This window comes from Leeuwenhoekiella marinoflava DSM 3653, from assembly GCF_900129005.1.
In the GTDB taxonomy this organism is placed as follows: Bacteria; Bacteroidota; Bacteroidia; order Flavobacteriales; family Flavobacteriaceae; genus Leeuwenhoekiella; species Leeuwenhoekiella marinoflava.
The window spans coordinates 1-57,671 of record NZ_FQUN01000017.1 but is presented as its reverse complement, the minus strand read 5'-3'; the positions used below and the strand labels follow the sequence as shown (position 1 = coordinate 57,671).

The window sequence follows — 57,671 nt, the reverse complement described above, 5'->3', positions numbered from 1 at the left end:
CCTGCTTGATGAAAGCGGAAAAATTAAAGTTTACAAAGCAATAACCACAAAAGACAATCAACTACTAAATCAAATATAATGAGAAAGAACATCGTAGCCGGTAACTGGAAAATGAATACGGATCTTGCAGATACGCAAGAATTAATCGGCGGATTAAAATCTATTTCAAAAACTTCTGAAGCTGAGGTAATAATTGCACCTCCATTTACTAATCTTTACAGTGCTTTTGAAGCCTTAAAAGGAACAGATATTGAAGTTGCAGCACAAAACATGCATCAATCGTCTTCTGGTGCTTTTACCGGTGAGATCAGTGCTTCAATGCTTAAGGGAGTAGGTATAAAGACTGTAATTCTAGGACATAGTGAGCGCAGAGCTTATTTTGAAGAGAAAGAAGATTTACTTGCCGAAAAAGTAAATACAGCTTTAGAAAATGATATGAAAGTAATTTACTGTTTTGGTGAAGAGCTTAAAGACCGAAACTTCAGTGAACATTTTGAAGTAGTAAATAAACAAATCAGTCAGGCGCTTTTCCACTTAGATGCAGACGCTTGGAAACACATTGTACTTGCTTATGAGCCAGTTTGGGCAATAGGTACAGGAGAAACTGCTAGCCCAGACCAAGCTCAGGAAATGCACGCTTTTATAAGAAAAACTATTGCTGATGAATATTCTCAAAAATTAGCAGATAGCATAACCATTCTTTATGGTGGTAGTGTAAAACCTGCAAATGCAAAAGAAATCTTTTCTAAGCCAGATGTTGACGGTGGTCTTATAGGTGGTGCTTCTCTTAAAGCAGAAGACTTTATGGCTATCGTAAACGCATTTTAAAACAATTTATGGCAGAAGCATATTCTGAATACGAGTTTAAAGTAGCACCGGTAAATCCCGGTGCAGAAATACTCATTGCTGAATTGAGTCAGCTTGATTTTGAAAGTTTTGATGAGACAGAAGAGGGTGTAAAAGCTTACATCCTCTCTGCTTTAGATAAAGAAGATCTTTTAGAAGACATCTACCTACTCAAAAATCCTGAATTTGAAATTTCATACGCTGTTAAGCTCATAGAGCCCATAAACTGGAATGAAGAATGGGAGAAAAATTTTGAACCTATTGAAGTAGATGGTATTTGCTCTGTGCGAGCTCCTTTTCATCCCAAACCAGATACGGAATTTGATATTGTGATTGAGCCCAAAATGTCTTTTGGCACAGGGCATCACGAGACTACACACCTTATGATCAAGCATCTTTTAAAAATAGAAATTGCAGGTTTAAGAACTCTTGACATGGGTTGTGGCACAGGGATTCTTGCAATTCTCGCTGCTCTAAAGGGTGCAAAACCTGTAGATGCAATAGATATTGATCCATGGTGTTATGAAAATACTGTAGAAAATGTATCCCGCAATGGAGTTGATTTCATAAAAACTTACGAAGGCGACTCTAGCATTTTAAAAGGAAAACAATACGATTTAATAATAGCAAACATCAACCGAAATATCCTAATTGACGATATTCCCACTTACGCAGGTTGTTTAAATCACGAAGGTATTTTGCTCTTAAGTGGCTTTTATACGCAAGACATTCCGGCAATTACTAACGTTTGCAATCAACATGGATTAAATTTTATCATGAATTTTGAAAAAAATAATTGGGTAGCTTGTAAATTTGTAAAAAATTAATTCCCTGAATTTAAGTTTTTTACCGATGAGCACAAGAGAAAAAATTCAAGAAGAAGTAGATGTCCTCGAGGCAGAAGATCGCAATAATGAGATTATTGTATACAATGATGACGTAAACACATTTGATCACGTGATAAATACGCTAATACACGTTTGTGATCATACTCCTATACAAGCAGAACAATGTTCTCTTATAGTTCATTACAAAGGAAAATGCACCGTCAAAACCGGAAGCTATGACGATCTTGAACCACGTTGTAGTGCACTTCTAGATGCCGGCCTCAGCGCAGAAATCATATAATATCTAAAAATATTTCATAGAAAAAAAGCCTCTTTAAGAGGCTTTTTTCTTACCCTATATTCAATTTTATAAAATAAAAAATCGTTAAAAGTTATAATTTTAACGATTAAACACTGTGCATGTTGACATAAAATTATAATTTACAAGTATTACTAACACTAACTATTATTTTATGTTATCAAAAGCACTCAAAAAAATGGGCTTTCTTAGCCTCGGTATTTCGATCGTTTTTGCTTCTTGTTCTGAAGACGCATCAGACACTACAACAGAAGCACCTCAACCTACCGCTAACCTTGAGGTATCGCAAACAATCATCGATCAGGTTGAAGATTTAGGAATGAACTCTAATTATGTTCGTTGGGACGACTTTTACTTTCCTGATGGTACCTCAGCACCCAGACTTTTCTTAGAAGAAGATGTTGTCGTAACTCCAGAACAATTAGCTGAAATGACCGCTAGCATTCAGCAGACTAAAGAAGGTAAAGGAGACTCTAAACAATACAGAACTTCGGCATTAGTAAGTCAAGGGCGTACGATTTCAATTATCGGTTACACGGGAGGAAACCAAGCTTTAAGTCAAAAAGAACGTACAGCGCTTCAATGGGCTGTAGATAATTACAACGCCTTAAACGGAGTTTCTATAAGCTTTAATCTGACCTTTGGTACAAACTATCAAAATAAAGACATGGTGGTATATAACAATACCATAAACAATCCTAGTGGTGCCGGTGGTAGTGCGGGCTTCCCAAGTAATGGTCTACCTCATAAATTTGTACAGATCTATGGCCTTACCAATTATGACACGAATGTTGTTGAACATGTAATTACTCACGAAATTGGTCACGCTGTAGGTTTTAGACACACCGACTGGTTTAGCAGACAAAGTTGTGGGCAAAATGTAAATGAAGGTGGAGACACCAACCATGTACCCGGTACTCCAACAGGATATGACTCAACGTCTATTATGCTCGCTTGCTTCAGTGCTAGTGAAGATGGTGAATTCAACTCTAATGATATTACTGCCTTAAATAATATGTACTAAACAACAATAAGTAGTCACCTAAAAAAGTCATTTTTAAATAAAATGGCTTTTTTTTGTTTTTAAGCTTGCAGATATCTAAAGAAGACTTATATTTGCACCCGCAAAATGAGCTAAATTAATAGCTAGATTTTGAAAAATAAAGGCCTTGTGGCGCAACTGAATAGCGCACCTGATTACGGCTCAGGAGGTTCCAGGTTTGAATCCTGGCAAGGTCACAAAACGCTAATTCAATTAGCATCAAAACCACGCAATTCTTAGGAACTGCGTGGTTTTCCGGTTTTAGGCCTTTACTCCATTTGATGCTATTTTGTACAGAAGAAGGTTACTGCGGATCAAGTGCAAAATCTGGGTTTTTACGATTTTAAGAATATTCGGTATTCCTCACTCCTCTGAATTGTGATCTAAAAGCCTTTACTTTGGCATTAAAGGATTCTTACTATACAAAAAAAGATGGCAGGTGGAACTTTTCTTTAAATGGGTCAAACAAAACTTGAAAATAAAATCCTTCTGGGAAACATCTGAAAATGCCGTGAAAAATCCAGATTTATTGCGCGATAAGTGCTTACTGTCTGGTCTCTATTGTGCCAGATAAACTGAAACTGGAGTGTTCAACCTACGAATATTATAGGTTTTGGGCATCTCATTATTAGACAAAACCTCTATAAATGAGCTTTTATGAATATAGATTATAGTAATGTCAAAGAACTTGATTATAACCAACTTCACTCAGTCTATTTTAACTGAACAGTGATGACATAATATAATAACCTGTTAAAAATCATGATAGTATAGCAAATTAAGTACAGGATACCTCAAGATAAAGTAGTGTTTTAATGCCCCGCAGTACACGAGACCCTATTTATTTTGGCTTGAGAGCCGCAGTTTATTTTATTTAGAATGGACTGGTCTACCGGATTGGTAATCCCTTTTATCCCCGAGTCAGTCTCTTAATTAATTTATTATTTTCTGGAAACATGTTCAATAACCGATCTCTGGAAGCTAATTCAAAATCATCAAAACTAAATCCTGGTGATACGGTGCACCCAACAAAAGAGTATGAGCTCGGTGCCTCAACTTCAGCAGCAAACCAGCTCCCACCTTTTACAACAAATTGTGGTGTCTGTCCATTTTGAATATCTATTCCTATCAATTGGTTAGAATAGATTCCGAGCTCAGAAATAATATGTAATCTGATTGGTGATCCATCATAAAAGTGCCAAATTTCATCTTGATTAACTTTATGAAATGCAGAGAAATTATCGGATTCTAATAAGAAATATATACACGTCGAGTAGTTTCTATTTCCAGTGAATTTATTGGACAATATCCCTTGCGGAATCTCTTCTTCACTACGATAAGTCTCCTTGAAATAACCACCTTCAGGATGTGGTTTTAAGTTTAATTCAGAAATTAAGTTTTCTATAGAATTCATCATATCAATAGGGTTATCAAAGTTTATGGCTATGTTTTTGCTTCAGAAGAATTCATCTGAATTGTTCTACGGATTTGTCAAAGTTAGCGAAATACGAAAAAGCAGTTTTTAACAAATGATAAATAATAAAAAAAGGACTATTGCTAAATTTACAATTATGGAAGAGTTTATAGAATACATGCTACAGTTTGGTAATCTTAACAAACAGCAAATAAGATTTATCTCAAGTAAAGCAATCGAAACTGAGCTTAAAAAAGACGCCTATTTTGCAGAAGCAGGAAAAGTATTGAAACAAGTTGGTTTTATTGTTGACGGCATTCTTCGCATCTGCTATTACAATAATAAAGGCGAGGAAATTACCAAAATATTCATTGAAGAAAACAACTTGCTGTATAATTTAAGAAATGTTCCTTCAACCGAATATATTCAAGCTACTACCGATTCTAAACTCCTAACATTTTCAAATCAAGATTGGAAAGAAATTTCAGATACCATAATGGAGTGGGATAGTATTATTCAAAAAATAACCAACAAATCACTTATCCAAAAGTTGGAAAAAGTAAGTCCATTAATTTCTCAAGATGCCACGACTCGCTATCTCGAGTTTATGAAGAAATATCCAACACTGGTAAATCGCATTCCATTGTCATACATTGCTTCTTATTTGGGAATTACTCAACAATCCTTAAGTAGAATAAGAAAAAATATCCGATAGGTGGTTTTTTACCAAATGATAAATCGATTCATTTTTTAAGTTTTCATTTTTACAGTATAAATTTTAAAAAACTAAAAAATGAATAAAACAATTTTTATCACGGGAGCTTCATCGGGATTAGGAAAAGCGACAGCGAAATTATTTGCTTCAAAAGGATGGATCGTAATTGCTGGAATTAGACAGCCCGAAAAAGAAACAGAACTTATACAAATTCCAAATATTCATCTTTTGAAGTTGGATATCAATAATAAAAAACAAATTGTACAAGCAGCTTCCGAAGCAGAAAAGATAAGTCCGATAGATGTCCTGTTTAATAATGCAGCCTATGGACTTATGGGTCCTTTTGAAGGGGCTACTGATGAAGAATTAGAACAACAGATCAACACCAATTTTTTGGGGACAATTCTTGTCGCAAAGTCATTTCTTCCCTATTTCAGGACAAGGAAAAGCGGTACAATTATTACAGTAACCTCGTCAACCGCCAATCTTCCATATCCGTTTGTAGCGGTTTATGCAGCTACAAAAGCCGCATTAGAAAAATGGACTGAAGGAATGAGCTATGAGTTAAATGAATTTGGTATAAAACTAAAAACGATTGTTCCTGCTTATATGCAAACGAATTTTGGAAATAATGCACAAATAGTTTCTCATCAAGAGTATCAGGATGTTTTTAATCAATACATCTCGACGATGAAAGCAGATGCAAGTGCCAAAAGAGATACACCGGAAAGCATTTCAGAAATAGTTTACCAAGCAGCGACAGACAACAAAAAACAATTGCACTACACAGCAGGCAAGCTTTCGACAACAGAATATGAATGGTTGAAAAAAGATGGGATTGAAAAGGTAATTTCGGCAATGAATGAGCGCTTTTTTGAGCAGGACAATAAGTAGTCTATACATTCTCAAGACTCATTTTCTATTTCAGAAAAAGACCTGAATTTTTACGGGTCATCCCCCACGAAGTGACAAGCGTTTACGCAAAGCTTGAACTCAAAACCAAAAGACTCTTTTACAAATTCGGAATGCAGCAAGAAAAATAAACATCCTACCAAACCTCCCTTCTAAGGGAGGTTTCTCCTCATCCCCAACCCTTCCCCTTGATTCCTTCCCTAAGGTCGGAGAGGGAGATTGATTGTGACTTAAATCAAGCTTAAGAGAACTATTTTAAAACCTGAAGGCTAGAACGAATGCCCTTCCCTCGGTTCAGAATAGGCGCAAGGGCAGAGCGTTAAGAAAAGGTCTGGTAGACCTTTTTAGCGAATGAGCCAGGTGGCGCATAGGCTTTGAGATCGTATCTTTTCATTTGGCCTACTTTCCCTCAGTAAGGGTTGCTTTTAGTATAACAAAAGTAGCGACGCGGAGCTGACAAGACGGTTTTCGCCCCTAAGGCGAAAAATACCTATCCAAAAGGTGTCTTTTCTTTTGTTACTTTTCTTTGGACGAGCAAAGAAAAGTAAGGTAAGGTTCACGAGCTCCTATAAAATAAACCAAAAAAACAAAAGCAACCTACTACCCATAGCGCTTAAACTAAAAAAACTGTCTTTGCAGACAGTTTTTTACCAGAACACTAATGGAGCTTTGATAACCAATACAATCAAAGTCCAAATGCTTATTGTTGTTGTTTTCAGTGGCTAAATTAAGTTCTTTAAACCGACCTGTAGCGTAACAGAAAATTAAATAGATTAATCAAAAGTTAATTAAATTAAGAGCAGATTAACCAAAATACGATGGAGTCATTAGTGAGGCTCCGGTTATAAGTTGTACCTTAGAATCTATTACATTTGAATGCAGAACACGGATGCAATCTTGTGAAGTGACTGTTTAAAATATCAATAGTCCAATAAAATGTCTGTAATAACTAACTATGCTTAAACAAAAGAAGCTTTACATTCTTGTTTTTACAAATGCTATCGTGGGGCTATTTGTGGTACAGGTTTAATTCTTAAGGATTGGTCTAAATTTGGCCAAAGTGCAATTCGATAAAAAAGTGAGAGAAGCTGGTGTTTTGAATCCAGCTATAACATCCCTCCAAACCTCCCTTCTAAGGAAGGCCTCTCCTCATCCCCACCCCTTCTCCCTCCCGAAAGCTTTCGGGAGAAAAGGGAGTTTAATTCTTACTCAACTTGAAGCTTAACTACGGACTATTCAAACCCGGAGGGTTAAACAAATGCCCTTCCCTCGGTTCAGAATAGGCGAAGGAAGCTCCGAAGGACAGGAGCGATAGCGACGCGGAGCTGACAAGACGGTTTTCGCCCCTAAGGCGAAAAATTGCTAAGCGAGGGCGTCGTTTCTTTTCTGCATCCGACGACAGCAGGGAGAGGAATGCACTCTTCCAAAAGAACCTTTAGTCTTAAAACGACGTAGGAGTCTCTTGAGCAAACCGACGATAGGAGATTCACGAGCTCCCGAGATAATGAGAACGACGCGAGCTAAAGAAAATGAACAAAACATGATATAGAACCTATAACTTCTATTCGTGTTCCTGTTCTTTTGCCTTAATGCCAAGGAACCAAAAAATCAAGGCTTACATGAGCTTCTAAATTTTTTATTCCCTCCGCTGCATGCACTTAACTCAGGCGGCACACCGCCCTCAAACAGAACCGCCTGCGACGTTCCGCTCACTTCAAATTTCACGATACCTTCTTGTAGGCCATTTTCAAATCAGAACTAAGAATGTTATTCTTTAGCCTTCTTTTTTTTCAGTATAGCAAGAAGTTCCCGTTAAGAATTTCTGAAGCCTTGGAAGAAATTTAGGGATGCTGTTGTGGTTTTCGCCCCTAAGGCGAAAAATACCTATCCAAAAGATGTTCTTTCTTTTGTTAGTCCTGCGCTGAGCGATTGCCGAGAGGTTTCTTAGGACAAGAAAAGAATCATTAAAATCTACAGGAAGATTATCATCGGCATTTTGAGTGTCCGGAGGTAATTGGTTTAGTGCAAAAAAGAGTTTCATCAACATAATTGGAAGTTAATTTTTTAAGAACACCCTTATACTAAAGAAAACACAAACTTAGTTAGGACATTTAGGAATCTGATATAAGAATTTGTAAAAAATACTATCTCATAAAGTATATGAATAGAAACTAACGAGGGAATTTTAAATGTTGATGCATTTGCTTATTGGTACGCGCCACGAGTCAAAGACTAGCGGGAGTTTGGGATTGTATTATAAAACTTTAAAGAACCAATTGAGGTTTATAAAACATCACTGGGTTAATACAACCACTTACTATTATATTTTTCAGACAATAGTAAAGACACTTGACATTCAGTCGCATTAATCGCTATAAAAGTTGGGAAGCCCTGTATTATCAGTTATGCTGATACTACAAACAGCTCAAGAATCCACAGTTATTTCCAATTTCATCAATACTCAAATCGCTTTGAACTAGGAGATAAAATCAAAGCTTCAAGATCTATTAAACATTTGTTAAAACTAGTTTAGTTGATTACTAGGACTCAGTAGTTTATTGAATTTTCTTTCAGTATAGCAAAAAAACCACGCAACGCTTTTCTATAAAATACATCTCCTAAAAGAACAAACAATAATTTCAAAATTACATTAAAATGAAAAAATTAGTATTGACATTAGCAATGATTGCAGGCTTAACAAGTTGTAATAACGATGATGATAGCATAATTGACCCACCTGTTGCTGATACAAAAGAGTATACACTGAGTGAAAAAAACGATTCTGGAGTAAGTGGTACCGTAATCTTTACAAAAAATGACGATGGTTCTACTACTGTAGCTTTTGAACTTGAAGGTACAGAGGATGGTAATATGCATCCAGCACATATTCACTTTGGCAATGCGGCAGATGGTGGAGAAATAGCCATTCCACTGGAAGCTGTTGATGGTGAAACCGGAACAAGTACTACTGAGATCACTGAACTTGAAGACGGTACGGAAATCACCTATGAAGAGCTTATTGATTTTGACGGGTATATTAATGTTCATCTGAGTGCGGATGAATTAGAAACAATTGTTGCTCAAACAGATATAGGAGAAAACGCACTAACCGGCGAATCTGAATCCTACGATCTTGCTGAAGCTGATATTGCCGGAGTAAGCGGTACTGCTACCTTTGAAGAACGTGAAAACGGTGAAACTCTGGTTACCATTATGCTTGAAGGTACCGAAGAAGGTAATACACACCCTGCTCATATTCATGCAGGATCTGTAGAAGACGCTCCGGGAGCCATCATTATTACTTTTAATCCAGTGAACGGTTCAACCGGTATAAGTGTTACTAACATAGCAGTAACCGATGATTCTGAGGAAGAAGAAGGGGAAGCAATTACGTATGAAGATCTAATTGATTTTGACGGGTATATCAACGTTCACGAAAGTGAAGATAATCTAGAGACTTTGGCAGCACAAGGAAATATAGGTGCCAACGCTACAGAGGACTAATCAACAAACTGTTTTATTAAACTAAGAGGCTGCTTGAAAAGGCAGCCTCTTTACTTTTATCATAGGTAAAATTACAGATCCTATTCCTTTAATTTATACCCCTGACAGGGGAAGCTTAAAATCAAAATAGACTAACCTTAGTTGAAGCATTTTAAAGTCAAATATTATTCGAGGTACCTTTTAAAGTAACTTCTTTTATCAGGCGCTATGGCAGTACTTTCAGCTGCAATTCTTACCAAATTCGGATTCTTGTTTTTGCTGAAGGCTAACTCAAATAGCTGTGCTACCGTTAAAGTGCTTTTGGGACGGTCTAATAAACTAAATGAATCATTGACCGCTACAAGTCCTTCCTCCAGGATTCGCAAATAAGTACCTCCGAAACCGTAGTCTATAAATTGTTTCATAATTTGCTGATCATCAAATTTATGGGCAAACTTATAGCAGGGTTCTCTATGGTGTGAAACCTACACTAAAGCTTCACCTACTCTATAAACATCCCCAACACAAATATCCCGTTCATCTAAACCGGTTACGGTTAAGTTCTCCCCAAACATCCCCCAGGTCCAATGCAGATTGGGGTATTTATTTTTCCAATACGCATAGTGATCTGATGAATAAATGTAACAGGCCTGATAAATCCCTCCATGATTTTCACGATCTGAAACCTCATCATCTCTAACTTTTTCACTGCCCAAATAAACAGGTTTATCAATAGGTTCTTTAAAAATACCTGTGGATACCTCCTTGCCTTTCCAGATAATTGTAGTAGGTTTTGCTATGTTAATAGAAATAATTTTCATCAAAGCATATATCTTTTAGGACGCTAAGTTTTCTAAACGCTCTGCACGTTCATTTCAATAAACTTACAAATACTAAACTTTAGACAATTTAAGTTTGACCTTTTTTTAGACAATTCCTGTTTTACATTTATAATCAGCAATGAGCCATAAAAAAGTGATACTAACCACTTAAAGTGGATAAACAAACCGCTACAATATCTTCAAACATTTCTTTATCTGCATCAAATTTTACAGTCACTCGCAGACCATTAAGTGAATTGAAAACAAAACGCGCAAGTGAACGCGCAGAATACTTTTTTGTAAAAACGCCCTTCTCCTGCCCTGTTTCAATAACCTTGAACAAAGCTTCTTCGGTGTCATGCATTATGGCATTTGCGATCGTGGCAATTTCTGAGTCCACAGGAGCTAACTCCACCACTGAATTTACTAAGAAACAGCCTTTAGACCCACTATCACACAAGGCTTCCATCTGCACAGATTCAAAAAAAAACCTGATATAAGCTTCCACATCTTCAATATCTGTTTTATTTAGAACAGGGTCAATCTTGTCTTTTCTGTATTGCCGAAGTGCTGTTACAAAGAGGGTATGTTTATCCCCGTAAGTGTCATACAAACTAGAGCGACTTATACCCAGATTATCTACTAAATCCTGTGCTGAAGTTGCATTATATCCTTTTCTCCAAAACAAATTCACTGCTCTATCTAACACTTCCTGCTCATTGATTTTGTGATGAAATGTGGTTGGACTGTGGTTTCAGTGTGGTATCATTATGTTTTTACTTGAAATACCTTCAGTTTCTTTTAACGTAAAAACATTTTCTGTTTGAAAAACACTAATGTATCACAGGCTCTAAATTAGATTCCATTTTTAACATTCAGAAGAGCCCTATATCTAATTTCTGAAATCCCATCTGTTGAGTATAATTTATAATTATATAAAAAACAAGGTGGTTTGTACCTGTCTAAATTCAGCAATCAAATACTGGGTATAAATAGTATTAACCTTAGATAATATTCTATTAATAATAAATGTACAAAATACATTAATTTGAAAAGGGAATTTATCACTTCAACATCCATACAGTGAATTGATAATCAGAAATCTAAGATTCAAACCTCAAAGATAACCGTAGCAATTAAGGTTTTTATCTTGTCATTTAGCTAAGATATCTTCCCTACTACAACGAAGTAGAATTAAAAAAAACGCTTGAAACCCCTATTTACTCACAAATATTAACAGATCATTTTACTAACACACAAATCAACTATCATCTAAAAAAACTTTATGTCTAAACTTTTAATAAACAAAAAATATGAGGAATAATACTCTTAGGTTATACTTTACCAGTTGCGTAATACTGCTTTCATTTACTTTTATGCAAGCGCAAGAAATAACAGTAACAGGAAAAATTGTAGACCAAACAGGAATGCCTTTACCAGGTGTAACTATAAAAATAAAAGATAAAACAAAAGGGACGGTGTCTGATTTTGATGGTCTTTACTCAATCGATGCTGAAAATCAAGATGTTTTGATTTTCTCCTTTTTAGGTTTTGCTAGTCAAAATGTTACAGTTAACGGGCAGACTTCACTAAATATTACGCTCCAAGAAGACGCTTCTGAACTTGAAGAAATTGTAGTAGTAGGTTTTGGTAAAAAAAAGAAAGTTAATTTAACAGGAGCTGTAGCCTCTGTTGACTCAGAAACTTTTAAATCAAGACCTGTACAAAATGCTACTCAAATGCTTCAAGGGGTTGTAGGAGGGTTAAATATTAATCAAAGTAGTGGTGGTAGTTTAGAAAACAGACCCTCTATTAATATACGTGGAACCACAACAATTGGTAGCGGCTCTACAGGAAGTCCTTTAGTTCTTATTGATGGAATGCAAGGAGATATTAATGCTATTAACCCTCAAGATATAGAGAGTGTTTCTGTATTAAAAGATGCCGCATCAGCATCAATTTATGGCTCCAGAGCTGCTTTTGGGGTAATTTTGGTTACTACAAAAAGTGGAAAAAAAGGAGTTCCAAGTGTACAATATAGTACCAATTTTAGAGTAAGCAAGCCCATAAACATGCCGCAAATGATGGATTCTCACACCTTTGCTACCTTCTTTAATGATGCAAATATTAATGGGAATAATGGTCCAATTTTTAGCGAAGAACGTCTTCAAAGAATTAAAGACTATCAAAACGGTATTATTATCGACCCCATCATACCTAATTCAAATAATCCTTCAAGGTGGGCTGATGGTTATGATTTTGGTAATGCAAACGTTAACTGGTACGATGCTATTTATAGAGAACAGTCTTATTCACAAGAACATAACTTTAGTGTACGCGGTGGTGGCGATAGAGTTACGTATTACGTGTCTGGTAACTATCTAGATCAAAATGGTCTGATGGAGTTTAACCGGGATAAATTTAAAAGATATACTACAACCGCAAAAGTAGGTTCTGAACTTACCGATTGGCTTACCCTAAACGTTTCTATGCGATTTATTCGCGAGGATTTCGGGAGACCATCAGCCTTAAATGATAATTTATTTCAAGATTTAGCAAGACAAGGCTGGCCTGTTCTACCTCTTTATGATTCTAACGGTCATCTATATTCTTCTCCTTCCCCAGCACTTGGTTTAAGAGACGGAGGCCGCGATATAAGTCAAAAAGACTGGCTATATCAACAAGCTCAATTTATAATGAAACCTACTAAAGGTTTAGAAGTATTTGCTGAGTTTAATTATAGAATTAGAAATGACTTTAGACATTGGGATGTTTTACAAACCTATAATCATGACGTAAATGGGGATCCTTACCTTTACAATAGAAATTCTAGTGTTTATGAATATGCTTTCCGAGAAAATTATTTCAATACAAATATTTACAGTACTTATAATTTTGATATTGAAGAGAAACACAATTTTAGTGTAACCGCAGGTTTTCAATCAGAACTTAATAAATACAGAAGCCTGAGTGCAAACCGTACAGGAGTTATACTATCATCTTCTCCTGTTCTGGACCTCACATCAGGAGTTGATGCAAATGGAAATATTGTAGCTCCTTCCATAAGTGGAGAATATCAAAACTGGGCTACTGCAGGATATTTTGCCAGATTAAACTACAACTTTAAAGAGCGGTATCTTTTAGAAGCGAACATTCGTTACGATGGTACTTCCCGTTTTCAAAGTGATAAACGCTGGCAGTGGTTTCCTTCAGTTTCCGCTGGCTGGAATATTGCCAAAGAAGAATTCTTTGGAGATTTATCTAATACTATAAGTACATTTAAGTTTAGAGGTTCTTGGGGTGAATTAGGAAACCAGAATACAGATGACTGGTATCCTACCTATTTAACCATGCCAATAGGAACTGCTAACGGGGGATGGCTTGTTAACGGGCAAAGACCTAATACGAGCAGTGCTCCAGGTCTTGTTAGTAAATCGTTAACCTGGGAGAAAGTTCAAAGCTGGAATGCAGGTCTTGATTTTGCGATGTTTAAAAACCGACTCACAGGTTCTTTAGATTATTTTACCCGATATACTATTGATATGGTTGGCCCAGCACCAGAACTTCCAGTTGTATTAGGAACAGGAGTTCCTGTAACAAACAATACCGATTTAAAGACTTACGGTTTTGAACTCAGTCTTTCTTGGAAAGACAGACTGAGCAATGGCCTTGGCTACGGAATAGATCTTTTGCTATCAGACTCTCAAGCTGAAATAACAAGATACCCTAACCAAACTAATAGTTTAAATACATATCGCACAGGTCAAAAAGTTGGAGAAATCTGGGGTTATGAAACCATTGGTATTGCAAAGAGCGATGAAGAAATGCAAGCGCATCTCAATTCTTTACCTAATGGAGGTCAGGATGCATTAGGTAACCAATGGGCGGCAGGTGACATTATGTACAAAGATCTTGATGGAGATGGAAAAATAGATTCTGGCTCTTGGACTTCAGATGCTCCCGGAGATCGAAAAGTTATAGGGAATAACACATCCCGGTATCCATTTGCAATTACGCTAAATGCAGATTGGAAAGGGTTTGATTTCAGAGCTTTCTTTCAAGGAGTTTTAAAACGTGATTACTTTCAGGGAAGCTATTACTTCTGGGGAGTTTCAGACTCTCAATGGTGGTCTACAGGATTTGTTCAGCATGAAGACTATTTTAGGGCTGATGAAAATCATCCTTTAGGTCAAAATATAGATTCGTATTACCCAAGACCCTTGTTTAATACCAAAAATAAACAAGAACAATCTGGGTATTTACAGAATGCTTCCTACATAAGACTTAAAAATGTACAATTGGGATATACAATACCTTCTAGTGCTTATGAAAGTTTAGGTATCAACAGCTTTAGAATTTATGTTGCCGGTGAAAACTTATGGACGGAAACTGCGCTTTCAAAAATCTTTGATCCAGAGACAATAGGAGGCGGCACTGACGGTAATGGCAATGTTTATCCACTTTCCACAACCTTTGCTTTTGGCTTAAATATTAATTTTTAAAAATAATACGATGAGAAGATATATAAATATTTTAATACTATTTTCACTGTTTATTTTAACGGTAAGTTGTAGTGACGATTTCTTAGACAGGCCACCTGAGTCTCAAATTATTCCTGAAGATTATCTCTTTGAAGAATCCCAACTCGGAGCATATACCATAAATCTTTACGGAATACTACCTTCACACGGAAACTGGAGTTTCGGCACATTTGGTATTGACACTGATACCGATAATATGGCCGATTTAAGTTATGATAATAAATATGTTCCGGGCCAATGGAGAGTTCCCCAAACAGATGGCAGCTGGAGTTTTACGAATATTTATAACATCAACTATTTCTTAAATACGGTTTTGACGCGTTGGAAAAATGGAGAGATAACTGGAAGTGAAAACTTAATTGAGCACTATATTGGTGAAGCTTACTTTTTTAGAGCATATGAGTACTTTAATAAAGTACAAGCTTTAGGAGATTTTCCAATCGTGAAAAAAAACTATGCAGATGATAAAGAAGTTTTAATAGAAGCCAGTAAACGAAACCCAAGATCTGAAGTAGTTCGCTTTATACTTTCAGATTTAGATTCTGCCTCAGCGATGATGGCAAGCAGCTCTCCTGATGCTAATAAAAATAGATTATCTAAATATTCGGCACTTTTAATAAAATCTAGAGTAGCTCTTTATGAGGCTTCATGGCTTAAGAATTTTAAAGGAACAGCATTTGTACCGAATGGAACAGGATGGCCTGGTGCTGAAAAAAGCTACAACCAAGGGTGGCAATATGAAGCAGGAAATATTGATGCAGAGATTGACTGGCTCTTAGAACAGGCTATGGAAGCTTCAGAAGAAGTTGCAGAAGCATTTTCATTAACTCCAAATAACGGGGTGTTACAGCAGACTGTGACTGATTCCCAAAATCCATACTTTGATATGTTTAGTGATACCGACATGTCTGGATATAATGAAGTGTTGCTTTGGAGAGATTATGACCAAGGACTTGGAGTTGTTCATAATGTTCCTGTGGAAGCCATGCGCGGTAATGCTACTGTGGGGCTAACCAAAGGCTTGGTTGATTCTTTTGTGATGGCAAATGGACTCCCAATCTATGCCTCTGGTTCGGGTTATAGTGGTGATGATTATATTTCAGATGTACGAGTCAATAGAGATGGTAGATTATGGTTATTTCTTAAAGAGCCAGATCAAATCAACGTTTTATACAATTTACAAGCTGGTACCCATGTAACTCCTGTTGAGCCAATACCTGAAATCATAAATCGTATTTATTCTACCGGTTATACCATTAGGAAAGGTTTGAATTATGATGGAGCACAAGCTAATAATGGACAAGGATATACAGGAAGTATTGTTTTTAGAGCTACAGAGGCGTATTTAAATTACATTGAAGCATCGTATTTAAAAACAGGAAGTATTAACGGTACCGCCGCTTCCTATTGGAGAGAGATCAGACAACGCGCAGGTGTAGATACTGACTTTAATAAAACTATTGCTGCAACATCCATGAGTATTGAAGCTGAAGGTGATTGGGGAGCTTATACAGCTGGCCAACTGATTGATCCTACATTGTACAATATAAGAAGGGAGCGTAGAAATGAACTCTTTGCTGAAGGTTTACGTTGGATGGATTTAAAAAGGTGGAGAGCTATGGATCAGCTGATGACTCAGAAATATCATGTTGAAGGCTTTAAATTATGGGGTCCAATGCAAAACTGGTATGACAGTAATGAGTTAACTTATGAAGTAAGTACTGCAACTGTATCCGCTCCAAGTCGAAGCGAATATTTACGTCCTTATGAAAAGACCGGAGGAGAGCTCGTCTACGACGGCTATAGCTGGGCAATGGCTCACTATCTAGATCCTATTGCCATACAGCACTTTTTAATTACTGCTGAAGGTTCAGATTTAAACAGCTCCCCTATTTATCAAAACCCGGGATGGGCATTAAAAGCTAATGAAGGAGCCCAACCGGTTAATTAATCTTTTTTTTCAAATCCCTTTTAACAAAGGGATTTGTTTTTTATTCTATTTGTAAGTGTTGATTTATAACTGAATAATTTTGATCTCAAATCAATTATTTAACTGCTGAAGGCGTACCTGCCTCCTCACCGATCTGTACATTTTTAAATCGTACTCCTTCAGTATGTTTTAACGTAAGTGCATTCTTGGCTTTATAAATACTTATATTTTCTAAAAAAACATCAAAAATGGGTTTTTCAGGATAACCCTCAAGCACAATACCAAAATTTTCTACTTCGTCAAATTTTAAATTCATCAGGGTGATATTAGAAATTTTAGAGATATGATCTCCATTTCCTTCTCCATGATAATTTGCAGTCATAAAGACGGCATCTTCAACTGTTTTAAAAGCCAGATCACTAATATGAATATTTTTAATATAACCGCCCCGATCAGAATTCGTTTTAAAATAAATACCCCGTTTTAAATAGCCCCAGGCTTCAGAATCGCTAACATAAACATCTTTAACACCGGCAGACATTTCACTACCTATAACCAATGCATGTAAACCTTTAAATTTACAATTACGAACGACTATTTTTTGAGAAGGAGTCACTGCGTTTGCCCTTCCTTCGGTATCTCTACCGGCTTTTATAGCGATATTATCATCGCTATTATTAAAGGTTACATTTTGAATCAGTACTTTGCTAGCGTATTCCAGATCAATACCGTCATTATTTTTATTTTGAGAATCATACGATATTCCGTCAATCGTAATATCTGTTGAGCGCAACAGATGCACACACCAAAATGGCGAATTTTCAAATTTTACACCTTCAATCAATATCTTTTTAGAATCAAAGAATTGAACCAACTGTGGTCTTAAATAATGCCCTTTTCCAAATTTACGCGCAGTAACCGGAGTTTGATTGTGATTCAGTTCCCGAGTTTTCAGCTTATCGGGATTTTCTTTGTCTTTAAATGCAGCCCAGTTTCCATTGCCATTTCCATTTACGACACCGCTTCCGGTAATGGCTATATTTTCTGCTTGATTGGCATAAATCAACGGACTGTAATTGTAAAGAAAAGTTCCTTCCCAACTCGTTGGAACTAATGGATAAAAATCAGGATTATCACTAAAGTTTAAAACTGCTCCTTCTTCAAGATGAAGATTGATGTTGCTTTTTAAATAAATAGGTCCTTTGACTAGGTAATTCCCTTGAGGAACAGTCAAAACCCCTCCTCCCTTACCAGATAGTTTTCTTATAGCTTTATCAAATGCAGGTTTTGCATCAGTTTGCAAACGTAATTTACTTGCAAAATCGGTCAATCGTACTTTATAGTTTGGGATTTGAGGCAGCTCAATTTGTTTTACGATTTCTTCTACAGCTTTAACATTACCAGCTATATCTTGACCAAAAATCTGTATACTTAAAATAAAAGCAAACAAGAAGCAACCTGCGGATTTGCAGACCTGCTTTTTCATTAAATTCAGCATAATTATAGAATTGATTTTTTAAAAATACCCAAACAAACTGAAGTAGCGAAATCGATTGTATAAATATTTTTAAGCTATCCGTGTTCTTTTCGACTAACCCGATAACTTTTAAAACAGTTAATTATGCTTCAGTTGCAAATCACGAATATAGATGACTATAAAATTCTTACCGAACGTGTAAAAGAATTACTTATTCCTTCTGAAGTGCTTGTAGTTTCAGCTTTGTCAAAACCTACGCTGATAGATGGCGAGCATACAACTGAAGGCTTAGAAGCCATAAATAAATATTTGGACGATCTCGAGAAATTCACAAAACAATGGTATGCGTGTCGCTGTGATATGTTTCCGTAAGGAATACAGTTAAAACGTATTTTTTACATTTAATTCTTATACTTTTAAGGCGTTTATTTTATGCAAAAGCCTTAATATGTTTACACGAATTTTATTTTCCCTTTTGATCAGTTGTTCTTTTTCGCTATTTGCACAGCAAACCAGAACTGTCACAGAATTACACGACGGTTGGAAATTTCATAAAGGCGAAGCCGAAGAAGCACAAGCTGAAAATTTTAACGACACGAAGTGGGAGCAAGTAACTGTTCCTCACGATTGGGCTATTTACGGTCCTTTTGATAAGGAAATAGACAAACAAACGGTCGCTATCACACAAAATGGTGAGAAAATACCAACTGAAAAAACAGGTCGTACAGGATCACTTCCGTTTACCGGTACAGGATGGTATCGCACTACTTTTGAAATCCCCGAATTTGAAGTTGGCAAAAAAGTCATCTTGCTTTTTGAAGGCGCTATGAGCAAACCACAGGTTTACCTCAACGGTGAAAAAGTAGGTGAATGGGCTTATGGTTATGCGTATTTCTATTTTGACATTAGTGAAAAACTCAGATCAGGGGAAAATACGCTTGCTGTCAAATTGCACAACGAAGAATTCTCCTCCCGCTGGTATCCCGGTGCCGGACTTTACCGTAATGTGAGCCTTATTGTAAAAAATCAGGAGAGCATCAATCAATGGGGAACTTTTATAACCACGCCTATTGCCAATGAAGAAGTAGCCAAGGTGAATATAAAAACTGATTTTTCCGGTGAACACTTGCGTTTGATTACTCGTATTTATGATAAAAATAAAAAGCAAATCGCACAATTAGAATCTGCTGAAAGTTTCAACAATCAATTTGATCAAAATATAAAAATAGAGACTCCAAACCTATGGAGTCCTGAAACGCCTTATTTATACACGGCGGTTTCTCAGTTGTATTCAGGAGATATTTTAAAAGATGAAGTAACAACGAAATTCGGAATTCGTTCCATTTCGTATTCCGCAGAAAACGGATTTCAACTCAATGGTAAAACCCGAAAATTCAAAGGGGTTTGTCTGCATCACGATCTGGGTCCGTTAGGAACTGCCGTAAATAAATCGGCTTTACGCCGCCAGATGAACATATTAAAAGATCTGGGTTGCGATGCTATTAGAAGTGCGCATAATATGCCTTCTTTTGAGCAGCTTGAACTTGCCGATGAAATGGGTTTTCTATTTTTGGCTGAAAGTTTTGACGAGTGGAAAAAGCCAAAAGTAAAAAACGGATACAATCGGTTTTTTGATGAATATGCAGAACAAGATGTGGTGAATTTGGTTAGAGCTACACGCAATCATCCTTCAATAGTGATGTGGAGTGCGGGCAACGAAGTACCGGATCAGTACGGAAGCGAAGGTGTAAAACGTGCAAAATGGCTGCAGGAAATCTTCCACAGAGAAGATCCTACGCGTCCTGTTACTGTAGGTATGGATCAGGTAAAAGCAACGATGGAATCTGGTTTTGGAGCAATTCTAGACATTCCAGGTCTAAATTATCGGGTACATTTATACAAGGAAGCTTATGAGAAATTTCCGCAAGGATTTATTCTGGGTTCAGAGACTGCATCAACAGTAAGCTCTCGGGGTGTTTATAAATTTCCGGCAGAAAAAGCGAGTATGAAAGAATATCCTGATTTTCAGAGTTCTTCTTATGATCTGGAGTACTGCAGTTGGTCAAACCTACCCGAAGATGATTTTATACTTCAGGATGACAAACCATGGGTTATTGGTGAGTTTGTCTGGACGGGTTTTGATTATCTTGGTGAACCTACACCCTATGATACCAGCTGGCCATCGCGCAGTTCGTATTTTGGAATGGTTGATTTAGCAGGAATTCCTAAAGATCGCTACTATTTATATCGAAGCCGATGGAATACGGAAGAGGAAACGCTACATATTTTACCCCATTGGAACTGGGAAGGTCGCGAGGGCAAAAAAACTCCGGTGTTCGTTTACACAAGTTATGACAGCGCAGAATTATTTGTAAACGGAAAAAGTCAGGGAATTCAAAAGAAAAAAGACTCTACACCTCAAACCCGTTACCGCTTGATGTGGAATGACGTGGTTTATGAACCGGGAACATTAAAAGTGATTGCATTAGATCAAGCAGGGAATCCTGTTGCTCAAAAAGAGGTTAAAACCGCCGGAAAACCATACGCTCTAAAACTTGATGCAGATCGAACTACTCTAAAAGCAGACGGCAAAGATTTATCATTTATCACGGTTTCTGTGGTTGACAAAAATGGAAATCCTTGTCCTACAGCAACTAATCAGTTAAATTTTAAAGTAACCGGTGCAGGGAGTTATCGCGCTGCTTGTAATGGAGATGCCACTTCATTAGAAATTTTTCACAAACCAACGATGCACTTGTTTAGCGGTAAGCTAGTTGTTCTGGTACAAAGTGATGAAGAGGCAGGCTCTATTAATTTAAAAGTAAGTGGAAACGGATTGAAAAATCAATCAATTGATCTGCAAGCAAAATAAACACTAGTCTTTTTTAAACGAAATTCTAAATTCTGTTCCTTCTTCCGGATTACTTGTGATGTCTAGTTTAGCTTCATTGAGTTCTAAAAATTGCTTGACCATCATAAGACCTAAGCCGGTGCCGGTTTCCATTGCAGTGCCTAGTTTTGATAGAATTTGCTCTTGTGAGCGCTTTAACTCTTCTAACTTTCCTTTAGAGATTCCGGTACCCTGATCGATAATAATGAGATTTACATAATCCTCTTCTATTTCATACTTTATAAAAATATATTTCCCTTTATGGGTAAATTTTAAGGCATTCGAAATCAAATTATGTAGTATGACAGATAAGTGCCCCGCATCTACTTTAATTTTTGGGATAAAATCTGGTTCGTCAACTTCTATTTTAATGTCTTTAAAGTTTGCTGCAGCTCTGTATATTTCTAATACATTTAATACAGCAGACGGTAAATCTACAGCTATAGGATTAACCAGTACACCATCTAGTTGCGAATGAGACCACTGAAGTAAATTATCAATCATCATCAGAGTTCCGTCAACTTGTTTTTTGAGTTCATCATTTAAATACTTAGTATCTTTAGAACTAATCATTTTTGCATCAGACATTGTTAATAACTGCTGAATGGATAATATAGGTGATCTCAAATCATGAGAAATTATTGCAAAAAGCTTGTCTTTATTAGTATTGAGCTTATCTAAAGCTATATTGCGTTTTAAAATAATCTCATGATTACGCTGAATAAGTTCGCTTTTGTGACGTAATTCTTCAGTAAATACCTCTTTTTGTCGTGAATTTTTCCATAATAAAAACAGTACTAAGAGAAGTAAACCTGTTAATAAAATAAGGCCAAAAAGCTGCAAACGCGTTTGTACTAACTCGTTTTCTTTTAAGATAACTTCAGAATTGAGTCGTTTATTTTCTAACTCTTTTTCTGCGAGTTGCATAATATTAACTTGTTGTGCAGTTTTTATATCGTAAAGCGAATCACGGTATTTTTGATTTATTTTAAGCTGCGCGTAGGCTTTCTTCAAGTTTTTCTGTGCGGCATATACTTCGGCTAGTATTGCTGTATTTCGTTCTAAATCCCATAATGATTCTGATCTCTGTGCATATACTATAGACTGTAAAGCACTTTTTTCTGCACGATTACTATCTCCTAATTTTAAATAGGTTTGTGCGAGCCCTGCATAAGCATATGATTTCTCCCAGCTGTTAGCATCAGCACTATCTTTTAAGATGTTTTGATGAAATGCTAATGCTCTTTTATAATTACCATTTTGAAATGCAACTTCCCCGGCTTTATTATAGTAGTGATGTTTTATTCCTGTCAAGTCATATTTCTGCGCAACTTTAAATGCTTTATCAAGAACTTCTTCAGCATTCTTGTAATCCTTTAATTCTAAATAGGAAATTCCTTGATTAATATATACTGCCCCCGTGAGTTCTGGACTTTCTATCTTCTCATAAATATTCAAGACTTGATCAAATACCTCAAGTGCCTCTTTATGGCGATCTATTGCCTGAATCACTAATCCCTGACCGATTAATGATTTAGCGATACCTACTTCTTTTTTAATTGCTCTGAATATAACTAGCGCATCCAGAAAATGCGAGAGCGACTCATCATATTTACCTTTTATATAATAAATCCATCCAAAAGCGTATAAAACTTCTCCGGTAAGTAAGCTATCATTAATAGTGATTGATGAGCTATATGCAAGCTTAAGTGATTTTAGAGCTCCCGGAAAGTCCTCATAAGCCAACTCTTTTGAATCCTCTATTTGCTGTTTGATATGGTTAACATCTGCATCTTGCTGCAAGAAGTTTGCTGAAAGGCTGTACTTGAAGCAGAATACACTGAAGAAAAAAACAATAAGATACTTCCGTTTAAACATTCTAAGCTCTTTCAGTAATTATTGTATTGACAGCGAATTAAATAAAAAATCTTTAATTAAAGGTTCTACAAATTAAAAATTAATTGGATAAAACCTTATTTTGTAACTTTATAAAAAAGAAGAGCATATGAATACATCACCTCGCTTAGAAAACGCTATAAGCAAGCTCTACACAGCTTTTCACAGCGGTTCACTCAATCCTGAATGCTGTAAAAGTTGCGCTGTGGGGAACATTCTAGACAACACAGATACATGGAAACACCTTACTGAAGGTCACGGTTCATTAAAACTCACCTACGTAGGAAAAGTAAATGAAGCACTTGGTAGAAAAATAAATGGTTATACACCCGCAGAGCTGCTTCAGATTGAAGCTGCATTTCTTGGAGGTTGTGGCTATTCTCTTCCTTTATCTCACAAAACCAATCGGCTGGTTGACCGCAATTCTAGAGAAGTTATGTTCAACGGGATGTGCGAAGCGGTTGCCGTACTTTGCAAGTTAGATGGCGTCTCCAATGTGATGGATTATTCTAAATTGTTTGAGTTTGAAAACAACCAGCCTGTAAACGAATTGGTGTATACGTATTAAAATAATAATTACTTAATTAAGTTCTGCAAAGAACTTTTATCTTTGATTTGGCTTTAGGGGTATTCTAAATTTTAGAATTGAGACAGTCCCTTTGAACCTGTTTGGCTGACACCAGCGTAGGGAAAAGTAACACTATTTCACTTCCTTTTTAGAGGAACTCTTTAGCCGTATAATTTAAAAAATACTCAATGAAAGAGTCACTCTATACACATATAGAAACAGTTAGAAAACAAGCACCTCTAGTGCAAAACATCACCAATTATGTCGTGATGAATAATACTGCTAATGCTTTATTGGCCATTGGCGCCTCACCCATCATGGCACACGCGCATCCTGAAATGGCAGCGATGCAAAAAATCTGCAATGCACTCGTTATCAATATTGGTACATTAGATGAATATTGGGTAGAATCTATGCGTATCGCAGCTACAGAAGCCAACCACAATAACAAACCTTGGGTTCTGGATCCTGTAGGTGCGGGAGCGACTCCTTATCGTGATGAGGTTTTAAGCAGACTTATTGAACTGAAACCGACTGCTATTCGCGGAAATGCTTCAGAAATACAGGCATTGGCTAAGCTGAATAAAACCCAAACCAAAGGTGTAGATAGTACTTCGGCTAGCTCAGAAGCTGTGCAGGCAGGACAAATTCTAAATAAAACATACGGAGCACTAGTTGTAATTTCAGGAGAAACTGACATCATTATTGACGGAGATCAGCTGATAAAAATCGATAATGGAAATGCTTTAATGACAAAAATTACCGGAATGGGCTGTTCGGCAACCGCAATTCTTGCAGCTTTTATTGGCGTAATACCTAACAAAACAGAGGCTGCGGTTGCTGCTACAGCCTTGATGAGTATTTGTGGAGAATTGGCAGCTCAAACCAGTAACGGTCCCGGTAGTCTCCAGGTAAATATTCTAGATATGCTGCATTCGATTACAGAAAAACAGTTTCAGGAAACCTTAAAAATTTCAATTTAAATGAAAGTAAAGTCTTTTCCTTATCGCCTATACCTTGTGATTTCTGAAGAAGCTTGCACCAAGCATAACTTTCTAAAAGTAGCTGAAGAAGCCATAAAAGGCGGGGTTGATCTAATTCAGCTTCGAGAAAAAAAGGACTCAACTTCACAGTTTCTAAATAAAGCGGTTGAACTTAAAAAAGTCTTAGACCGGTATCGGGTTCCGTTGATAATTAATGATAATCTCGAGATTGCTATAAAAAGTGGAGCAGCAGGAATTCACGTTGGCAATACAGACTTACCTCCTACTGAAATTAAAAAGCAGTGGCCGCAATGCGAAATTCTGGGTTATTCTGTTGAGTATCTAGAACAGCTGTATAATGAGCAAACCTATACTTCAGATTATTTAGGAATTAGTCCGGTTTACAATACCGATACTAAAACGGATACCATAACAACCTGGGGAATAAACGGAGTTCAGGAAATACGTTCAAAAACAAAAAAACCGCTTGTTGCAATAGGAAATATGAAAGCGTCAAATGCCCAAAAAATTGTAGAAGCTGGTGCAGATTGTATCGCTGTGGTTTCGGCTATTTGTTCAGCTTCCAACCCGTTTAAAGCTGCTCAATTACTTAAGCAGGAAATTGACCAGGGAATTAAAAACAGAGCTGCAGCACTTAAATTTTAATTTATGAGTATTTACGAATATCCATCTGTTTTAAGCATTGCAGGTTTTGATGGAAGCGGTGGTGCCGGGATTCAGGCAGACCTTAAGACCATATCTGCATTGGGCTGCTATGCAACAACAGTACTTACGGCTCTTCCGGTTCAAAACACACAGGGCGTTCAATCTATTTTTTCAATTCCTACCGATGTTGTTTCAGAACAGCTGAATTCTATTTTTGACGATATTATTCCTTACGCAGTAAAAATAGGAATGGTTCATACGCCGCAGTTGGTAGCAACTATTGCTGAAAAATTAAAGAAGTATCAAAATATTCCGATTGTTTTTGACCCAGTAATGGTTGCCACAAGCGGACATAAACTGATTGAAAACCCTACCATTAAAAAGCTGATTGACGATTTATTCCCGCTAGCATCGGTCATCACACCTAATATGGATGAAGCCGCAATTCTTGCTGAAATGCAAGTCGAAAATTTAGATGATATGCGCGAAGCCGGCCATAAGATTATGGAGTTAGGTTGTAAATCTGTTCTACTGAAAGGCGGACATTTAAAAACAGACGTACTCACGTCTCTTTATTTTGACACAGCTGGAAACATTCACGAGTTTGAGTTTGAAAAATTTGAAACCCAAAATATGCACGGTTCAGGATGCACACTTTCATCTGCAATTACTTCGTATATCGCTCAAGGAAACTCTTTATTAGAAGCCGTAACGCTCGGGCAAGATTACGTACATCAAGCTATTTTTCATTCAAAAGATGTCAAAATAGGAAAAGGCAGCGGACCGTTAAATCACTTTTTTAATCCTCAAAAGCTTATCAAAAATGAAATGGAGTGAAACCACCTGGGAGCGCATCAAACCCATTTATTCTGAAATTTTAAACATGCCGTTTATAACAAAACTAACTGACGGCAGTCTTCCGATGGAGCAATTTCAATACTACATAAGGCAAGATTCTGCCTATCTTGAAAACTTTGGAAGAGCATTATCACTCATTGCTGCACGTGCTCACGAAGTTGAAGACATACTGAGCTTTAGCCGTTTTGCCGAAGGTGCTATAGTGGTAGAAAATGCGTTGCACGAATCGTTTTTTAAAAAATATAATATTGAGAAGAATACCCAAATAAGTCCGGTAACGCATCATTATACTCATTACTTAAAAAGTACTGCGGCTCTTGATCAGGTAGAGATTGCGATGGCAGCAGTACTCCCCTGCTTCTGGATTTATAAAGCTGTTGGAGATGTGATCTATAACAATCAAAATAATCTGGAAAATCCTTATAAAAAATGGATTGAAACCTATTCTGGAGAAGAATTTGGAATTTTAGTTGAGCAAGCTATTACTATCTGTGATCGGGTAGCGGCAACGTGTACTACTGTGCAACGAGAACGTATGCACGAAGCTTTTTACACGGCAACTAAACTCGAATTTATGTTTTGGGACAGTGCTTCAAACCTAAGCAAATGGTCGTTTTAATTTTTTAAACGTTAAAATAACATTAATTCCGAAAAAATCTGTCACGCTTGCAAAGTACTATCGTCTTTAGGATAGTTACAATTGACAAGATGTTTTCATTTATTTATTTGGATTAGCCGCCTTCAATAGTGAAACAATTCCACGTTAATTATATACATCAAAATCCCTGAGAATAGCTCAGGGATTTTTCTTTTTAAGAATATTCCAACTCTCTTTGTATCTCACAGAAATTATGATTTCGATAATTAGACTTAAGAACCATATTTCATCAAAACAAATAATTGCAACAACTAATAAATAACAGTATTATATTTTAACTATTATTTAGTATTTTAAAGAAAACCACACGTCTTGTTGATTTCGTAAATATTGGTGAATGGAACAAAAGATTTATCAGAAAATTCTAATCAAATCAATATTTTATGAAAACAAATTTTACAAAAATTAGCATTTTCACAATGTTGCTATTCATAGCAACCGCTTGTAATAATGACGATGACAGCACAGTGGTAGTGGTAGAACCTACCTGTAATGATGGTATTATGAACGGTGATGAAACCGGCGTAGATTGCGGAGGTTCTTGCGGTCCTTGCGAAGTAATCTCTAACCCAGGCAGACGTGCAGATCTTTATGTTACTAACAATACTGACGGTAATATTTTTAAATACAGCATTTCAGGGGATTCTCTAGTAACTTACACTACTTCTTCAACAGCAGCTGAAGGTATTCATTATGATGCTGAGTCAGATCTTTTAGTTCAAGCTTCACGCTCGGGTTTAATGCTAGACGCTTATGCCGGCACAAGTACGCTAGGAAACGCAACTATTAATACTTCTTTTAGCACATTTGCAGATTTAAACAGTCCGCGTGAATTAGCTGTAAGTGGTGATTACTATGTTGTATCTGATAATGGAGAAAACAAGTTTTTTGTTTATTATAAAACGGGAACCAGTTTTTCTCTCTATTATACAATTGAAATACCATTTCAGTTGTGGGGTATTACCTTTAAAGGAAATGATCTTTACGCTGTGGTTGATAACTCTAGTGATTTAGCAGTATTTTCAAACTTCATAGCAAATGCTATAGACGGTACTATGATGCCTTCTAAGCGTGTTACTATTGAAGGTATTGTGAGAACTCACGGACTAACTTATAGTGGATCTGATGATGTAATGATCATGACTGACATAGGTGCAGCATCTAATGCTACAGACGACGGTGGTTTCCACGTAATTAATGACTTTTCTACAAAATTTGATGCACTTTCTGATGGTGATGTACTGCCTGTAAGTATGCAAACACGTGTTGCAGGTTCTTCTACATTGATGGGGAATCCTATAGATGTAGCTTATGATTCTGAAACTGGTGCTATTTATATCGCTGAAGTAGGCAACGGAAAAGTTCTTGGGTTTAGTGATATAGGCGACGGAGGAAACTTAACACCTTCTTTTAATATGGATCTCCCTACTGCTTCTTCTATTTATTTTTCTAGTGAAGAAACAGATGACAATACAGGTATGTCTTCGATGAACCAAACTACACGTTTGTATACCACATCTACTAATAATGGCAATATTACTGTGTATGATGGTACAGGTGCACTTTTAAAGACTGTGGCATCAAGTTCTGCTTCTAGTGAAGGTATTTACTATAATGCTTTAAGCGACGCCTTATTACTAGGCTCTAGATCTGAAGGTGAAATTCAATATTATAGTGACTTTATGTCTGTGATGAATGGAGGAATTGCTACTGCAGCTTTTGCAGGTGATTTAGCTACTTCAAGTACACGTGAAATCGCTGTTTACGGCAACAAAGTCGTTGTAGCAGACAATCCTGCAAACATGTTCTACGTGTATTCTTATACAGGAAGTGCTTTTACTTTAGAAAATACTTTTGATCCCGGATTTGAAGTATGGGGAATCACTTTTAAAGGTGATGATTTATTAGCTGTAGTAGATAATACTAGTGATCTTGCCATATTTGAAAACTTCTTTACAAATGCTATGGACGGAAGTATCACTCCTACAAAACGAGTATCTATTGCCGGGATAACCAGAACACACGGAATTACATATAGCGCTTCAGATGATGTTTTAGTAATGACTGATATAGGTCTTGCTGCAGGTGGAGCAATAGATGGCGGTATTAATGTAATACAAGATTTCAGTAGTGTAATTGAAGCTACTACAGATGGCGGAACGATAGGTCTTACTGATCAAAATATCATTGAAGGAATAAGCACTTTAATGAATAACCCTATTGATGTAGCATATGATCATAAAACAAAAACAGTATTTGTTTCAGATATTGCAACAGGAGCTGTTTTAGGATTTAGCAATGCCCTTACTACAAGTGGTAATGTTGCTCCTGATATAAACAATACACTTACTTCAGCATCCTCGCTGTATCTCTATAATAATTAAGTCTTTGATCTCTGATCATTTTAAAAGACCTCTTCCTGAGGTCTTTTTTTATATAAAATTTTCTAGAAAAGAATATAGCAGTAATAACCATCCAGAAGCCAAAAAGAAGCCACCCAATGGTGTTACAGGGCCAAGCAGCCTCAACTTTTTACCAAATGCTCCGGTTAGACATAATCCATAAATGGAGAATGAAAACAAAAAAGTACCAACTATAAAGCAAATAATAATAGTCTGATCTAATGTGCTAGTAAAACCTAAATTGAAACTGAGAACCAAAAGCACAATAGCGTGATACATCTGGTATTTTATCCCGGTTTCAAAACTTGCCATTTGCTCTGGCGTGAATTTTTTCTTTAAAGCGTGGGCTCCAAAGGCTCCTAGGAGGATACCCAAAAAACCATAAAGTGCCGCGAATACCTGACTCAGTAAAATAACCTGCATAGATTGTTTAATTAGCATGAGGCACAAAGCTACAACTTAGAAATGCTAAAACCTTTCCCTAGTTTATTAGTATTACTCATTTAAAGAGACGTTATAATTTTTCTAATACTGAGTTTTTATATTTATTTTCAGCTTAAATACTATATCTTCAAAAAATGAATCTAAAAAAATATATTCAAGACATTCCTGATTTCCCAAAGCCAGGAATAATCTTTAAAGATATCAATCCGTTACTCGCTAACCCTGAAGCAACTGCACAGACAATCAATTTATTTGCTAAAGGTTTGCATGGTTTTAATGCTACAAAAATTGTGGGAATAGAAAGTCGTGGTTTTCTGTTAGGAATTCTACTGGCTCAAAAAATGGGATTGGGTTTTGTACCCATTCGAAAACCGGGAAAACTACCGGGAAAAATCGTAAAACAAACGTATGCTCTAGAATACGGTGAAGATTCAATAGAGATTCAAGAAAATAGTATTGCTGAAGGAGATCTTGTAATCGTACATGATGATGTTTTAGCTACCGGTGGTACTGCTGCTGCTGCTTGTAAATTGGTTGAAGATTGTGGAGGCACTGTGGTGCAGTGCAACTTTTTAATGGAATTGGATTTTCTTGAAGGTCGTAAAAAACTCGAAAACTATGCACTGCATAGCTTGGTACATTACTAGTCTAAAGCGTTTTTAGTAACCCATAGTTTATACCCAAAAAGTGCCAATTGTAATTTGCTAGCTTTTGCCAAATCTACTTCCTTTTTAGTTAAGCTGGGTAATATCTTTTTATTGACTTTAGCTAATGCTCTAAAAAAACTTTTTTTCATAATTACGAGTCTGCTAATTTATACATCTCATTTTGGTATCCTCTCAAATTTAAGGTTTTAACACGATTCTGCGCGCGCTTACAGAAGGTGTTAAGACTAATTTGTGATTATCCAAAAATTGTCTCGATGATTGTTAAAATTAATGTGACCATAATTGTGATTTTTGATTGTTAATAATTATTTGATTACAATTACGGGAGTAAAAACCAGTCCTACAAGCTTTTAGTTAACTATTAATGAATTTGAATACAGAATTGTAAGTAAAAAGATGAGTTATAACAAATATTAAAACTTCAAACCCTTCAGTACAGTTATTAAATCAAATCAAAAAACAATTTTTTAATAAAAAACTGCAATCTTCATAGGCTCTTTTTGGATGGTTTTGCTAAACTGTAGACGAATTTAAACCTAAAAAGCGTTCAAATTTGAGTTTTCATCTTTTTTGACAGCCCCTAACGAAAGCTTCTGAATATTTTATCTTGATAATTGAGAACAAAAAATCCGCTGTAAAAATAATTTACAGCGGATTTTTCAGTTCTGATTCATGAATGTATCTAATTATCTTCTCTTTTCTTAGTCGTTATTTCTATAGCCCCTTCTGTGTCTTCTTTCCAATAGTCTTTATACTTCTTAGTGTGTTTTTTATCTTTTAGAACATTAATAGACTCTATGTCTTCGGGATTAATAACTTTCAATTTGTATTCATATTCATTAACAACCTTCCCATCTATCACGAATAAAATTTTAGACTCCTCAAGTTTTCTAATTCTAGAATTTGGGTAATTAGAAGCACTAATAAAGCCTTTTTGACTAAAAACACTATCAGCTTCCATTTTCAACATTTCCGCTTTGCGTAATTCCATTTCTGCCTGACGTTCTTGCATTCTGGATTGCATTTCAGCCTTACGCAACTCCATTTCTATCATACGCTCTTTCATCTTAGCTGTTATTCCAGTAGAATCATTGTGTCTATTCTTTAGTTCTCCTCTATGCACCATCATTTCGGCTTTACGCGCTTCCATTTCTTGAATGCGTTCTTGCATCTCCTGCTCTCTTTCTTGCAATTCTGCGGCGCTCAATTTTGAACTTTGAACAATTGTATTATGGCCGGATACTACACCAAATGTTCCATCGGCGGTTCGATAAACTACAATACTTGTTAAGGCTTTATCATTTGTATTATAAGTTGCGGAAGCTTTGTTTCCGGTCTCACGATCTTTGATGGAGATTAAAATTTGAGTAATCTCCCCATTGCTGTTATACTTCAACTTAGAGAAATCCATTTCTATATTATAATCTGTGTCTAACTCTTTTACAAGTTGCTCAATATCCCCTTTTGTCATTTTAGGAGTAATAACTTTTTTAAAAGGTTTTGGTGAAACTTGTTTTGTTTTCGCTACAGATTGTTTGGGTTTATCCTCTATAATTTCAGAAAGATTTGTTTTGTTTTGTTTTTCAGTTTGAGAAGGTGATACGATTAAAGCATTTTCTGATTCTTCTACTTCAGAAGCTGAAAGCGGTTCTTCTTTAAACTTCACTTCTTCTTTTACATTGAAACTCCACATAAATACACCGAGTATGGGTACGATAAGGAGAATCTTCCACTTTCTAGATTCGCTTGATGATTGCTTGTTTAACATAACTATTCGTTTTTTGATGAATGATTGATAAAAGGAATGGGCGAGTGCCGGCACCAGTTTTGGCGCAGCAACTTTTACCAGTGCAAGCTGGTAATTTTTTCTGTTCTCTATTTGACTGGCCGTGGTCGCATCTGCAAGATATTCCAGATTTTGTACTACTGCACTTTTATACAACCACGCCAGTGGATTAAACCACTGCATAATGAGAACAAACTGAACCAAAAACATATCGAGACTGTGTCGTTGACTAGCATGCGCCTGCTCATGTAAAATGATCATTTCTAACTCTTCTTCGCTATGCGCCTGCGTATCTAGTACGATATAATTGAAGAATGAAAATGGAGCATCTAAACCGTCTATCTGTACAAAATGATAGCCATTGCTGGTTTGTTGCCGGGTATTCTTTAAAAAAGAAAAGATCTGAATCAGTTTTCTACTGAAAAGAAAAAGCATAACAGCGACTCCAATTGAATACACAAAAACACCAAGCTGCCAAAAATTGAAACCCTCATCACTAACAATTGAAGCCTGAGCTTGAAGCAACAATTCTTCAGGAATATCAAAATCTACAACAGGCATCTCTTTATAAACCGTTCTCGTTAAAACCAATACCGGCGCGATGAGAGCAGTGAAAATTCCTATTAATAAGAACTGCCTGTTTGTTTTAAAGAAGGTCTCGTTTTTTAACAATGCAACATAAGCCATAAAAAACAGGCTTAGAATTGCAGCACTTTTAAATATGTAAATCAATACAGCCATCTTAATTTTTCTTTTCGATAATTTCTAATATTTCGCGCAACTCATCTGCGGTTATTTTTTCCTCTTTAGCAAAGAAAGAAACCATGTTTTTATACGAACTATCAAAGAACCTTCTGGTCGCTTCATTCCAAAATTTCTTACCATAAGCCTCTCTGCTCACAATAGGAAAATACTGATGCGTTTTACCAAAAGCTTGGTGACCTACATAACCCTTTTCTTCTAGATTGCGTACAATTGTAGAAACTGTATTATAATGCAGATTTTCATCTTCCAAATCCGCTTGCACTTCTTTTACAAAAGCCTTTTCAAGCTTCCAGATTACGTGCATGATTTCTTCTTCCTTATTGGTTAACTTTTCCATATTATATTTTATAAAGGGCTGAATCTAAAAGCAATTATTTTTTTGATTAATGAATTCAAAACTTATTCAAGTACTAACATTCTAATTATTAGCTTACAACAAACATAAAACGAAAAAATTAGTTATACAACTATTTTTGTAGTTTTTATTTTAACTAATAATTTTCGGGTTACTATATTATCCTTTATATTAACTAAGAGAACCGCATATTTTGCGCTATTTTTACAAAAACAGCTTAACCTTTGGACATTCTTGAAAATTTTAGGATACTCGATTTAGTCGATATTTTATTAGTTGCTACCCTACTCTATTACCTGTACAAACTGGTAAAAGGGACTGTGGCAATTAATATTTTTCTGGGAATTTGTATTATCTGGGTCATCTGGAAAATCACACAATTGCTTCGAATGGAAATGCTAAGTACCATCTTAGGGCAATTCATCGGAGCAGGAATGTTTGCCTTAATTGTGGTTTTTCAGCAAGAAATCAGAAAGTTTCTACTGATGATTGGTTCTACAAATATTGGTAGAAAAACAGGTTTTCTTAAACATATAAAATTCCTTCAGGACGAAGCAAAAGATAATTCTGATACTAAAGTTGAAGAAATAATTGATGCCTGCGAAAAAATGGGACAAACACGTACCGGAGCATTAATTGTTATACAACGCACTACACATCTTGACTTTGTTAAACAAACGGGAGATGAAATGAGTATTGAAGTGAACCGCCCTATTCTTGAAAGTATTTTCTTTAAAAACTCGACCCTTCACGACGGTGCAGCAATAATTGAAGATAACCGAATCGTTGCTACACGTGCTATTTTACCAGTTTCTAATGAGCGAAATATTCCCTTGCGTTTTGGACTACGTCACAGAGCTGCTCTAGGTATTACTGAAAAAACAGATGCGGTCGCACTTGTGGTAAGTGAAGAAACCGGAAACATCAGTTATTTAAAAGATGGTGAATTTGTACTCTTTAAAAACTTAGCAGAACTTATTGAGATTTTAAGAAAAGATCTCAGCTAACAATTATGAATATAGAAAAATCAGAAAATACTCTAGTAGTCGTCAATTACTGCCGCAATTGCTCAAAAAATCTGAGTCCTCATGCTGTATTCTGTAATTATTGCGGTGGAAAAATCATTAAAAATCGCATTACAGTAAAAAATCTTCTCGAGGATTTTAACGATCGGTTTTTGAGTATTGACGGTGCATTTCCCAAAACATTTCTAGCCCTTTTTAGAAAACCGGAAGATGTGATAGGCGGCTATATAAACGGTGTTCGAAAAAAATATATGTCTGCTTTTGGATATTTCGCACTTTCCCTATCAATAGCCGGGATTTATGTTTTTATTCTCAGAGAATATTTTATGGATTCTATCTTCGAAAGCATTGCTTTCCCTGAAGAGAAGAATCAAGCTCAATTAAATTTTATAAAGAAATTTGCTGCAAGTTTTAATGAGTATCAAGCCCTAACCAGTATACTTAGTATTCCCGTTTTAGCTCTGATTTCCCGAATTGTATTCTGGAATTATAAACAATTTAATTATCTGGAGCATACGGTGATTTACCTCTATGCTTTTAGTCACATCAACCTTACCTTTTATATTTTGGCCATTTTAACGATCTGGTCACCCAAACTTTACTACTTTTTCAGTTTTTTAGGAATAATAGGCTATATCATATATTTATGCTATGTTCTTAAAAGACTTTACCGCTTAAGCTTTTATAAGCTCATTATAAAAACCTCTCTTTTTGCTCTTGTGGGAAGTATCTTCCTCATAATAATCACAATAATTGCCGTGGTTATCATGGCTAAAATGGGTATGTTTGATGAACTTATTGAAAGCATAAAAGCTGTAAATGAAGCAAAAAATTAAACCGGCTGCTTACTTGCAGTAAACTGTACTTCATAAAGATTACGGTAATGCCCATTCTCTACCTCTAGCAATTCTTTATGACTTCCCATTTCTACAACCTGACCTTTTTCCATCACAATGATTTTATCAGCTTTTTTGATGGTTGCGAGTCGATGCGCAATAACAATTGAAGTTCGTCCTTTTGTGATTTTATTAATCGCTTTCTGAATCAAATGCTCACTGTTAGAATCTACTGAAGAAGTTGCTTCATCCAGCACCAAAATACTAGGATTACTTACATAAGCTCTTAAGAAGGCAATCAGTTGACGCTGTCCACTAGACAACATTGCTCCACGTTCTTTTACATTATAATGATATCCATTAGGCAGACTAGATATAAATGAATCTACACCTATCGCTTTGGCCGCGGCAATCACATTTGCTTCGGTAATATCCGGATTATTCAATGTAATATTATTTAAGATCGAATCTGCAAACAAAAACACATCTTGTAAAACCACAGCAATTTCTGATCTTAACGAAGCGACTTCGACATCCTTTATATCAATCCCATCAATTTTAATCACACCGCTGTCTATTTCATAAAAACGACCTAATAAGTTAATAATCGTAGATTTTCCGGCACCGGTAGAACCTACAATTGCAACGGTTTCACCCGCTTTAACTTCCAGGTTGATTCCGCGTAAAACTTCTTCATCTTCAACATAGCTGAAGCGTACATTTTCAAAACTTAGAGCTCCTTTGATGTTATTCAATACGTGAGTTCCTTCATCATCAATACGCGCATCTGTTTCTAAAATACCAAAAACACGATTGGCAGCTACCATACCCATTTGCAGGGTATTGAATTTATCTGCAATCTGACGCAATGGCGTAAACAACATTTGAGAAAACTGTATAAAAGCAGTAATTAAACCTATCGTAATCACATCACTTTCTACCGCTCTTAAACCTCCGTACCAAACTAATAGCCCTATTGTTATTGAAGTTACAACTTCAGCAATAGGAAAGAAAATAGAGTTATACCACACGGTTTTATTCCATGCAGCCATATGTTTTTTGTTAATCTCATTGAATTTATCCTGCTCAATTTCTTCCCGGGAAAAGACCTGCACGATCTTCATTCCCGTTACCCGTTCTTGTACAAACGAATTGAGATTGGCAACCTGCGTACGTACTTCTTCAAAAGCAACCTTCATTTTCTTCTGAAATACCCGTGTTGCATAAAGTATAAACGGAAGAATAACAAAAACGATTAGTGATAATTGCCAACTTTTATATAGCATAACCCCAGCGATAACCAGCATTTTAAGCAAATCACTAATAATCATAAACAGACCCTGACTGAATATACTTGCAATCGTTTCGATATCATTTACCGCACGGGTCACCAGTCGACCTACAGCAGATTTATCATAATACTGCATTTTGAAATAGATCATATGCTTGAAGAGTCGGGTTCTGATATCAAGAACGACTTGTTGCCCCAGCCAGTTTGCGAAGTAGATAAAAAGCAGTTGAAAAAGAGACTCGCCTATAAGTACCAGAAAACTCAAACCTATAAAATAGATCAGCGTATCCATGTTTTTAGGCTGCATACCTTCGTCCATCGCATACTCAATAAACACAGGGCGTAATACCGCACAAATCGAAATAAGTATAGCTGATATTGCCACAAAATACATGCGCATTTTATAAGGGCTTGTGTAACTCAAGAGCTTTTTAAACAAGCCAAAATCAAATGCATTTCCTTTACTACTTGCCATAGGGTAAAAATATTTCTTCAGGATAGCGTACTTCCGTAAGGTATAAACCGTGAGCCGGGGCTGAAGCTCCGGCTTCAGAACGCGTTCTACTTGCTATAATCGTTTTTAAATCTTGAGGATTTAACTTGCCTAAACCAATTTCAAGCAAAGTTCCTACCACCGCCCGCACCATATTCCGCAAAAAACGGTCTGCACTTATTTTAAAAAGCAACGTATTCTCTTGTTTAATCCACTGCGCTTCTACAATCTCACAAAGGTAAGTTTTAACGTCTGTATTAGAACGACTGAAACACTTAAAATCCTGCTTACCTAATAGAAATTTTGCTGCCTTATTCATCCTATCAAAATCCAATTCCTTTTCAAAAAAATAAGACTGATTTATAAGAAATGGATCTTTAAATGTGTGCACTTTATATACATAACTTCTTCTGGTAGCATCAAAACGCGCATGCGCTTCTTCCCTTACTTTTAGAATGTCATTAACCGCAATAGCTTCCGGCAGAAAGCGATTCAATCTAAACTGCAGATACTTGATCTCCTCTGGTGTCCATTCAGTTTCAAAATCAAAATGTGCATATAACTGTTTCGCATGTACACCAGCATCTGTACGGCCTGCTCCCACTACACTCATTTCTTTCCGCAGCAAAGTTGAAAGTGCTCCTTCTAAAACTTCTTGTACCGTAATACTCTGATGTTGACGTTGCCAACCGTGATACGGCCCGCCATCATAAGCTATGTCAATAAAATACCGCAAGCGTTCTGTTTGTGATTGAAGCTGCAAAGATACATCTTTGCAAGAGGTCTTCTAATTTTGAGAATTCTTTATCTGTTATGAAAAAAATACTACTCCTTAGCGACACCCATAGTTATATTGACGAACGTATATTGACTTATGCCGAAAAAGCCGATGAAGTCTGGCATGCAGGAGATATAGGCGATCTAGCTGTAACTGAAGCACTGCAGAAAATAAAGCCTTTACGGGCTGTTTTTGGCAATATTGATGATCATGAAATAAGAAAAGAGTTCCCATTGAACAACCGTTTTTCTTGTGAAGGTGTAGATGTTCTAATCACGCACATTGGCGGTTACCCCGGAAGATATTCACCTGCAATACGAGAAGAACTGAAAGCCAATCCGCCTAAATTATTTATTTGCGGGCACTCCCATATTTTAAAGGTAATGCCAGATCGCAAACTCAATTTATTACATATGAATCCCGGCGCTATTGGAAAACACGGTTTCCATAAAGTACGCACGATGCTGCGCTTTACCGTAGATCAAGGTAAAATAGACAATCTCGAGGTTATCGAAATGAAGCGCTAACCAGCTTATAACTAAAAAACCCTGCTAGTTGGCATACTAGCAGGGCTTTCGCACTAATTAACTAAGATATTAGGTCTATCGCAACCGATCAACAGATTTTACAAGATCCTCATCCCGCTTAATTGCTTTGTTAGCCAAAGCGATAAAAACGATAGAAATGATGGGGATTAGCATCCCAATACCCTTCTCTGGGGCCGCCGCCCCTCCAGATAAGATTTGCGATTGATAAAGCAATACACCTAGCAAAATAAAGTTCAATATTATATTCAATCTGCCCAGAACAAACTGAAGCTTCCTATTTTTAAATAAAAAAATCGTGATAAAAGAAAAAAGAGCGCTTCCAGAAAACAAAGCAACCAATTCTAAATGGTCTACAGCATAAACAGGTTCTCCTGTTGTTGTACTGTAAACAGGTATTGCAAAATGTAACCCGACAGACACGATTGCCGCCAGAATTAAATAAACACTTTGTATACGTTGAATCATTTCTTTCTTCAGTTAAGATTGACAAAAATATAAACTTCTTTCAGACTAGACTCATTTTAATAAAAAATATTGTTGTATAATTGCAATAGATAGTGTAACCGCTTCTAAGTTGGTTATTTACTCGCCAAAAAATTTCTCAGATCTTCTCTCAAAATTTTTTGATCGCATTCAAATCAATTCAATACAGAAATTCATACTTATAGTTAATGTTTAATATTTCAGAATTAAAAGCCAAAAAGCTGCCTGAATTACAGGAAATCGCCAAAGGTTTAGACATCCCTAAATACAGATCCCTTAAAAAATTGGATCTGGTCTATAAAGTTCTTGATCAACAAGCCGCAGATCCTAAAGCGGTTGCAGAAGTTATAGAAGAAAAATCACCTGATACTCCTGCTCCTGCAAAAACAAAAGCTCCAGAGCGTAAAACTACACCAAAGAGCTCCCCAAAGAAAAACACACGTCCTGCGAAAGAGTCAAATAGTGATACTAAACAGGATACAAAAACTCCTCCTCCAGCAACTGCAGCTAAAAAAGAGGACAAGCCAGACAATACACAACGCAAACCAAGAAATCAGAAATCTGATAAAGATAATTCTCAGAAACCTGAGAACAAACAATCTGAGGTTAAGCAACCTAGAGCGCATAAAGATGCTAACGCTGGCAATTCAAAAAGCAGACCTAGTAAAGAAAACAATACAAACGGTAATTCTAATTCTAACAGCAATTCAAATAACAACCGCAACAGCAATAACCGCAATAATAATCGCAATAACGACAACGGGAATAAAGATACCCGCAATCGCTACAGAGAGCCAGATTATGAGTTTGACGGCTTAATAGAAAGTGAAGGAGTATTAGATATTATGCAAGACGGTTATGGGTTCTTGCGTTCTTCAGACTATAACTATTTATCATCTCCAGATGATATCTATGTATCTCAGTCTCAGATCAGATTGTTTGGTCTAAAGACAGGTGATACAGTTCTTGGAGTCATTCGCCCTCCTAAAGAAGGTGAAAAGTATTTTCCGCTTATTAAGGTTTCAAAAATTAATGGTCTTGACCCAAGTGTGGTGCGTGATCGTGTTTCTTTTGAGCACCTGACACCTTTATTTCCGAAGGAAAAATTCAATATCGGAGAGCGTCAAAGCACAATATCAACACGTATTATGGATCTTTTTGCTCCTATTGGAAAAGGGCAGCGTGGTATGATTGTATCGCAACCAAAGACCGGTAAAACTATGTTGCTTAAGGATGTTGCAAATGCCATAGCAGCAAACCATCCTGAAGTGTACCAAATGATTTTATTGATCGATGAGCGTCCTGAAGAAGTTACCGACATGCAACGTAATGTAAAAGGCGAAGTAGTTGCTTCAACTTTTGACAAAGAAGCTCACGAGCACGTTCGCGTAGCGAATATTGTTCTCGAAAAAGCAAAACGTCTAGTAGAATGCGGTCACGATGTTGTTATACTTCTTGACTCTATTACACGACTTGCAAGAGCGTATAACACCGTACAACCAGCATCTGGCAAGATATTAAGTGGTGGTGTGGATGCAAATGCATTACATAAACCAAAACGCTTCTTTGGTGCAGCCCGAAATATCGAAAACGGAGGATCTCTTTCTATTATCGCTACGGCTTTAACTGAAACAGGGTCTAAGATGGATGAAGTGATCTTTGAAGAATTTAAAGGTACCGGTAACATGGAACTTCAGTTAGATCGTAAGATTGCTAACCGAAGAATTTTCCCTGCCATAGATCTTACTTCTTCAAGCACACGACGTGATGATTTATTACTTAGTAATAATGCAATACAGCGTATGTGGGTGATGCGTAAATACCTCGCAGATATGAACCCTATTGAAGCAATGGAATTCATTAGCGACCGTATAAAACAAACCAAAAACAATGAAGAGTTCTTAATCTCTATGAACGGGTAAAAAGAATCTAAATATCTCAATAAAAAAAGCGGCATCATTAATTGATGTCGCTTTTTTTATCACCCCTTTTTCGAACTAGCTCCTTCCAAGTAAAAGCATAATGTTACCACACTGAAACCACACTCCTACCACACTTTACCACAAAATCTGTGGGTGAGTGTGGTTTGATCACGGACTGACTTTGGGGTTACCTATAAGCATTCCTATCTTATCAATAGTATATGTATAGTTATTGGGATTATGCGAATAGCTTAGGATAAGCTGCAATTAGCCATTGAAGCTCTACAAGAGCTAAGAATCAAGCATTGATGGGAAGCTTTAGATCTGGAAATTCAACAGCTGCAAAAAGCAAAGTTCAGTGACTTGGAATCCGGCATATGACGGAGTAAAAAACAATTACGGGCAAGAAGCTGCTACTTATTCTATAAAACGCCCTCCAACTGGACAACTTGATCCCTTAATTGGATACCACAGGAGTTAATACAAACAAAAAAAACTCCCACGCCGAAATGCGTGGGAGTTTCAAATATTTTTAAAACTAACTTGTTATAGCGTATTTACATGCTTAGCAAGTTGAGATTTTAAGTTAGCAGCTTTGTTATCATGAATTATATTATTCTTAGCTAACTTATCAATCATAGAAATTACAGAAGGAAACAAGGTCTCTGCTTCTTTCTTATCAGCTTCACGCAATTTTTTCATTGCATTACGCGTAGTTCTACTCTGATAGCGATTTCTTAAACGCTTAACTTCGCTGTTTCTTATTCTCTTTAAAGATGACTTGTGATTTGCCATTATCTTGTTCTGTTTTAAATTGTAGCCCGTAGGGGAATCGAACCCCTCTTACCAGGATGAAAACCTGGCGTCCTAGCCGATAGACGAACGGGCCATTATGTCAAATATTCATGCTTAAGGTGCACAACCAACCTTTGTAGTCCGTAGGGGAATCGAACCCCTGTTACCAGGATGAAAACCTGGCGTCCTAACCCCTAGACGAACGGACCAGTATTTCGCTCAATTGCGGATGCAAAAATACACATATTTTATTATCACACAATAGCAAAACAAACTTTTTTTAAATTAATATGCTTTTGCAAATAAAACTCGCATTTTAGCAGGCTCCCCACTGTAAACACAAACGCCTTCCTCCTCTTTATAATCTAAAGGAATACAGCGAATTGTTGCTTTAGTTTCTGTCTTAATGCGTTCCTCGGTCTCTTTTGAGCCATCCCAAAAAGCACTTACAAAACCTGTTTTATTTTCTAAAACATCTTTAAATTCATCGTAAGTCTCCACTTCAGTGATATGCGTATCTCTAAAATTCTTTGCTTTATCATGTAAAGCTTTTTGTATCTCTACAAGCAAATCCTGCACACGAGAGACAATATCATCTTTAGAAACGGTCTCTTTAGTCAATGTATCCCTACGAGCAAGCTCTACGGTACGCTTTTCAAGATCCCTAGGACCTATAGCAATACGCAAAGGCACACCTTTTAATTCATACTCATTGAATTTCCAGCCTGGCTTGTGTGTATCTCTATCATCAAACTTCACACTAACCCCTAATAATTGCAATTCACGCTTAAGCTCTCTCGCAACTTGAGAAATTGAGTCTAACTGCTCCTCACTTCTGTATATAGGAACAATCACCACTTGTATTGGAGCCAACTTAGGAGGCAACACCAAACCGTTATCATCACTATGCGTCATGACCAAAGCCCCCATTAAACGTGTAGAAACTCCCCAACTGGTTGCCCACACATGCTCTTGAGAACCTTCTTTAGTAGCAAACTTAACATCAAAGGCTTTTGCAAAATTTTGACCCAAAAAGTGAGACGTACCAGCCTGAAGAGCCTTACCGTCTTGCATTAAAGCCTCAATACAATAAGTCTCTAAAGCTCCTGCAAAACGCTCGCTTTCGGTTTTTGTACCTTTAATCACAGGCATTCCCATAAAGTTTTCAGCAAAATCAGCATACACGCGCATCATTTGTTGCGCCTCCTCAAGAGCCTCTTCTTGAGTAGCGTGAGCGGTGTGACCTTCTTGCCAAAGAAATTCTGCCGTACGCAAGAATAAACGCGTACGCATTTCCCAACGCACAACATTTGCCCACTGGTTTACTTTTATAGGAAGATCACGATAAGATTGAATCCATTTTCGATAGGTATCCCAAATAATCGTTTCAGAAGTAGGTCGAACAATTAATTCCTCTTCAAGCTTCGCTTCAGGATCTACAATAATACTTCCATCTTCATCATTTTTTAATCTATAATGAGTAACAACCGCACATTCTTTTGCAAAACCATCTACGTGGCTCGCTTCTTTACTGAAATACGATTTTGGTATAAATAGCGGAAAATAGGCATTCTCATGACCGGTATCTTTAAACATACGATCTAGTTCTGCCTGCATTTTTTCCCATATAGCATAGCCATAAGGCTTAATCACCATACAACCCCTAACTCCTGAATTCTCAGCAAGATCAGCCTTTACAACGAGTTCATTATACCATTTTGAATAATCTTCTGCGCGAGTGGTTAAATTCTTTCCCATAAATATTTATTTGGCACAAATATTGTGTCTTTATAAGTGTTTTAAAGTTTTGCTACATCTTTGTTAAATGCATAAAATTGACGGCAAAACTAACTAAATTTACAATGTACAACAATAAAATACGGATGATATGCGCGGCTCGAAAATAACTCAGAAAACATTACTTAAACCTATACTTGGTCTTCTTGCCCTTGCAGGATTAGTTTCTTGTGGACCTTCACAATACACTATGAATGATGGGATTTACGGAAGAAGTACTCGCGTATACAATGATAATGTTCAACAGCAAGAAGTTGCATCAACTGAAAACGGAAGCGTTTATGCTAATTATTTCAACCAAGGCGCTGAAGATTTAGATGCTGCTCAACAATCTGGTGAAATCTTTACCGATATCGATTCATATTCTTCCAACTCAGAGTATACTGATGATGAAGCTATTTTAAATGAAAGCTTAACTTATAATGCTCAGCCGGGCTGGGGAGACACATATGATGAAGTTATAGTTAACACCTATGCTAACTTTTATCCAAATATGGGTTATGGATTCGCAAGACCTTTTTGGAATAACGGCTGGGGCTACGGAGGTTTTGGCGGCTGGGGCAACCCTTACGGAGGTTACGGCTGGGGGAATCCTTACGGAGGTTATGGTTATGCCTATAATGGCTGGGGCTATGGCGGATGGGGTTTCCCATATAATGGCTGGGGATTTGGATTTAGTCCTTTTTATGGTTATTACGGGGTGAACACTTTTTACGGCTACGGATATCGCAATGCCTATAGAAACAATTATTATTCTAGATATAACAGCGACAGAATTGCATATGCAAACAGTCGTAGATCGAATAATTCTTACTCAAGAGGCAGAACAGCAAACTCTTCGAGCTCAGCAAGAACTAGCTCACGCAGATCCTCTGATGTTAATTATGCACGCACAAGTCGTACGTACAGCAGAAATAATGTAGGTGTTAATCCTTCACGAAGCAGCAGAAGTTCTTCTGCTAATGGAAATAGAGTTTCAAGTAGAAATTCTAATTCTATTTACAATTCTACCGCTCGAAGAAGCAACAGCAATACGATAAGTAGAAATTCTAACTCAAATACGATCAGAAGATCTACACCATCAGCTGCAAATAGATCTAGTACTTATTCAAGAAGCAGCTCTTCTTCACGTAGTTCTGCTGTATCTAGAAGCACACCTACACGTAGTGCAGCACCTGCTCGTTCTAGCGGAGGTAGCAGCCGTAGCAGTGGAGGTAGCCGCAGCAGTGGAGGATCTTCAAGACGTGGTGGCGGCAGATAGTAATAAAATACAGTTCAATTATTTATTTTTAAGATGAAAAAACTTCTCATACTCCTATCTATAGGTTTAAGTATGCAGTGCCTTACTGCTCAAACAGTAGCAGATGCAGTACGCTACAGTACTCAAAACCTAACAGGTACCGCAAGATATCGTGGTGCCGGCGGAGCTTTTGGCGCTCTAGGTGGCGATGTTTCTGCAATTAACAGTAATCCTGCAGGATCTGCCATATTTAATAATAGCACAGTAGCTCTTACACTATCTTCCGGCGCCTATGATAACCAGACATTTTATAATGATGGTATCACCTCAAATAAGGACTCTAATATAGATCTCAATCAATTTGGTGGCGTATTTGTTTCTAATGGAATTGGAAAGATTCGCAAATTTACTTTTGGTTTTAATTATGACAGAACCAACGATTTTGACAATGCATATATCGCTTCAGGAGTAAGCAGCAATTCTATTGCAGATTATTTTCTTGGAAATGCTCAAGGCACACCTTTAGATTTACTGGAACTACAATCAGGAGAAACAAACGCAGACCTGTATCAGTTTTTAGGCGAAAATGAAACCTTTGCCACTCAACAAGCCTTTCTGGGTTATCAAGGATATTTAATTGATCCTGTATCTTCAGATTTAGACAATACGGAATATGTAAGTGCTCAAAATGGAAATTCTTTTAATCAGGAATATCAATATACTACCAGAGGAAACAACAGCAAATTTACCTTTAACGCTGCAGGGCAATTTAGCGAAAACCTTTATTTAGGATTAAATCTAAATGCACACACATTTAATTTCACAAGAAACACAGTTTTTTACGAAGATAATAGTGGTGCAAACAATGCAGTAAGCAACTTGCGCTTTGACAATGAATACAGAGCTTTTGGTTCTGGTATTTCTGCTCAGCTAGGTGGTATTTATCATATTTCCCTTTCTTTAAGAGTTGGTGCCACTTATGACACTCCTACCTATTTCACAATTTCAGAAGAAACAGAGCAATACCTCGGTACTTCAGGTACAAACGGTGATGCTATATTAAACCCTAATACCATCAACATCTACGAAGATTACAATCTTAGAACACCGGGAAAAGCAACAGGAAGTATCGCTTATATTTTTGGAAAATTAGGCTTTTTAAGTTTTGATTACTCTTACCAAGACTATGGTTCTATGAAATACTCACCTGATGAAGATGTGTTTTTTCAACAAATGAATAACCAAATCAACAACCAACTAAAAGGTGTTTCCAGCTATAAATTAGGTGGTGAATTTTTAGCCGGTGATTGGAGTTTTAGAGGGGGTTACCGTTTTATTGAAAGTCCATATAAAAATGAAGAAACACTTGGCAATACTACCGGCTATTCTTTAGGACTAGGCTACACGCTAGGCAATGCAAGAATTGATATTGCTTACGACTGGGCAAAACAGGAACAGAATGCTGCTCTATACGAAAGCACCTTTACAAATACTGCTTTTATAGATAACATAAATACAAATATTCTAGCTACAGTAAGCTTTCAGCTATAACACAAACAACACTCTTAAAATGCCTTCCGAATCATTGATTCAGAAGGCATTTTTTATTGATAAAAATAATACCCGAATCAATAAATGAGATACACTTGTAAAGCAGTTTAAATTGTTAATTTAACTATCTTTGCAAGCCTTTAGCCCAAGCGGCGACTAATAGCTTTATGAAAATGAATTTTGATAACGAAGAATTGAAAGCAATTGATGAAATAGGTGATAATCATCATGGTACATCTGCAGAAACTCCTTTACGGGATGATGCTTTTAAATTAAGTGATTCTGAGAAGATTGAACTTATAAAAGAAGATGTTGCGCGCATTATGCAAACGCTAGGACTAGACCTTACAGACGACAGTTTAAAAGGCACTCCCAACCGAGTAGCGAAAATGTTTGTAAATGAGATTTTTGGCGGTTTAAACCCTGCCCGCAAACCCAAAGCCTCTACATTTGATAACAATTACAAGTACGGCGAAATGCTTGTAGAGAAAAACATTACTGTTTATTCTACTTGCGAGCATCACTTATTACCAATTGTAGGAAGAGCTCACGTTGCCTATATTTCTAATGGCAGTGTTGTAGGACTTTCAAAAATGAATCGCGTGGTCGATTATTATTCAAAAAGACCTCAGGTTCAAGAACGCCTTACTATGCAAGTAGTTCAGGAGCTTCAAAAAGTTCTAGGCACGCAAGATGTTGCTTGCGTTATTGACGCAAAACATCTTTGCGTAAACAGCCGTGGGATCCGTGATATCGAGAGCAGCACGGTAACCAGTGAATTTGGTGGTAAATTCAAAGAAGAAGCTGTTAGACGCGAGTTCTTAGATTACATCAAACTTGATACTCCTTTTTAATTACGCATTTTATTTTTAGTCTTGTTTCCTTATAAATAATACGCTTTAAAGCACGCATAACAACTAATCTATGTCGACCTTATATCAAAAGCAAAACATCGCACTTTACAATTCTCTAAGTGGTCAAAAAGAAACATTTAAACCTCTTTTAGACGGAAATGTTGGGATGTATGTTTGTGGTCCTACGGTCTATAGCAATGTACATCTCGGTAATGTACGTACCTTTATGTCTTTTGATATGATCTTTAGATACCTGAAGCATTTAGGATACAAAGTTCGTTATGTACGAAATATTACTGACGCAGGCCACCTTACTGACGATGCTGATGAAGGCGAAGATAAAATCGCAAAAAAAGCGCGTTTAGAACAAATAGAACCTATGGAAGTTGTACAACAGTACACAATCGACTTTCATACTATCCTTCAAAAATTCAATTGCCTTCCTCCCAGCATAGAACCCACTGCAACCGGTCATATCATTGAGCAAATTGAGATAATTAAAGAGATAATCGACAATGGTTTTGCCTACGAGAAAAATGGTTCCGTTTATTTTGATGTACTCAAATTTAACGAGACTCATGAGTACGGAAAATTAAGTGGTCGCAATCTTGAAGATATGATCACGAATACGCGCGAACTAGCCGCACAAAGCGAAAAGAAAAATGCTCAGGATTTTGCACTTTGGAAAAAAGCCGAACCTCAGCACATTATGCGCTGGCCATCGCCTTGGGGAGATGGTTTTCCGGGCTGGCATTTAGAGTGTACCGCTATGAGCACCAAATATCTTGGAGATCAATTTGATATTCACGGTGGCGGTATGGATCTAAAATTTCCGCATCACGAGTGTGAGATTGCACAGTCTGAAGCTTCAAACGGTAAAAATCCGGTGAATTACTGGCTGCATGCTAATATGCTTACCTTAAACGGTAAGAAAATGTCTAAAAGTGACGGAAACAATATTTTTCCGGCTCAGATCTTTACCGGCGACAGTCCATTTTTAACTAAAGGCTTCTCCCCTAGTGTTGCCCGCTTTTTTATTATGCAGGCACATTACCGCAGTGTTTTAGATTTCAGCAATGATGCACTATTAGCTAGCGAAAAAGGCTTCAATCGTCTTATGGAAGCGGTAAATCTATTAGACTCACTTCCTACTGCAGAGACCAGTTCATTAGACATCTCAGGTTGGAAACAGTCTTGCTATACTGCGATGAATGATGATTTTAACTCCCCCATCTTAATCGCTCAACTTTTTGAGGCCGCTAAGTTTATTCATCAGATAAAAGATGGCAAAGCAAAGATCTCTCAGACAGACCTTGAAATCTTCAAAAAAAGTATTCACGCATTTGTTTTTGACATATTAGGGCTTGAAGATGTAAATGCCGTAGCCGAAGCTAATACAGACAAACTGAATGGAACGATAGAGCTTTTAATTCAGCTTAGAAAAGAGGCAAGAGCTAATAAAGATTTTGCAACCAGCGATCAGATTAGAGATCAACTTTTAGAACTGGGAATTCAACTGAAGGATGGTCGAGAAGGAACAACCTATACCTTATCTTAAAATCTCAAACGGTGAAAAGTCTAGTAAAAAAAATATTGATTTTTCCTATTCGCGTTTACCAGAAACTCATTTCACCATTATTACCCCCTGCTTGCAGGTACGAACCCACTTGCTCTCATTACAGCGTTCAGGCTATAGAAAAACACGGACCTCTAAAAGGAACTTGGCTAGCTATAAAACGTATAGCAAGCTGCAATCCCTGGGGTGGTTCAGGCTATGACCCCGTTCCTCCTAGAAAAGGTAAAAACTCATATAAAAAATCTAAAAAAGATTAAGAAGCCTTTTGGCTTTCCTATATTTACAGCACAAAATTTTTACAGCTTATGCTCCCTTTAAAAATGACCTGGAACCCTTCAACGGGTCTCGATTTAGGATTCTTTACCATTCATTATTACAGTTTGATGTTTGTTATTGCTTTTTCGTTAGGCTGGTACCTGATGAAAAAAGTTTATAAAAATGAAGGTGTTGAAGAAGAAAAACTAGATCCGCTTTTTATCTACTCGGTTTTAGCAATTTTAATAGGAGCACGCCTAGGCCATGTGTTCTTTTATCAAACAGAACTACTCTGGCAAGATCCTCTTTCTGTGTTTTTACCTTTTCGATTTGTACCAGAAATTGAATATACCGGTTTTCAAGGTTTAGCCAGTCATGGTGCAGCCATCGGGATGATCTTTGCCATGTATCTTTATAATAAAAAGATTTTAAAGAAAAGTGTTCTATGGCTTTTAGACCGTGTAATCTTACCAGTTTCTTTAGGAGCCATTTTTGTTCGTATTGGCAACTTTTTCAATTCGGAAATGGTGGGTAAAATTACCGATTCAAATTTAGGAATTAAGTTTGTTCAAGATCAATACAACAAATACGAAGTACAACGCTTAACCGGAATACCTAACGAACACAAAGCATACAGTGCTTTAACCGATGATCCTCAATTTGCAAATTATATTGCTGAAATACCGTATCGCTTTCCGGGACAATTGATGGAATCTTTTGGGTATGTATTTGTATTCCTCATCTTAATGTTTGTTTACTGGAAAACAGATTTACGCAAAAAAGAAGGCTTTCTTTTCGGACTTTTCTTAGTTCTTTTATGGACGGTTCGTTTTATAGTAGAGTACTTTAAACGCGCTCAAGTTGAAGGCCGCGAGGATTGGATTTTCGGTTTTAATACCGGTCAGATCTTAAGTATTCCGTTTATACTAATTGGTATTTTTATGATCGTACGCGCCTTAGGCCAGAAAAAAGAACCTCAATACTAATCTGCCATGTTTAAGAAAATAGTTTTTCTCGTTTTAGGTTTCAGCACAATTCTTTCCTGTAAAAATCAGGAATCAGAACCTGCAGAGATTCCGCAAGAACAAATAGCGTTTACTCAGGAAGGAAAACTTCAAATTTTTAAACAAAACGAAGAGAAAGTCTATTTCAATATAGAAATCGCAGATACCGATTATGAAACCGAAACCGGACTGATGTACCGGGAGTCTATGAAACAAAATCAAGCGATGCTTTTTGTTTTTAAAGATGAAAGACCGCACAGCTTTTATATGAAAAACACCTACATTCCTTTGGATTTATTTTTCATTACAAAAGATCTGAAAATTGCTACCATTATTGAAAATGCAAAGCCTTTAGACGAATCCAGCCTACCTTCTGAAGTTCCGGTAATGTATGTCTTGGAAACAAATGCAGGTATTGCTGACTTATGGGATATTAAAGAAGGAGATTCCATTAGCTGGAAACGCAAATAATGGATTACTCCAAGGTCTTACAAGAAATTAAAGAGGAAATCGCAACCTTTAAAAATACCGGAAAAGTAGCTACTTACATTCCTGAACTTGGTAAGGTTGACCCTTCAAAATTCGGAGTCTATCTACAATGTACTGACGGAAACGGATACGGTTTAGGAGATTCTTTAGATTGTTTTTCCATACAAAGTATATCAAAGGTTTTAAGCCTAGCTCTGGCTCTTAAACTCAAAGGAAAAGAGGTCTGGAAACGCATAGGCGTAGAACCTTCAGGAGATCCTTTTAATTCATTAGTACAGCTAGAATACGAGAAAGGAATCCCCCGAAATCCTTTCATAAATGCAGGAGCTCTTGTTGTTGCAGACATTCTTATTTCAGAATTAGAAAATCCTAAAGAAGACCTTTTACAATTCGTACGCAACATCGCAGAAGATCAAAGTGTTGAATATGATGAAAAAGTAGCCGCTTCTGAAATGGAGCATAAGTTCCGTAATGCTTCGCTTACTCATTTAATGAAAGACTTTGGCAACATCAAAAACAATGTTGATGATGTGCTTGATTTCTATTTCCATCAATGCTCTATTGCAATGAACTGCAAACAGCTCACACAAGCTTTTACAATTTTCCTGAACTATGGAAAATATGATCTTAGCAAAGAAGCAGCAGTTCTAGACCCAATTCTCGCTAAACGCATCAATGCATTGATGCTTACGTGTGGTTTTTATGATGAATCTGGAGAATTCGCATTCACAGTAGGCTTACCCGGTAAAAGTGGTGTTGGCGGCGGCATTGTTGCGCTACATCCTAGACACTACAGTGTAGCTGTTTGGAGTCCTCCACTCAATAAAAATGGTAATTCTGAACTGGGTATGAAGGTTCTGGAGTTACTAACTACCAAAACTGAGATTTCAGTTTTTTAAAAAAGTAATGAATACAAAAAAGGGTCTGATTTTAAAATCAGACCCTTGTTTTTATATGATTAAAGCAAACTGAAAGTTACGCCACAGTCTCCTCTTCTTCTTTTATTTTTTCTGGCTTTAAAGCCTTTTTCTGAATCGTATCAAACATAACTGGTGTTGCAATGAAGATCGAAGAGTACGTACCCACTACAACCCCTACGATCAATGCAAACATAAAGCCCATTATACTTGCTCCACCAAAAATGAAGATCGCAAGCAATACAATTAAAGTAGTCATAGACGTATTTAAGGTACGACTAATAGTGCTGTTAATCGCCTGATTGATAATAACACCCATTTTGCGATCTGTACCGTACTCCTTCATAAACTCTCTAATACGGTCAAATACAACCACGGTATCATTCAGCGAGTAACCAATAACGGTTAGTATCGCAGCGATAAACGACTGGTCAATTTCCATATTAAATGGCATAAACTTATAGGTCAATGAGAAGATACCTAATACAATCAACACATCGTGGAATACTGCAGCAACAGCACCCAATGAGAATTGCCATCTTCTAAAACGCAATAAAATGTACAAGAAGACAACCACTAATGAACCTAAAACAGCCCAGAATGAATCTCTTTTAATGTCATCTGCAATCGTAGGACCTACTTTGTTATATTCTAGAATACCTACTTTTTCTTCTGTTGAACCACCTTTTACAAACTGTGCAAGGGTTAAATCTGCAGGCAAATAGCTTTTTAAAGCTGTATATAATTTCTGCTGAATTTCGTCATCTACTTCAGACGATTCTTCTTCAATTCTATACTTCGTAGTAATCTTTAACTGATTAGCCTCTCCGTATGTTTTTGCTTGTGCACTTTCTAACTCAGCAATTAATTTGTTTTCAACCTCAGTAGCATTAACCGGCGCTTCAAAACGAACGGTATAATTACGCCCACCAACAAAATCAACACCCTGATCTAGACTGTTAGTGAATAACGATATTAAACTTACTAAGATCAATACACCACTAATCACATAAGCAACTTTTCGTTTTGCCAAGAAATCTTTATTGAAATTGGTAAACAGATTTTTGGTTGCTCCAGTACAAAATGCAAGAGACTTACCATTTTTACCATACCCGTCAATAAATAGACGTGTAACAAAAATTGCAGTAAATAAAGAAGTAGCAATACCTATCATTAAGGTAGTCGCAAATCCTTGAATAGGACCTGTACCGAATAAGAATAAAATCAATGCAGTTAAAAACGTAGTAATGTTAGCATCAAGAATTGATGACAATGCATTATTAAAACCATCTTTAATCGCATCTTTTTGAGACTTACCTTTTGCTACTTCTTCTTTAATACGCTCAAAGATTAGCACGTTTGCATCCACAGACATACCTATCGTAAGCACAATACCCGCGATACCAGGAAGTGTAAGCACCGCCCCAAGACCAGCAAGAATACCAAATATAAATAAGATGTTTACCGCTAATGCAACATCTGCAAAAAGACCAGCTTTACCGTAGTAGAACACCATCCAAACCAACACTAATAAAAGTGCGATAACAAATGACATCAAACCACTATTAATCGCTTCTTGTCCTAATGAAGGACCAACAACATCATAAGAAATGATTTTTGCCGAAGCAGGAAGTTTACCCGCTTTTAATACGTTTGCTAAATCCTGAGCCTCTGTAACTGCAAAGCTTCCTGAGATTTCAGTAGATCCACCTTTAATTTCCGCTTTAGCAGTAGCTGCAGAATAAACCGTTCCGTCAAGAACAATTGCGATAGCATTTCCTTCACCTGCAACCTCACCAGTTAGTTTTGCCCACTGACCAGGACCCTGACCCTCAAAGTCAATACCTACAGAAGGCTGACCTGCCTGCGTGTATTGTTGACGTGAATCTTGCACTACATCACCATCCATAGCAGGAGATCCGCTACGGTCTGATTGCAATGCGTAAAGCGGTACAACATCAGATTCTGCTTCAGTAATACCCCATCTGAATTTTGCAAAACGTAATTCTTGTGGACGAAGTCTTGTGATTTCAGGCTTTGCTAAATATCCATTTATTGTCGCTGTATCTTTTACCTGAGCATAACCTACGATTGGAGCCTGAGCATATTGCTGAATAGCAGGATTAAAACTAAACACCTCAAATAAAGGATTGTTCTGTGCAGCAGGACTTATTGAATCTTCTTCACTAGCAAGTAAGTCTTCTATAGAATCATCAGCTTCTGTAGAATCTACAGTCGTTTCAGTTTCTTGTACTTCAGCAGGAGCTACAATATCTTTTAAAACACTGTTTACTTCTAATAAATAAGGCGCTACCTGAGAAGCATAATGCGTTTTGTAAAACTCTAATTGAGCAGTACTTTCTAATTGAAATTTTACACGCTCTATATCTGTAGCTCCGGGAAGTTCGATTAATATACGCGATTGGTTATCTAAACGTTGAATATTAGGTTGAGTAACACCAAACTTATCAATACGATTACGTAATACTTCAAATGCAGAATTAATAGATCCTTCAATTTCCTGAGCAATGATTGGTTCTACCTCAGCATTGGTCATATTAAAGTTAATCTTCTCTCCTAAAGTCGTATTTGCAAATACATCTGGAGAAGCTAATTTGTTATCTCCGGGTATTGCTTCAAAAGCATCAAAGAAATCTTCTAAAAAACTATTTTGGCTACTTTTTTGAGCTTCTGCAGCCTGATCTAAAGCCTGATTAAAAGCAGGATCAGTACTGTTATTGCTTAAGCCTCTTAAAATATCTGCAACAGAAATTTCAAGAATGGCATTCATACCCCCTTTAAGATCCAGACCTTTATTAAGCTCTTTATCCTTGGCATCATTATACGTTATACCTAAAGCTATAGGGTCATTACCTATAGAATCTAAGTATCGACGCTCAACCTCACCTCTTCTATCTACATAATCCTCAACAGAATTGGGTACTTTTTGCTCAGCAAAAGTAGCAGCTTTGTCTTCTGTTTGATTTGTGAAATACGTAAATGAAAGCTGGTATAAACTCACCAACCCAAATAAAATCGCAAATACTCTAATGAGTCCTTTATTTTGCATTACTCTTTAATATTTATTAATTCTTCCCGAACCTTTTTCAGGCGATTTTGTAAAACGTGCAAATATAGGGTTTCAATGCAGAAATGCCAATAAATATCTTTTTGATTTCTTTAACCTTTTAAAAAACTAAAAGACAAATCATTAAGCACTATTTTGATTGATTTTCAACCCAAATTGCATGTTAAATTTGATACTTTAAAATTAAACAAATCGAGCCTTCTCCAATTTATTTAAACACCTAGCCAAGGCTTTTTTACCTTATAAAAAGAATTCAGTTTTTAAAAAATTCAGTTTTGATTGTCAATATCAAAAAATATAATAATGTTTTCCAATATTTAATTGGCCTTTTTTTATAACATTTCAATAAATACTTAGAATGGAAAACAGTGATGCCAGAAATTGATTTATAGAAATAAAAATTATAAATTTTGTCAACTCTTAACTGTTGATAAATAATCAAAGTACTTATAACCAATATTTTACATTTATTTTTCGTAAACTTTATAAAATATCGAGTTTTTTTTGTTTGTTTTTCAACTACCTTCACAATAGCTAAACCTCAAAACAAAATACCGATGGCCACACCAGTTACCGCACCCGTTTCTCAAACGTATTCTCAAGATGAAGCCTTTGAAGCTTCATTAAAATATTTTAAAGGAGACGACCTTGCAGCTCGTGTTTGGGTCAATAAATATGCTCTTAAAGATTCCGAAGGCAATATCTATGAGAAAACTCCTGATGATATGCATCGCCGTATCACAAAAGAGTTGGCTCGCATTGAAGCCCGATATCCAAACCCTATGAGCGAAGAAGAGGTTTTTGACTTGATTAAAAATTTTAAATACATCGTTCCTCAAGGAAGTCCTATGGCTGGAATTGGAAACCCTTTTCAAGTAGGGTCTTTATCTAATTGTTTTGTTATAGGAAATGACGGCGCTTCTGATTCTTACGGTGGGATTATGAAAATAGATCAAGAGCAGGTTCAACTCATGAAACGTCGTGGCGGTGTAGGCCACGATCTCTCTCACATAAGACCTAAAGGTTCTGGTGTGAAGAATTCTGCATTAACATCAACAGGTCTTGTCCCTTTTATGGAGCGCTACTCCAATTCAACCCGTGAGGTTGCTCAAGACGGAAGACGTGGCGCTTTGATGCTTTCGGTTTCTATAAACCACCCAGACGCAGAAGATTTTATCGATGCAAAAATGGAACAAGGTAAAGTAACCGGCGCTAATGTTTCGGTACGTATCGATGACGGTTTTATGCAAGCGGTGAAAGATCAAAAAAAATATACTCAGAAATACCCCATATTCAGCAAAAACCCTTTGAATCAAAAGGAAATTGAAGCTGAAAAACTCTGGAAAAAAATTGTTCACAATGCTTGGAAATCCGCAGAACCCGGTATTCTATTCTGGGACACTATTTCACGGGAATCTGTACCAGATTGTTATGCAGATTTGGGCTACAAAACAGTATCTACAAATCCTTGTGGCGAGATTCCTCTTTGCCCCTATGACTCGTGTCGTTTATTAGCTATAAATCTATTTTCTTACGTTGATGAGCCTTTTACAGAGAAAGCTTCTTTCAACTTTGATTTATTTAAAAAACATGTTGCAAAAGCGCAGCGGATAATGGACGATATTATTGATCTCGAACTTGAAAAAGTCAATGCTATTCTCCACAAAATAGAAAGCGATCCGGAAAATGAAGAAGTTAAAAAGGTTGAACATAATCTATGGTTAAATATTAAAAAGAAAGCCGAAGAAGGCCGCCGTACCGGAATAGGTATCACCGCCGAAGGTGATATGCTTGCTGCACTAGGCATCAAATACGGAAGTAAAAAAGGAAATGAATTTTCTGTAGAAATTCACAAAACCATCGCTATTGAAGCCTATCGCGCATCGGTTGACGCTGCTAAAGAGCGCGGCGCTTTCCCTATTTTTGATTCAGAACGCGAGAAAGAAAATCCGTTTATATTAAGACTTAAAGAAGCAGACGAAAAACTGTATTATGATATGCTCGAGCATGGTCGTCGTAACATTGCCTTACTTACCATTGCTCCTACCGGAACAACCAGCTTAATGACACAAACCACATCTGGTATTGAACCGGTTTTTTTACCTGTTTACAAGCGTCGCCGTAAAGTGAATCCAAATGACAAAGAAGCTCGTGTGGACTTTGTTGACGAAGTAGGTGACTCTTGGGAAGAATATGTGGTATTTCACCATCGCTTTAAAGAATGGATGAAAATCAACGGCATTGCTACTGACAAGAATTACAGTCAGGAAGAATTAAATGAAATCGTAGCACAATCCCCCTACTATCAAGCAACCTCCAATGATGTTGATTGGCTGAATAAAGTACGCATGCAGGGAGCTGTACAAAAATGGGTAGACCACAGTATTAGTGTCACCATCAACTTACCTAACGATGTAGACGAAGAGCTCGTAGGCGACTTATATCTTGAAGCCTGGCAAGCCGGCTGTAAAGGTGTAACTGTTTATCGCGATGGGTCTCGCTCAGGCGTTCTAATCTCTAACGAGGAAAAGAAAGAAGAGGAAGAACACGAAACCCTAACAGCATTCCCGACTAAGAGACCTCAAATTCTAGAAGCAGATATTGTACGTTTTCAAAATAACAAAGAAAAATGGATCGCTTTCATAGGTCTTATAGAAGGAAAACCTTATGAAATCTTTACCGGTATTGCTGATGATGAAGACGGAATCTTATTACCGCGCTGGGTTGAAAAAGGTCTAATTATTAAAAACCGAAACGAAGACGGAAGCTCTCGTTATGATTTTCAATATCAAAATAAAAGAGGCTATAAAACTACAATTGAAGGACTCTCTCATAAGTTTGATCCTGAGTACTGGAATTATGCAAAATTGATTTCTACAACACTTCGCTACGGAATGCCTATTGAAAAAGCTGTTGAATTAACAAATAGCTTACAATTAGACAGCGCTTCAATAAACACATGGAAAAATGGTGTAGCTCGTGCATTAAAACGCTACGTAGCAGACGGAACAGTAGCTCTTAAACAAAAATGCGACAACTGTAATTCTTCAGAATTAATTTATCAGGAAGGCTGCCTTACCTGTAAAGACTGCGGCTCTTCTAAGTGCGGATAATAATTCCGGTAAAATATATAAAGCATAAAAAAGAGAGGCTGTCTAAAAAGTCAAGACAGCCTCTTTTTTTTATGGATTTATTCTGAATATGTTTTACTTTCATGGTATGAAAGCAAAACCTGTTTGGAAGACCGACCATCAGTCTCAGTTGAGCCTGCTTCCGCCTAGTTATGATGATTTTGTACCGCAGAACCATCCTGTACGTATAGTAAATGCGATTGTCAACCGGATCGATATAAGTTCCATTGAGGTCACTTATAAAGGCGGTGGTACATCAAGCTATCATCCCCGTGCACTGCTTAAGATACTGATCTATGCTTACCTTCGCAACCTGTATTCCTCCCGCAAGA

The 57,671-nt window shown here is 36.8% G+C and carries 48 protein-coding genes, 3 tRNA genes, 2 pseudogenes and 1 riboswitch (1 of these 54 running past the window's edge); of the genes and pseudogenes, 35 read left to right on the top strand and 18 right to left on the bottom strand.

What is annotated here, in order from left to right; genetic code table 11:
* The 7 genes and pseudogenes from BUB91_RS15420 to BUB91_RS21655 form a co-directional block, all read left to right on the top strand.
* Window positions 1-79: the end of a TlpA family protein disulfide reductase gene (locus BUB91_RS15420; protein WP_073100172.1), read on the top strand. It extends 401 nt beyond the left edge of the window; 79 of the gene's 480 nt are visible here — the last part of the coding sequence; the start codon falls outside the window, past its left edge; its stop codon occupies window positions 77-79.
* On the top strand, window positions 79-828 hold the full coding sequence (gene tpiA / locus BUB91_RS15415; RefSeq protein WP_073100171.1) for a triose-phosphate isomerase: 750 nt from the start codon (window positions 79-81) through the stop codon (window positions 826-828). Before BUB91_RS15420 ends, tpiA begins: the two co-directional genes overlap by 1 nt.
* An 8-nt stretch (window positions 829-836) precedes the next feature.
* The gene (gene prmA, locus BUB91_RS15410) at window positions 837-1,673 is read left to right on the top strand and encodes a 50S ribosomal protein L11 methyltransferase (RefSeq protein ID WP_073100170.1); all 837 of its coding nucleotides are present in this window, start codon (window positions 837-839) and stop codon (window positions 1,671-1,673) included.
* Between the two features lie 25 nt (window positions 1,674-1,698).
* Complete coding sequence (locus BUB91_RS15405; RefSeq protein WP_073100169.1) at window positions 1,699-1,974, top strand: ATP-dependent Clp protease adaptor ClpS; 276 nt, start codon at window positions 1,699-1,701, stop codon at window positions 1,972-1,974.
* Between the two features lie 172 nt (window positions 1,975-2,146).
* Window positions 2,147-3,016, top strand: a complete 870-nt coding sequence (locus tag BUB91_RS15400; RefSeq protein ID WP_241652628.1) for a M57 family metalloprotease — start codon at window positions 2,147-2,149, stop codon at window positions 3,014-3,016.
* Between the two features lie 141 nt (window positions 3,017-3,157).
* Window positions 3,158-3,231: transfer RNA gene (locus BUB91_RS15395), tRNA-Arg, on the top strand.
* 221 nt (window positions 3,232-3,452) lie between these two features.
* Window positions 3,453-3,571 (top strand): annotated as a pseudogene (locus tag BUB91_RS21655) (transposase); the annotation flags it as partial.
* Window positions 3,572-3,944: 373 nt separating this feature from the next.
* On the opposite strand, the gene BUB91_RS15385 reads toward BUB91_RS21655, so the two are convergent.
* A complete protein-coding gene (locus BUB91_RS15385) occupies window positions 3,945-4,451 on the bottom strand; it encodes a cupin domain-containing protein (protein WP_083557966.1) in 507 nt (168 codons plus the stop codon).
* A 154-nt stretch (window positions 4,452-4,605) separates the two neighbouring features.
* Here BUB91_RS15385 and BUB91_RS15380 point away from each other — a divergent pair, with 154 nt between their 5' ends.
* Together BUB91_RS15380 and BUB91_RS15375 are read left to right on the top strand one after the other, a co-directional pair.
* Window positions 4,606-5,163, top strand: coding sequence for a Crp/Fnr family transcriptional regulator (locus tag BUB91_RS15380; protein WP_073100224.1), 558 nt, complete (start codon window positions 4,606-4,608; stop codon window positions 5,161-5,163).
* A gap of 78 nt (window positions 5,164-5,241) precedes the next feature.
* Window positions 5,242-6,057 carry an SDR family oxidoreductase gene (locus BUB91_RS15375; protein ID WP_073100167.1) on the top strand — a complete coding sequence of 272 codons (816 nt, stop codon included), beginning with the start codon at window positions 5,242-5,244 and terminating at the stop codon, window positions 6,055-6,057.
* 1,792 nt (window positions 6,058-7,849) lie between these two features.
* Here the strand turns inward: BUB91_RS15375 and BUB91_RS15365 are convergent.
* On the bottom strand, window positions 7,850-8,116 hold the full coding sequence (locus BUB91_RS15365) for a hypothetical protein (protein ID WP_128759371.1): 267 nt from the start codon (window positions 8,114-8,116) through the stop codon (window positions 7,850-7,852).
* A 614-nt stretch (window positions 8,117-8,730) separates the two neighbouring features.
* Here BUB91_RS15365 and BUB91_RS15360 point away from each other — a divergent pair.
* Window positions 8,731-9,579: a CHRD domain-containing protein gene (locus tag BUB91_RS15360; RefSeq protein WP_073100164.1), complete on the top strand. Its 849-nt coding sequence runs from the start codon at window positions 8,731-8,733 to the stop codon at window positions 9,577-9,579.
* Between the two features lie 164 nt (window positions 9,580-9,743).
* Here BUB91_RS15360 and BUB91_RS15355 read toward each other — a convergent pair.
* Both BUB91_RS15355 and BUB91_RS15350 read right to left on the bottom strand, forming a co-directional pair.
* Window positions 9,744-10,379: pseudogene (locus BUB91_RS15355) on the bottom strand (MOSC domain-containing protein).
* Window positions 10,380-10,539: 160 nt separating this feature from the next.
* Window positions 10,540-11,088 carry a TetR/AcrR family transcriptional regulator gene (locus tag BUB91_RS15350; protein WP_206635276.1) on the bottom strand — a complete coding sequence of 183 codons (549 nt, stop codon included), beginning with the start codon at window positions 11,086-11,088 and terminating at the stop codon, window positions 10,540-10,542.
* 667 nt (window positions 11,089-11,755) lie between these two features.
* Here BUB91_RS15350 and BUB91_RS15345 point away from each other — a divergent pair.
* Window positions 11,756-14,881 carry a SusC/RagA family TonB-linked outer membrane protein gene (locus BUB91_RS15345; protein ID WP_073100162.1) on the top strand — a complete coding sequence of 1,042 codons (3,126 nt, stop codon included), beginning with the start codon at window positions 11,756-11,758 and terminating at the stop codon, window positions 14,879-14,881.
* 10 nt (window positions 14,882-14,891) lie between these two features.
* On the top strand, window positions 14,892-16,871 hold the full coding sequence (locus BUB91_RS15340; protein ID WP_073100161.1) for a RagB/SusD family nutrient uptake outer membrane protein: 1,980 nt from the start codon (window positions 14,892-14,894) through the stop codon (window positions 16,869-16,871).
* A 94-nt stretch (window positions 16,872-16,965) separates the two neighbouring features.
* Here the strand turns inward: BUB91_RS15340 and BUB91_RS15335 are convergent, their stop codons facing one another.
* Complete coding sequence (locus BUB91_RS15335; protein ID WP_083557964.1) at window positions 16,966-18,348, bottom strand: glycoside hydrolase family 28 protein; 1,383 nt, start codon at window positions 18,346-18,348, stop codon at window positions 16,966-16,968.
* Between the two features lie 123 nt (window positions 18,349-18,471).
* Between BUB91_RS15335 and BUB91_RS15330 the strand changes: the two genes are divergently transcribed.
* Complete coding sequence (locus BUB91_RS15330) at window positions 18,472-18,699, top strand: hypothetical protein (RefSeq protein ID WP_073100160.1); 228 nt, start codon at window positions 18,472-18,474, stop codon at window positions 18,697-18,699.
* Window positions 18,700-18,775: 76 nt separating this feature from the next.
* The gene (locus BUB91_RS15325) at window positions 18,776-21,199 is read left to right on the top strand and encodes a glycoside hydrolase family 2 TIM barrel-domain containing protein (RefSeq protein WP_073100159.1); all 2,424 of its coding nucleotides are present in this window, start codon (window positions 18,776-18,778) and stop codon (window positions 21,197-21,199) included.
* Between the two features lie 3 nt (window positions 21,200-21,202).
* Here BUB91_RS15325 and BUB91_RS15320 read toward each other — a convergent pair whose 3' ends face one another.
* Window positions 21,203-23,095, bottom strand: a complete 1,893-nt coding sequence (locus tag BUB91_RS15320; RefSeq protein WP_073100158.1) for a tetratricopeptide repeat-containing sensor histidine kinase — start codon at window positions 23,093-23,095, stop codon at window positions 21,203-21,205.
* Window positions 23,096-23,222: 127 nt separating this feature from the next.
* On the opposite strand from BUB91_RS15320, the gene BUB91_RS15315 reads away from it, so the two are divergent.
* The 6 genes from BUB91_RS15315 to BUB91_RS15290 all read left to right on the top strand — a co-directional run bounded on the left by BUB91_RS15315 (window position 23,223) and on the right by BUB91_RS15290 (window position 29,230).
* Window positions 23,223-23,681, top strand: a complete 459-nt coding sequence (locus BUB91_RS15315; RefSeq protein WP_073100157.1) for a Na(+)-translocating NADH-quinone reductase subunit F — start codon at window positions 23,223-23,225, stop codon at window positions 23,679-23,681.
* Window positions 23,682-23,726: 45 nt separating this feature from the next.
* A riboswitch (TPP riboswitch) is annotated at window positions 23,727-23,821 on the top strand.
* A gap of 48 nt (window positions 23,822-23,869) precedes the next feature.
* Window positions 23,870-24,664, top strand: a complete 795-nt coding sequence (thiM, locus tag BUB91_RS15310; RefSeq protein WP_073100156.1) for a hydroxyethylthiazole kinase — start codon at window positions 23,870-23,872, stop codon at window positions 24,662-24,664.
* Complete coding sequence (thiE, locus tag BUB91_RS15305) at window positions 24,665-25,330, top strand: thiamine phosphate synthase (RefSeq protein ID WP_073100155.1); 666 nt, start codon at window positions 24,665-24,667, stop codon at window positions 25,328-25,330.
* Between the two features lie 3 nt (window positions 25,331-25,333).
* Window positions 25,334-26,167 (top strand): bifunctional hydroxymethylpyrimidine kinase/phosphomethylpyrimidine kinase, encoded by an 834-nt coding sequence (thiD, locus tag BUB91_RS15300; protein WP_073100154.1) that lies wholly within the window; start codon window positions 25,334-25,336, stop codon window positions 26,165-26,167.
* Complete coding sequence (gene tenA / locus BUB91_RS15295; RefSeq protein ID WP_073100153.1) at window positions 26,154-26,807, top strand: thiaminase II; 654 nt, start codon at window positions 26,154-26,156, stop codon at window positions 26,805-26,807. The genes thiD and tenA overlap by 14 nt, the downstream gene beginning before the upstream one ends.
* 422 nt (window positions 26,808-27,229) lie before the next feature.
* A complete protein-coding gene (locus BUB91_RS15290) occupies window positions 27,230-29,230 on the top strand; it encodes an autotransporter outer membrane beta-barrel domain-containing protein (protein WP_073100152.1) in 2,001 nt (666 codons plus the stop codon).
* A gap of 48 nt (window positions 29,231-29,278) precedes the next feature.
* On the opposite strand, the gene BUB91_RS15285 is transcribed toward BUB91_RS15290, so the two are convergent.
* Window positions 29,279-29,671, bottom strand: coding sequence for a DUF423 domain-containing protein (locus tag BUB91_RS15285; RefSeq protein WP_073100151.1), 393 nt, complete (start codon window positions 29,669-29,671; stop codon window positions 29,279-29,281).
* A 155-nt stretch (window positions 29,672-29,826) separates the two neighbouring features.
* On the opposite strand from BUB91_RS15285, the gene BUB91_RS15280 reads away from it, so the two are divergent.
* Complete coding sequence (locus BUB91_RS15280; RefSeq protein ID WP_073100150.1) at window positions 29,827-30,339, top strand: adenine phosphoribosyltransferase; 513 nt, start codon at window positions 29,827-29,829, stop codon at window positions 30,337-30,339.
* Here BUB91_RS15280 and BUB91_RS15275 read toward each other — a convergent pair.
* From BUB91_RS15275 to BUB91_RS15265, 3 genes are all read right to left on the bottom strand, one after another.
* Window positions 30,336-30,488: an SsrA-binding protein gene (locus tag BUB91_RS15275; RefSeq protein ID WP_073100149.1), complete on the bottom strand. Its 153-nt coding sequence runs from the start codon at window positions 30,486-30,488 to the stop codon at window positions 30,336-30,338. The two genes, BUB91_RS15280 and BUB91_RS15275, sit on opposite strands and share 4 nt — an antisense overlap.
* Before the next feature lie 554 nt (window positions 30,489-31,042).
* Window positions 31,043-32,887 (bottom strand): M56 family metallopeptidase, encoded by a 1,845-nt coding sequence (locus tag BUB91_RS15270; RefSeq protein WP_073100148.1) that lies wholly within the window; start codon window positions 32,885-32,887, stop codon window positions 31,043-31,045.
* A gap of 1 nt (window position 32,888) precedes the next feature.
* Complete coding sequence (locus BUB91_RS15265; protein WP_073100147.1) at window positions 32,889-33,248, bottom strand: BlaI/MecI/CopY family transcriptional regulator; 360 nt, start codon at window positions 33,246-33,248, stop codon at window positions 32,889-32,891.
* A 242-nt stretch (window positions 33,249-33,490) separates the two neighbouring features.
* Between BUB91_RS15265 and cdaA the strand changes: the two genes are divergently transcribed.
* A complete protein-coding gene (gene cdaA, locus BUB91_RS15260; protein WP_073100146.1) occupies window positions 33,491-34,273 on the top strand; it encodes a diadenylate cyclase CdaA in 783 nt (260 codons plus the stop codon).
* A gap of 5 nt (window positions 34,274-34,278) precedes the next feature.
* A complete protein-coding gene (locus BUB91_RS15255; protein WP_073100145.1) occupies window positions 34,279-35,127 on the top strand; it encodes a DUF3667 domain-containing protein in 849 nt (282 codons plus the stop codon).
* On the opposite strand, the gene BUB91_RS15250 is transcribed toward BUB91_RS15255, so the two are convergent.
* Together BUB91_RS15250 and truA are read right to left on the bottom strand one after the other, a co-directional pair.
* On the bottom strand, window positions 35,124-36,893 hold the full coding sequence (locus tag BUB91_RS15250) for an ABC transporter ATP-binding protein (RefSeq protein WP_073100144.1): 1,770 nt from the start codon (window positions 36,891-36,893) through the stop codon (window positions 35,124-35,126). The two genes, BUB91_RS15255 and BUB91_RS15250, sit on opposite strands and share 4 nt — an antisense overlap.
* The gene (gene truA / locus BUB91_RS15245; RefSeq protein WP_083557963.1) at window positions 36,883-37,674 is read right to left on the bottom strand and encodes a tRNA pseudouridine(38-40) synthase TruA; all 792 of its coding nucleotides are present in this window, start codon (window positions 37,672-37,674) and stop codon (window positions 36,883-36,885) included. The genes BUB91_RS15250 and truA overlap by 11 nt, the downstream gene beginning before the upstream one ends.
* Window positions 37,675-37,724: 50 nt before the next feature.
* Between truA and BUB91_RS15240 the strand changes: the two genes are divergently transcribed.
* The gene (locus BUB91_RS15240) at window positions 37,725-38,216 is read left to right on the top strand and encodes a metallophosphoesterase family protein (RefSeq protein WP_073100143.1); all 492 of its coding nucleotides are present in this window, start codon (window positions 37,725-37,727) and stop codon (window positions 38,214-38,216) included.
* 75 nt (window positions 38,217-38,291) lie between these two features.
* Here BUB91_RS15240 and BUB91_RS15235 read toward each other — a convergent pair whose 3' ends face one another.
* Window positions 38,292-38,702 (bottom strand): DUF4293 domain-containing protein, encoded by a 411-nt coding sequence (locus tag BUB91_RS15235; RefSeq protein ID WP_073100142.1) that lies wholly within the window; start codon window positions 38,700-38,702, stop codon window positions 38,292-38,294.
* A gap of 206 nt (window positions 38,703-38,908) precedes the next feature.
* On the opposite strand from BUB91_RS15235, the gene rho reads away from it, so the two are divergent.
* A complete protein-coding gene (gene rho / locus BUB91_RS15230; RefSeq protein ID WP_073100141.1) occupies window positions 38,909-40,642 on the top strand; it encodes a transcription termination factor Rho in 1,734 nt (577 codons plus the stop codon).
* 546 nt (window positions 40,643-41,188) lie between these two features.
* On the opposite strand, the gene rpsT is transcribed toward rho, so the two are convergent.
* The 4 genes from rpsT to proS form a co-directional block, all read right to left on the bottom strand.
* Entirely contained in the window at window positions 41,189-41,437 is a 249-nt protein-coding gene (gene rpsT, locus BUB91_RS15225) for a 30S ribosomal protein S20 (protein ID WP_073100140.1), read from the bottom strand.
* 22 nt (window positions 41,438-41,459) lie between these two features.
* Window positions 41,460-41,531, bottom strand: a tRNA-Glu gene (locus tag BUB91_RS15220).
* 43 nt (window positions 41,532-41,574) lie between these two features.
* A tRNA-Glu gene (locus BUB91_RS15215) sits at window positions 41,575-41,646 on the bottom strand.
* Window positions 41,647-41,722: 76 nt separating this feature from the next.
* Complete coding sequence (proS, locus tag BUB91_RS15210; protein ID WP_073100139.1) at window positions 41,723-43,195, bottom strand: proline--tRNA ligase; 1,473 nt, start codon at window positions 43,193-43,195, stop codon at window positions 41,723-41,725.
* A gap of 130 nt (window positions 43,196-43,325) precedes the next feature.
* Here proS and BUB91_RS15205 point away from each other — a divergent pair, with 130 nt between their 5' ends.
* The 8 genes from BUB91_RS15205 to BUB91_RS15170 all read left to right on the top strand — a co-directional run bounded on the left by BUB91_RS15205 (window position 43,326) and on the right by BUB91_RS15170 (window position 51,102).
* Window positions 43,326-44,495 carry a hypothetical protein gene (locus BUB91_RS15205; protein WP_073100138.1) on the top strand — a complete coding sequence of 390 codons (1,170 nt, stop codon included), beginning with the start codon at window positions 43,326-43,328 and terminating at the stop codon, window positions 44,493-44,495.
* 33 nt (window positions 44,496-44,528) lie between these two features.
* On the top strand, window positions 44,529-46,025 hold the full coding sequence (locus tag BUB91_RS15200) for an OmpP1/FadL family transporter (protein ID WP_073100137.1): 1,497 nt from the start codon (window positions 44,529-44,531) through the stop codon (window positions 46,023-46,025).
* Window positions 46,026-46,192: 167 nt separating this feature from the next.
* Window positions 46,193-46,879: a GTP cyclohydrolase I FolE gene (gene folE, locus BUB91_RS15195; RefSeq protein WP_073100136.1), complete on the top strand. Its 687-nt coding sequence runs from the start codon at window positions 46,193-46,195 to the stop codon at window positions 46,877-46,879.
* Window positions 46,880-46,949: 70 nt separating this feature from the next.
* Window positions 46,950-48,437, top strand: a complete 1,488-nt coding sequence (gene cysS / locus BUB91_RS15190; protein ID WP_073100135.1) for a cysteine--tRNA ligase — start codon at window positions 46,950-46,952, stop codon at window positions 48,435-48,437.
* 11 nt (window positions 48,438-48,448) lie between these two features.
* Window positions 48,449-48,712, top strand: coding sequence for a membrane protein insertion efficiency factor YidD (gene yidD, locus BUB91_RS15185; protein ID WP_073100134.1), 264 nt, complete (start codon window positions 48,449-48,451; stop codon window positions 48,710-48,712).
* Window positions 48,713-48,760: 48 nt separating this feature from the next.
* Entirely contained in the window at window positions 48,761-49,696 is a 936-nt protein-coding gene (lgt, locus tag BUB91_RS15180; protein WP_073100133.1) for a prolipoprotein diacylglyceryl transferase, read from the top strand.
* A 6-nt stretch (window positions 49,697-49,702) separates the two neighbouring features.
* The gene (locus tag BUB91_RS15175) at window positions 49,703-50,185 is read left to right on the top strand and encodes a DUF192 domain-containing protein (protein WP_073100132.1); all 483 of its coding nucleotides are present in this window, start codon (window positions 49,703-49,705) and stop codon (window positions 50,183-50,185) included.
* The gene (locus BUB91_RS15170; RefSeq protein WP_073100131.1) at window positions 50,185-51,102 is read left to right on the top strand and encodes a glutaminase; all 918 of its coding nucleotides are present in this window, start codon (window positions 50,185-50,187) and stop codon (window positions 51,100-51,102) included. Before BUB91_RS15175 ends, BUB91_RS15170 begins: the two co-directional genes overlap by 1 nt.
* Window positions 51,103-51,178: 76 nt before the next feature.
* Here BUB91_RS15170 and secDF read toward each other — a convergent pair whose 3' ends face one another.
* Window positions 51,179-54,190, bottom strand: coding sequence for a protein translocase subunit SecDF (gene secDF / locus BUB91_RS15165; protein WP_073100130.1), 3,012 nt, complete (start codon window positions 54,188-54,190; stop codon window positions 51,179-51,181).
* A gap of 575 nt (window positions 54,191-54,765) precedes the next feature.
* Between secDF and BUB91_RS15160 the strand changes: the two genes are divergently transcribed.
* Window positions 54,766-57,321, top strand: coding sequence for an adenosylcobalamin-dependent ribonucleoside-diphosphate reductase (locus tag BUB91_RS15160; RefSeq protein WP_073100129.1), 2,556 nt, complete (start codon window positions 54,766-54,768; stop codon window positions 57,319-57,321).
* 88 nt (window positions 57,322-57,409) lie between these two features.
* Window positions 57,410-57,671: transposase (locus BUB91_RS21580; protein ID WP_139250537.1), on the top strand; the 262-nt coding region annotated here is incomplete at its 3' end.

What these genes read in the sequence shown, in the direction of transcription:
- tpiA (WP_073100171.1), top strand. Translation starts at nt 79, where the DNA reads ATGAGAAAGAACATCGTAGCCGGTAACTGGAAAATGAATACGGATCTT.
- prmA (WP_073100170.1), top strand. Translation starts at nt 837, where the DNA reads ATGGCAGAAGCATATTCTGAATACGAGTTTAAAGTAGCACCGGTAAAT.
- BUB91_RS15405 (WP_073100169.1), top strand. Translation starts at nt 1,699, where the DNA reads ATGAGCACAAGAGAAAAAATTCAAGAAGAAGTAGATGTCCTCGAGGCA.
- BUB91_RS15400 (WP_241652628.1), top strand. Translation starts at nt 2,147, where the DNA reads ATGTTATCAAAAGCACTCAAAAAAATGGGCTTTCTTAGCCTCGGTATT.
- BUB91_RS15385 (WP_083557966.1), bottom strand. Translation starts at nt 4,451, where the DNA reads ATGATGAATTCTATAGAAAACTTAATTTCTGAATTAAACTTAAAACCA.
- BUB91_RS15380 (WP_073100224.1), top strand. Translation starts at nt 4,606, where the DNA reads ATGGAAGAGTTTATAGAATACATGCTACAGTTTGGTAATCTTAACAAA.
- BUB91_RS15375 (WP_073100167.1), top strand. Translation starts at nt 5,242, where the DNA reads ATGAATAAAACAATTTTTATCACGGGAGCTTCATCGGGATTAGGAAAA.
- BUB91_RS15365 (WP_128759371.1), bottom strand. Translation starts at nt 8,116, where the DNA reads ATGAAACTCTTTTTTGCACTAAACCAATTACCTCCGGACACTCAAAAT.
- BUB91_RS15360 (WP_073100164.1), top strand. Translation starts at nt 8,731, where the DNA reads ATGAAAAAATTAGTATTGACATTAGCAATGATTGCAGGCTTAACAAGT.
- BUB91_RS15345 (WP_073100162.1), top strand. Translation starts at nt 11,756, where the DNA reads ATGCAAGCGCAAGAAATAACAGTAACAGGAAAAATTGTAGACCAAACA.
- BUB91_RS15340 (WP_073100161.1), top strand. Translation starts at nt 14,892, where the DNA reads ATGAGAAGATATATAAATATTTTAATACTATTTTCACTGTTTATTTTA.
- BUB91_RS15335 (WP_083557964.1), bottom strand. Translation starts at nt 18,348, where the DNA reads ATGCTGAATTTAATGAAAAAGCAGGTCTGCAAATCCGCAGGTTGCTTC.
- BUB91_RS15330 (WP_073100160.1), top strand. Translation starts at nt 18,472, where the DNA reads ATGCTTCAGTTGCAAATCACGAATATAGATGACTATAAAATTCTTACC.
- BUB91_RS15325 (WP_073100159.1), top strand. Translation starts at nt 18,776, where the DNA reads ATGTTTACACGAATTTTATTTTCCCTTTTGATCAGTTGTTCTTTTTCG.
- BUB91_RS15320 (WP_073100158.1), bottom strand. Translation starts at nt 23,095, where the DNA reads ATGTTTAAACGGAAGTATCTTATTGTTTTTTTCTTCAGTGTATTCTGC.
- BUB91_RS15315 (WP_073100157.1), top strand. Translation starts at nt 23,223, where the DNA reads ATGAATACATCACCTCGCTTAGAAAACGCTATAAGCAAGCTCTACACA.
- thiM (WP_073100156.1), top strand. Translation starts at nt 23,870, where the DNA reads ATGAAAGAGTCACTCTATACACATATAGAAACAGTTAGAAAACAAGCA.
- thiE (WP_073100155.1), top strand. Translation starts at nt 24,665, where the DNA reads ATGAAAGTAAAGTCTTTTCCTTATCGCCTATACCTTGTGATTTCTGAA.
- thiD (WP_073100154.1), top strand. Translation starts at nt 25,334, where the DNA reads ATGAGTATTTACGAATATCCATCTGTTTTAAGCATTGCAGGTTTTGAT.
- tenA (WP_073100153.1), top strand. Translation starts at nt 26,154, where the DNA reads ATGAAATGGAGTGAAACCACCTGGGAGCGCATCAAACCCATTTATTCT.
- BUB91_RS15290 (WP_073100152.1), top strand. Translation starts at nt 27,230, where the DNA reads ATGAAAACAAATTTTACAAAAATTAGCATTTTCACAATGTTGCTATTC.
- BUB91_RS15285 (WP_073100151.1), bottom strand. Translation starts at nt 29,671, where the DNA reads ATGCAGGTTATTTTACTGAGTCAGGTATTCGCGGCACTTTATGGTTTT.
- BUB91_RS15280 (WP_073100150.1), top strand. Translation starts at nt 29,827, where the DNA reads ATGAATCTAAAAAAATATATTCAAGACATTCCTGATTTCCCAAAGCCA.
- BUB91_RS15275 (WP_073100149.1), bottom strand. Translation starts at nt 30,488, where the DNA reads ATGAAAAAAAGTTTTTTTAGAGCATTAGCTAAAGTCAATAAAAAGATA.
- BUB91_RS15270 (WP_073100148.1), bottom strand. Translation starts at nt 32,887, where the DNA reads ATGGCTGTATTGATTTACATATTTAAAAGTGCTGCAATTCTAAGCCTG.
- BUB91_RS15265 (WP_073100147.1), bottom strand. Translation starts at nt 33,248, where the DNA reads ATGGAAAAGTTAACCAATAAGGAAGAAGAAATCATGCACGTAATCTGG.
- BUB91_RS15255 (WP_073100145.1), top strand. Translation starts at nt 34,279, where the DNA reads ATGAATATAGAAAAATCAGAAAATACTCTAGTAGTCGTCAATTACTGC.
- BUB91_RS15250 (WP_073100144.1), bottom strand. Translation starts at nt 36,893, where the DNA reads ATGGCAAGTAGTAAAGGAAATGCATTTGATTTTGGCTTGTTTAAAAAG.
- BUB91_RS15240 (WP_073100143.1), top strand. Translation starts at nt 37,725, where the DNA reads ATGAAAAAAATACTACTCCTTAGCGACACCCATAGTTATATTGACGAA.
- BUB91_RS15235 (WP_073100142.1), bottom strand. Translation starts at nt 38,702, where the DNA reads ATGATTCAACGTATACAAAGTGTTTATTTAATTCTGGCGGCAATCGTG.
- rho (WP_073100141.1), top strand. Translation starts at nt 38,909, where the DNA reads ATGTTTAATATTTCAGAATTAAAAGCCAAAAAGCTGCCTGAATTACAG.
- rpsT (WP_073100140.1), bottom strand. Translation starts at nt 41,437, where the DNA reads ATGGCAAATCACAAGTCATCTTTAAAGAGAATAAGAAACAGCGAAGTT.
- proS (WP_073100139.1), bottom strand. Translation starts at nt 43,195, where the DNA reads ATGGGAAAGAATTTAACCACTCGCGCAGAAGATTATTCAAAATGGTAT.
- BUB91_RS15205 (WP_073100138.1), top strand. Translation starts at nt 43,326, where the DNA reads ATGCGCGGCTCGAAAATAACTCAGAAAACATTACTTAAACCTATACTT.
- BUB91_RS15200 (WP_073100137.1), top strand. Translation starts at nt 44,529, where the DNA reads ATGAAAAAACTTCTCATACTCCTATCTATAGGTTTAAGTATGCAGTGC.
- folE (WP_073100136.1), top strand. Translation starts at nt 46,193, where the DNA reads ATGAAAATGAATTTTGATAACGAAGAATTGAAAGCAATTGATGAAATA.
- cysS (WP_073100135.1), top strand. Translation starts at nt 46,950, where the DNA reads ATGTCGACCTTATATCAAAAGCAAAACATCGCACTTTACAATTCTCTA.
- lgt (WP_073100133.1), top strand. Translation starts at nt 48,761, where the DNA reads ATGCTCCCTTTAAAAATGACCTGGAACCCTTCAACGGGTCTCGATTTA.
- BUB91_RS15175 (WP_073100132.1), top strand. Translation starts at nt 49,703, where the DNA reads ATGTTTAAGAAAATAGTTTTTCTCGTTTTAGGTTTCAGCACAATTCTT.
- BUB91_RS15170 (WP_073100131.1), top strand. Translation starts at nt 50,185, where the DNA reads ATGGATTACTCCAAGGTCTTACAAGAAATTAAAGAGGAAATCGCAACC.
- secDF (WP_073100130.1), bottom strand. Translation starts at nt 54,190, where the DNA reads ATGCAAAATAAAGGACTCATTAGAGTATTTGCGATTTTATTTGGGTTG.
- BUB91_RS15160 (WP_073100129.1), top strand. Translation starts at nt 54,766, where the DNA reads ATGGCCACACCAGTTACCGCACCCGTTTCTCAAACGTATTCTCAAGAT.